Here is a 55641-nt window from a genome sequence, read left to right as displayed (position 1 = left end):
TGCCCTCGATGATGCGGTCGGTCTGCTCGCGCTGGGAGGCGGCGAAGAGACGGACCATGCCTTTGCGCAGCTGCACGTAGGAGGCGAGGATGAAGACGGTCAGCAGGATCGTGGTGACCGTCCACACCAGACCGCCGAAGAAGGAGGCGACGCCGCCGGCGACGCCGCCGAGGGCCTTGGTCATGTTGGCGGGGGTGAGCGCGCCTTCGGCGCGTTTGAGCAGGCCGTCTTCGCCGCCGAAGCGGTCGGCGAGCTGACTGTTCATGAAGGTCTCGTAGTAGCCGGGGACGTTCTCGACGAACTCGGCGGACTCGCGTGCGATCGCGGGGATGATCGCGGCGATGCCGCCGCAGAAGACGATGGCGACGCCGAGGAAGAGGATCGTCATGGCGAGCCAGCGGGGCATGCCGCGCTTGGTCATGCCGCCGATGATGCGTTCGAGGCCGACGGCGAGGAACGCGGCGACGATGAGGGCGGTGATGACGGTGCCGAGTTCCTGGACGGCCCAGACGGCGGCGGTGACGACGGCCAGGCCCGCACCGAAGAGGATGCCGGCGGCGAGCGGCGGGGTGTTAGCGAGACTTCTGCGCAGGGGCAGTCCGGGTTTGTCAGCCATGGGAGGTTTCTAGCAGACACCGGGGCGGCCCGGGGTCCGGCACGCGCTCGGTGCCGGACCGGACTCACCCGCGGTGTGCGCCGGCCGCTCGGTCGGGCGACCGGTTCCGGCGTCACTGCCGGGCGCGGCCCCAGGCGCGGTCGCCCATGAGCGCCAAGGCGGCCGGGAGCAGCACGCCGCGCACGATGGTCGCGTCGATGAGGATCGCCAGCGCCATGCCGAGACCGAGCATCTTGTACTCGATGGCCGAGAGGGTCACGAAGACGGAGAAGACGCCGGTCATGATGAGCGCGGCGCTGGAGACGACGCCGGCGCTGGCGGCGATGCCGCCGGTGATGGCGTCGTGGCGGGGTGCGCCCGCGAGGCGGCGTTCGGCGACGCGGGAGAGCACGAAGATGTGGTAGTCCATGCTCAATCCGAAAAGGATGATGAACATGAACAGGGGGATCCAGCTGACGACGCCGCCGTAGGAGGTGAAGCCCAGGAGGGTTTCGAGGTGGCCGCCTTGGAAGACCCAGGCGAGGGCGCCGCAGGCGGCGCCGATGGACAGGAGGTTGAGGGCGATCGAGGCGAGCGGGATCGCCCAGGAGCGGAAGGTGACGGCCAGGAGGGCGAAGGCGAGCAGGAGGATGAAGGCGATGACGTAGGGCGTGCGGGCGGTGAGCTGCTCGGTGAAGTCGTGCGGGAGTGCGGTCTTGCCGGTGACGGCGTGTTCGGTGCCGGTGCGGGCGAAGGCGTTCGGGAGAGCGTGGTCGCGGAGGTGGGCGAGGGCGGCGTCGGCTTCGGGGCCGGTGGTGTCACCGGCGAGGGGGACGCGGATGACGAGGGCGTCGCCGAGGGCGGTGGTGGTGATGGGTTCGAGGAGTCGCCCGTCGCTGGCGGCGGCTTGGTCGTGGAGGGCGGCGACGGCGGTGTCGAGTTCGGCTTGGTCGAGGGTGTCGCCGGCGCCGGGGGTGATGACGACGCGGGCGCTGGTCGCCGCGCCGGGGAAGTGGTCGTGCATGGTGCGGGCGGCGTCGACGGCGGTGGAGGCGCCGGGCGGGAGGCTGGCGGTGACGGCGGCGTCTTGGAGGCGGAGGCCGATGACGGGCGTGGCGGCGATGAGCAAGAAGACGGCGGCGAGGCCGCCGGTGATGAGCGGCCTGCGGACGACGGCGGCGGCGGTGCGGGCCCAGAAGCGGGAGGGCGCGGCTTGGATGCGGCGCTTGCCGAGCCAGGGGAGGCGGGCGGCGTCGACGCGGTGGCGCAGGAGGGCGAGGAGCGCGGGCAGGAAGGTGACGGAGCCGATGACGGCGAGGGCGACGACGAGCGCGGTCCCGAGCGCGAGTCCTTTGAGGACGTCGATGCCGGTGATGAGGAGGCCGGCCATGCAGACGATGACGGTGAGGCCGGAGGCGGCGACCACGTGCCCGGAGGTGCGGGCGGTGGTGCGCAGGGCGGTGGCCGGGTCGTGTCCGGCGGCGCGTTCTTCGCGGAAGCGGCGCAGGTAGAACAGGGAGTAGTCGATGCCGACCGCCATGCCGACGAGGAGGACGATGGCCGAGCCCGCGCCGTTGAAGGGGACCCAGTGGCCGAGGAGGGCGAGGAGCCCGAAGGCGCCGGCGACGCTGGTGGCGGCGAGGAGGAGCGGGAGGCCGGCGGCGAGGAGGGAGCCGAAGACGGCGAGGAGGACGAGGACGGTGAGCGGCAGCGAGGTGGTCTCGGCGCGCCGCATGTCGTCTTTGATGCCGGCGTCGACGGCGCCGGAGAGGGTCGCGTCGCCCGCTTGCAGCAGTTCGGTGCCGGGGTGTTCGGCTCGGACGTCGGCGACGGCGGCGAGGACGGCCGCGTTGTTGGCGTCGTAGGCGGCGTCGGGTCCGAGGATCGTGAAGGTGACGAGGGCGGCGCCGCCCGACTGCCAGCGTTCGCCGTGGTCGCTGAGGGGTGAGCCGATGTCGGCGACCGCGTCCGGAGCCGCTTCGAGGGCGGTGACGAGGTCGGCGACGGCGGCGGCGGTGCCGGGTCCGGTGATGAGGACGTTCTCGCGGACGGCGTAGCCGCCCGCGGCGTCGATGCGGTTCTCGGCGACGCCGGCTTCGCCGGGGTCGGTGGCGCTCGCCTGCTCCCCCAGCGGGAGTGCGCCGGAAAGGACGGCGAGGGCGACGAGGGCGAGCCAGCCGCCGATGGCGAAGGCGCGGTGCCGGGCGGACCAGTCGGCGATGGCGGCGACGACGCCGCGGCGGGTGTGCGGGGCGTCGTGGGGACGGGGGTCTGCGGTGATGTCGTGCAGCACGGTCTGCTTTCCTATGGTTGCGGGGGCCGGTCCTGCGGAACTCGCCGTTCGCGGCGAGGGGGTCCGTCTCCCTTGGGTGTAAGCCGCCGGGTTGCCGCCCGGCGGTGGAGGCCCGGGCCCGGGCCGTCGAGTTGCCGCTCGACGGCCCGGGCCGGTTTTCTAGGTCTTATTCGACGACTTTGAGGGTCTCTTCGATGGAGGCGCTGCTGGTCTCGAGTCGCGCGAGGCGCTCGTTGAGGACCGCGAGCTGCTCGGCGACGCGGACCTGGCTCTCCTCGGCCTTGGCGGCGAGCTCCTTGTACCGCTCGTCGTGGCGGTACTGGAGCTTGACGCGCTTGATGAAGGCGCTGCGCCAGATCAGCGAGAGCACCACGCCGATGAGGAGTGCGAACACGCCGATCGCGCCGATGACCTCGGGCCATTCGTGCTCGGTCATGGATTTCGTCCCTTCTAGACGGTGAGCGTCGCCGAGGACTGCTCGACGAGCGCGGGGGTGAGGTGGACCGCGAACGGGACGACCTCGTAGTAGTTCATGGCCTTGCCGTCCTCCGAGACTTCGATCGCGGAGGTGACGAGGCCGGATGCTTCGAGCTTCTTCAAGTGGACCTGGAGCAGCGCTCGGCTGATGCCGAGGTCGCGCGCCAGCTGGCTCACGTAGTTGCGCCCGCCAGCGAGGGCGGCCACGACGCGCAGCCGGTGCGGACTGGCGAGCGCCGCCAGGAGCGCGACCAGTTCGTCTCCGGTCGGGATGCCTTCGTCCATGCGGCCTCCAAATACCTGCAAGTGAATGTTAGCAGGTGCCTTTTCTTGTTGGCATGAGGTGGCGCGGGCATGCGAAAGGGCCGGTGGCGGCGCCACCGGCCCTTGCCGCGGGGGAGTCACCGCACGGACTTGAAGCCGTGCTTCAGGAACCGCTGCGTCTGGTGGCGGCGGACCCACGCGATGCCCGCGAAGAAGGCCAGCAGGATCAGCGGCGTGAGGACCGGGAAGTCGAGGAGCGCGGCGTTGAAGATCGCGGCGCCGATCATGAGCAGGCTCAGGCCGATCGCGGCGAGCCCCGAGACGCGCGGGATGAGCAGGCCGATGCCGCCCGCGATCTCCAGCGCGCCGACGAGGTACATGAACCAGTCGCCCCAGCCGATCATGTCGAAGCCGGTCGCGGCGGCCTCCACGGCGAACAGCTTCGGCGCGCCCGAGGCGACGATCATGAAGGCGCCCAGGAGGATCTGGAACACCCACGTGGTGATGCCCAGCGCCCGGCCGGGGCCTTCGGCGGCGGTGGTGGCGAGGACGGTCTCGGCGGTGCGGTCGTAGGTCGTCATGGTGCGCTCGCTTTCTTCAGTCGCGCCGCCTTGCAGCGGCGCTGTCGGGGGTCATCGGGCTCTTGCCATGTAGACGAGGCCCGCCGCGCGGATTCATCGCGCGGCGCGAAGTTTTCTCCCGCGGCCTCGAAATGGACCCCCGATTGTCGGTGCCCGGCGTTAGCGTGGGGTCATGATCGAACGCCAGCAAGTACGGCGCTACCGCTTCCACACGCAGCAGCTCGACCGCGAGCACGGCACCGTCGCCGACACGGCCGTCCTCGACCTCGGCGTGCAGGACACCGGTCCCGACGGCGCGCTCTGGGCCCTTGAACTGCGCGGCGTCGACACCGCCGGTCTCGGCGCGGCCGCCGAGCACCACGCCGACCTCGTCTGGCTGTGGACCCTCCGCGGCGCCCCGCACTGCTACCGCCGCAGCGACGCCGCAGCGGTGGCGGCCGCCGTCGCCCCCTGGTCCGAGGCCGACGCGTCCAAGCGGATCTTCGACGCCTCCAAGCCCCTCAAGGACGCCGGCATCCCCGTGCTCGACGCGCTCGACGCCGTCGCCGGGCAGATGCGCGCCATCGTCAAGGAGCCCATGGTCAAAGGCGAGATGTCCACCCGCCTCCACGAGGCCATGCCCGAGCCGTACCAGCGGTACTGCCGCTCCTGCGACGCCGTGCACCTCTACGAGATGCCCTTCCGCCTCTCCGCGGTGCGCGCCGGGCTCGAACTCGTGCCCGACACCTCGCCGCCGGTACTGCAGCCCATGCCCGGCTTCGCGGTCGCGGGCGAGTACCCCGACCGCCTCGACCCCGTCCGCGCCTACCTCCGCCTCCTCGGACCCGCCACCCACAAGCAGGTCGCCGAGTACGTCGACGCGCCCGTCCGCGAGGTCAAGGCCCGCTGGCCCGAGGACGCCGTCGAAGTGGAGGTCGAAGGCGAGACCCGGTGGATGCTCGAGGCCGATGTCGATGCGCTGCAGGGCGCCGAGGCCGCCGGGACGCGGCTGCTCGGCCCCTACGACCTGTTCCTCCAGGCCCGCGACCGGTCCACGCTCGTGTCCGACCCCGCCAAGGCCAAGGCCCTGTGGCCGGTGCTCGGACGCCCCGGTGCGGTCATCGTCGACGGCGACATCGCCGGCCTGTGGCGGCCGCGCAAGTCAGGGAAGCGGTTCACCGTCGCCGTCGATCCCTGGCGCGACCTCGAAGGACCCGAACGCAAAGCGGTCGAAGTCGAGGCCGAGAAGCTGGCCGCGTTCCGCGGCATGGCCCTCTCCGGCGTCGACTGGGCCGGCTGAACGGCTCAGCGAGCGCTCGCCGTCAGGTTGTCCACGAACAGGCCGTAGTCGCCGAACGCCCCGTCGATCATCGCCGGGTCGAGCCCGTAGTGGGCCATCGAGTACTCGTGGCCGCGCTGGTCGCGCGGGCGGTCCAGCGCCTCCCGCAGGTTCGTCTCGTCCGCGTCCGTCCACTTCAGGTCGAGCTTGTCGAACAGCTCCGGCACGTACCGGTGCGGGTCGGCCATCATCGCGTGGTAGGCGACGTCCACCGTGGTCTCGCGCGGCATCTGGATGCGCTCGCGGCGCGCCCGCTCCACCATCTCCGGGAGGATCTGCAGCCACACCTGCCCGATCTCGTGCGGGTCCACCGACTTCGGGTGGTTGTGCAGGTACCCCAGGGACTCGGCCATCGAGCACATCGACCCCATCACCGTGTGCGGGTCCCGGTGCGTCCACACGAACTTCGCGTCCGGGAACACGTGGTGGATCGCCGCGGTCTCCCCCAGGCAGTCGGGGTGCTTGAGCATCCACCGCGGCGTGGGGCGGCGGAACTGCAGGATCTGCAGCACCTCCCGCACGAACCGGTAGTCGGGGCGGGCGTCGTACGAGCGCAGGAACTCCACGTACTTCGGCATCGGCGCCATCGTGTTGTGCAGGCGGCTCTGGTTGAGCAGGAAGTAGATCTCCTCCACCCAGTCCGCGCGCACCGGGTGGATCCGCGACCACGACGGGCTCAGCATGAGCACCTGGTCGAGCCGCTTCTGCGTCTGCCGCGCCAGCTTGGCGGCCTGCTCCTCCGAGCGCGGCAGCCCGATGTTGTCCATCTCCCACATGTACGGCCCGCGCCCGCCCGGCGCGTTCGCGAGGATCTTGTGGGTCAGCGTGGTCGCCGTGCGCGGCAGGCCGATCACGAACACCGGCGCCTCGATCCGCTCCTCGCGGACCTCCGGGTGCTCGGCCTGCAGGCGCCGCACCAGGAAGCGGTTGCGGATGCGGGTCTTCACCATGTCCTGCACCGAGAGCCAGCCCACGCCGCTCAGGGACGGCACGTCGGCGATGAACCCCAGGAAGCGGCGCAGGTGCTGCAGCTCCGACTCGTCCTCCGCCGTCAGCGCGACGCCCGCGTTGGCCGAGCGCTGGCCGTCGAGCATGCGGTCGAAGAACCGGTACGGGTCGTGGCGGGCCCGCGCCGCGGGGGCCGTGAGGGCGTTGACAAGGCGCAGTCGTGCGGTCGTCCGGCGCATGAAAGGTCCTCTCTGCGTTGGCGTTCGACGCCAAAGGGGTGACGCTTCCGGAGCGTAGCGCAACGAAGCGTCACGCAGAAGGCCTGCGCGGCATGGAATCAGCGCATCGGTGACGGCGCGTCCGCTACCTCCATTTCAGACCGCACCGGTCGGAATCGATCATTCGCCGGTCTCGCCGTCGATCGCCTCGCGGATGAGGTCCGCGTGGCCGTTGTGGCGCGCGTACTCCTCGATCATGTGGCACAGGATCCACCGCAGCGACGGGCTGCGGCCGTCCGGCCAGACCAGGTGCGCGGCGCGGCCGAGCCCGCCGTCGGCCAGCGCCTCGGCGACGGAGGCGCGGGCGCCCTCGATGCTGCGCCGCCACATGGCGCGCAGGGCTTCGGGGGCGTCGTCGGCGGCGGAGTGCCATTCCCAGTCGCGGTCGGCCTTCCAGTCGACGTCGTCCCAGGGTTCGCCCATGGCGCGGCCGAAGAGGGAGCGGGAGAACCAGCTGGTCTCCACGTAGGCCATGTGCTTGAGCAGGCCGCCGAGGGTCATGGTGGAGGCGGCGACGGTCCGGTCGAGGGCGGCGGCGTCGAGTCCGGCGGTCTTCCAGGCGAGGGTGGCGCGCTGGAAGTCGAGGAAGCCGATGAGGGTGGCGGCCTCGTCGCCGTCCGCGGGCGGTTCGGGGCGGCCTTGGGCGTCGATGACGGTCATGGGAGGACTGTACTCCGGGGCGTCGCCGGAAACTGTTCAGTCGTGCGCAGGGCATTTACAGACATCGATGTTTATCGATAACCTGGGTTTGGCGTTCACGTCATTTCCGGGGGTTTGGTCGAAAATTTCGGAATGATCGGGTGGACGCCTTGTCCCCCAAGGAGAGACGAACCATGAAGCATTCGATCCGAACGCGGCTGCGGGTGGTGCGCGCCGCGCTGCTCGCCGCCGCGATGGCCGCCACCATGGCGGCGGGGCTGACGGCCCACGCGCAGCAGGCGGAGGAGGACGCGGCCGCCCCGGCGCAGGCCGCGGCCCTCCCCACCAGCTTCACCTGGACTTCCAGCGGGGTCCTCGCGGGCCCCAAACCCGATGCGGCGCATCCGAACATCGCCGGTCTCAAGGACCCGTCCGTGGTCTTCCACAACGGGAAGTGGCACGTGTTCGCGTCCATCGCGAGCAACGCCGGCTACAACATGGTGTACCTCAACTTCACCGACTGGTCCCAGGCGGCGAGCGCGACCCACCACTACCTCGACCGGTCGGCGATCGGCACCGGTTACCGGGCCGCGCCCGAGGTGTTCTACTACGAGCCGCAGGGCCTGTGGTACCTCGTCTACCAGACCGGGAACGCCTCCTACTCCACCAACGCGGACATCTCCAACCCGAACGGCTGGTCGGCGCCGAAGCACTTCTACTCGGGCATGCCGCAGATCATCAAGGACAACATCGGCAGCGGCTACTGGGTCGACATGTGGGTCACCTGCGACGACGTCAACTGCCACCTGTTCTCCTCGGACGACAACGGGCACCTGTACCGCTCGCAGACCTCGGTCGCGAACTTCCCCGACGGGATGAGCGAGCCGGTGATCGCGATGCAGGACTCGAACAAGTACGCGCTCTGGGAGGCCAGCAACGTGTACAAGATCGAGGGCACCGACCGGTACCTGCTCATCATCGAGGCGATCGGCTCGAACGGCCGCTACTTCCGGTCCTGGACGTCGACGAGCCTGGCCGGGCCGTGGACGGCGCTGGCCGCCGCGGAGAACCAGCCGTTCGCCGGACCGGCGAACGTGTCGTTCCCCGGCGGGAAGTGGACGCAGGACATCAGCCACGGCGAACTCATCCGCAACGGGGTGGACCAGCGGCTGGAAGTCGACCTGTGCGACATGCAGTACCTCTACCAGGGCCGCGACCCGAACTCGGGCGGCGACTACAACAACCTGCCCTGGCGGCTGGGGCTGCTGACGCAGACCAACTCGAGCCCCGACTGCGGCGGCACGGGCGAGGAGCCGACGACCACGCCGCCGCCCACGAGCACGCCGCCGCCTTCGGGCGCGTGCACGGCCACGGTGACCGTGGTCGGCGACTGGGGTTCGGGCTGGCAGGGCCGCGTCGACGTGAAGGCCGGGAGCGCCGCGCTGACCGGCTGGACCCTCACCTGGACCTGGCCGGGCTCGCAGAAGATCACCTCGGCGTGGAATGCGGAGTGGTCGCAGTCGGGGGCGGCGGTGACGGCCGGCGACGTGGGCTGGAACGGGTCCGTCGCGGCGGGCCAGTCGAGGGAGGCCTTCGGGTTCGTCGCCTCGGGTCCGAGCACGGCCCCGCAGGTGACCTGCCAGGGCTGACCGGGAGAACGAGCCGGTGCCCGCTCCCCCGGATCTGGGGAGCGGGCACCGGAGTGCATGAGGGACGGGGTCCGAACGCGCGTCGTGCGCTGCTTTCACGCTATGGCCCGGCGGCCGCGCGCGGCAAGGCATGCGGGGCAACGGTTTGGTAAATCAACTGTTCGAACGATGGGGACCGGCCCCATCAGTGGGTCTTGCCCTTGACCGCGACGAGTGCGATGCGGGCGCGACTAGTCGCGGGGCTGCCAGCGGAAGAGCCGGGCCGCCACGAGGGCCGCGGCGACCGCGACCAGTGTGGACAGTGCGATCGGCTGCGCGGTGGAAGCGAAGTCGAGGCCGCCGTCCCAGGCGGCGGTGGCGAGCTCGGTCAGGGCCGCGCCCGGGATCGCCGAGCGCAGGACGCCGCGCGGGCCGTCCATCGGGGCGAGGGCCCAGAAGGTGCCGATCATGAGCACGACCATGCCCGGGAGCACCGTGATCTGCGCGGCCTCGGGGGTCTTGGTGAACGAGGCGGTGAGGAAGCCGATGGCGGTCAAGGTGATCGCGCCGTTCGCGAACGCGAGCACGAGGAGCCCGGGGTGGGCGGGGGCGGTGCCGGTCTCCCAGGCGGTCACGCCGAGGACGACCGCGGTCTGCAGCAGGGTGATGAGCGCGAGCGGGCTCGCCAGGCCGGCCACGATCGACGCCGTCGAGGCCGGGGAGGTGCGCAGGCGCTTGAGGTAGAGCTGCTGGCGGCGCGCGGCGAGGGTCATCGTGATCGGCATGAACAGCCCGAACATGAGCAGCATCCCCAGCTGCACTGCGGCCAGCGCGCCCGCGGACTGGGCGGCGCCGGTCAGGGGCGAGTTCATCAGGGCGATGCCGAGGATCAGCGGGAGGATCGCGGCGGTGACGAGGACGGTGCGGTTGCGCAGGATCAGGCGAGTCTCGGCGGCGGCGAGCGTCAATGCGGTCATGGGAGGGCTCCGATTTCAGTTGGCGGGGGCGGGTTCGGATTCGAGTTCGGCGAAGATCTCGTCCAACGTGGCCGGTCCGGCCTTGAGGTCGGCGAGTTCGACGCCTTCGCGGGCGGCCCAGTCGAGGAGCCGGTGCAGGTCGGCCTGGAGGGCGGTGGTGCGGATCGTGAGGAGGCCGTCGTCGACCGCGGTGCGGCCCGCGAGGGCGGGCAGTGCGATCGGGTCGAAGGGCTTGGGGCGCATGGTGATGCGGGCTTCATAGGAGGAGGTGATCTCGGCGACGGTGCCGAAGCGGGCGATGCGGCCGCGGTCCATGATCGCCACATGGCCGGCCAGTTCGGCGGCCTCGTCGAGGTAGTGGGTGGTGAGGACGACCGCGGTGCCCTGCGCGGTGAGCTCGCGGAGCAGGCCCCAGGTGCGGCGGCGCGAGGCCGGGTCGAGCCCGGTGGTGGGCTCGTCGGCGAAGAGCACGGACGGGGCGGTGGCGACCGCGAGCGCGAGGTCGAGGCGGCGGCGCTCGCCGCCGGAGAGGGCGCCGACGCGGACGGCGGCCCGGTGGGCGAGGTCGACGCGTTCGAGGAGTTCGAGCCGGGGGGCGAGGCGGTGCAGGTCGGTCCAGAGCCGCAGGGTCTCGGCGCAGGTGAGGTCGTCGGCGAAGCCGGTCTCCTGGCCGATGACGGCCACGTCGCCGGCCAGTTCGCGGCGGTGTCTGAAGGGGTCGCGGCCGAGGACGCGGGCGGTGCCGGAGGCGGGGCGGCGCAGGCCGATGGCGGTCTCGATGGTGGTGGTCTTGCCGGCGCCGTTGGTGCCCAGGAGCGCGAAGAGCTCGCCGGGGGCGACGGTGAAGGACGCGCGGTCGACGGCGGTGTAGGCGCCGTACCGGCAGGTGAGGTCGGTGACCTCGACGGGCGGGGCGGGCTGGCGGGAGTTCGCGTTCATGGTTCCGATCCTGCGGGTTTTCAAGCGCCGCAGGTAGTGCCGGAACCGCATCGGTCCAGGTGACGGACGTGTGGGGGCGGTCTGACAAATGTCATCCAGCACCGGGGTGGTTGAATCTCGGGGTGCCCCTTGAAGCTGAGCCCTCCGCGCGGAATCTGCGCCGCCTGCGCACGTACACGTTCTTCACCGTGATCGGCACCGGCCCGGTCGTGCTGTTGATGGCCGCGCTGTTCCTCGCCGGATCGGAGATGACCGGCACCCACCTGGCGCTGGCGGGCGGGGCCGCGACGGTCTCGGTCGTGTTCTGCACGGCCGCGCTCGCGCTCCACTGGCACGGGCAGGGCCCGTTGCGGCGCAGGGTGTTCTGGTCGCTGTCGCTCGCCGCGCTCGTCGCCGGTGCGGCCGTCGAGGCGAACGCGGGTGCGATCCAGAGCGAGTGGGCGGCCCCGGCCGGTCTGCTCGCCGCCGAGTTCGCGCTGTGGGCCAGGCCCGGGAAGCGCGCGTACGCCCTCGGGTGGGCGTGCCTGGTCGCGATCGGCGCCGTCATCGGGCTCGCGCAGCTGGGCCTCATCGCCCCCGAGGCGGTGGTCGTGTCGGTGCTGATGGTGCCCACGATCGGCACCGCGATCGTCTGCCAGCTGTGGCACTACCAGGTCGCGAAGGAACTCGAGCAGGCGCGCGGGCTCGCCGCGGACCTCGCCGTCGCCGAGGAGCGGCTGCGGTTCGCGGGCGAGCTGCACGACATCCAAGGCGGGAACCTGCAGGCGATCACGTTGAAGGCGCAGGTCGCGCGGCGGCTCATCACCGTCGACCCAGAGCGGGCCGAGGCGGAGATGCAGGCGGTGGAGGACCTGGCGCGGACGGCGCTGAAGGACACGCGCGAGGTCGTGGGCGGATACCGGAAGGTCGCCCTCGCCGACGAGATCGACTCGGCTGCGAGGATTCTCAAGTCGGCGGGCGTGCAGGCGACCGTGCCCGACGCCGCGCCGTCACTCGACGAGGACACCGAGAAGCTCCTGGGGCTGCTCGTGCGCGAGGCCACGACGAACCTCATCCGGCACGCCGAACCGACCGCCGCCGACGTCTCGATCATCGAGGTCGACGCGGAGGTCACCGTGACGGTGACGAACAACGGCGCGCCCGCCCCTGCCGGGGGCGGCAACGGCCTCACCATGCTCAAGGACCGGTTCACCGAGGCGGGCGGCACTGTCGAGCACGTGCACGACGGCGACCGGTTCGTCCTCAAGGGCACCGTGCCGCGCCCGCAGCCGGAGGCCCAGCCCCAGGCGAAGCGCCGGGCGCAGGCGAAGCGCCAAGGCGCGCAGGCGAGGCGGGTGCCGCCGTCGCAGCGGCTCGCGGGCAGGCGGGTCCGGCGGTGATCCGGCTCCTGGTCGCCGACGACGAGACGCTGGTGCGCGAAGCGCTCGCCGTGCTGCTCGGGCTCGAACCCGACCTGACCGTGATCGCCCAGGCCGACAACGGCGCCGACGCGGTGACGCTCGCCGAGTCCCGCCTCCCCGACATCGCCGTGCTCGACCTCGAGATGCCGCCGCAGGACGGGCTGTGGGCCGCCGAGCGCATCCGTGAGGCCAACCCCGGCGTCAAGGTCATGCTCGTGACACGGCACGCGCGACCGGGCGTGCTGCGCCGGGCCCTCGCCGCGGGCGTCTCCGGGTTCGTCCCCAAGACCACCCCGGCCGAGCGGCTCGCCCAGATCATCCGCGACATCGGCCAGGGCCGCCGCTACATCGACCCTGAGATCGCCGCGACGGCCCTCACCGAGGACCGCTCGCCCCTGACCGAGCGGGAGCTCGACCTGCTCCGCGCGACCAGGGGCGGCGGCACGATCGAGGAGATCGCCGCGCAGCTCCACCTCGCGCCCGGGACCGTGCGCAACTACCTCTCGAGCGCGATGCGCAAACTGGACAAGAGGACCCGCCACGCCGCCGCCCAGCACGCCTGGGAGCAGGGCTGGATCTAGCGTTCGATCGTGAACGACTCGAGGTGGTCCAGCAGCACGAACTCGGAGTCCGGGCTGTACTGCGCGACCTTCTCCCCCAGGGCCGCGCCGCCGAAGAGGTCCACGGCCGGCTCGGTCAGCGGCTCCTCGTAGTCGTCCCAGTGCGTCGGGATGACGTACGGCGGGCTGCCGACCGCCGCGAACAGCCGCTCCTCGTAGTCGGGGTAGTTCGGGTTGCGGCCCTGCATGAACAGGACCGTCGGCCGGATGCCCGCGATCTCGCGTTCGTGGAACGACGGCACCGCGTTGAAGTACAGCGAGATCTCGCCGAACGTCACCAGGTAGGCGAGGCTGCCGCCCTCCACGAGGTCCTTGATGACCTCGGGCCGGCGCGGCGTCTCGCCCGGGCGCGTGCCCGGGAACAGCAGGCTCTTGTGCTTGCCGGTGACGCCGTGGGAGGACCGGAAGACCTCCACGGTGTAGCCCTCGAACTGGTAGAGCTCGCCGCCGCCGACCTGCGCCAACTGCTCCTCGGGAGTGCCCATGGCGCGCAGCAGGTTCAAGTGCGTCTCGGTGCCCAGCACCGTGGCGCCGGTCTTAGCGGCGACGTACGGGACGTCGGCGATGTGGTCGAAGTGCGCGTGCGTGATCAGGATCGAGTCGGCGGTGGCGATGTGCTCGTCGACCGCGGCCTCGTCGATCGTGATCGGCGTGTCCGGGTCGAACTCGCCGGGCTTGGTCGCGCCGGTGTAGGTGCGCGAGACGTACGGGTCGACCAGCACCGTGGTGCCGCCGCCCGTCACCTCCCAAGCGTTGGTGCCCAGCCAGCGGACGGTGACCTCAGAAGTCATGGCTCTCCAGGTGGTCGATGAGGAGGAACTCGGAGTCGGGACTCGCGGCGGCCACGCGCTCGCGCAGGGCCTCCACGTCGCCGCCGGGGACGGCGGGCTCGGTCAGCGGCTTGTCGAAGTCGTCCCAGTGCGTCGCGATCACGTACGGCGGGAAGCCCGTCGCCTCCAGCAGCCGCTCCACGTACCCGGGGGTGTGCCCGCCGCCGGGCTGCACGAACACGGCCGTCGGGCGCAGGTGCGCGATCTCGTGCTCGTGGAAGTTCGCCGAGCCGGCGTTGAAGAACGAGACGCCGCCGAAGTCGAGCATGAAGGTGAGGCTGCCGCCCTCGACGAGGTCCTTGATCTTCTTGGGGCGCTTGGGGACCTCGCCGGGGCGGGTGCCGCCGAACAGGATCCGCTTGTGCTCGCCGCTCGCCGAGTGCGAGGACCGGAAGACTTCGACGGTGTAGCCGTCGAACTGGTAGAGCTCGCCGCCGAGGACCTGCGAGAGCTGCGCTTCAGGGGCGTCCATGGCGCGCAGCAGGTTCAGGTGCGTCTCGGTGCCGAGCACCGTCGCGCCCGTGCGGGTGGCGAGGTACGGGACGTCGGCGATGTGGTCCCAGTGGCCGTGCGTGACGAGGATGGTGTCGGCCTTCGGCAGGTGCTCGTCGATCACGTCCTCGTGGACCTCGATCTCGGTCTCGGGATCGGCGCCCTCCTCGGTGTAGGCGCCGGTCGGGAACCGGCTCACCCACGGGTCGATGAGGACGGTCGCGTTCGCGGTCGTGAACTCCCAGGCGTTCGTGCCGAGCCAGCGCAGCCGCACCGCCGGAGCCTCGGGCTGCGTGTCGTCTTCCTGGGCGGCGGCGATACCGCCGACCGCGGCGGTCGCGGCGAGCGCGGTGGCGCCGGTGCCGATGAGGAGGCCGCGGCGGCGGATCGGCGGAGTGGGATCGTTCGGAGTGTTCATGGCGGACATTCAAACCGAAGTGTCCCCCGGCGTCCAATATCAACGCGCCTATGGACCGATACGGCCGTTGATATCGTTGCCGCGTGGACATCATGCGGCACTTGGAGTGCTTCCTGGCGGTTGGAGAGGAACGTCACTTCGGGCGGGCCGCGGAGCGTCTGGGCATGGAGCAGCCGCCGTTGAGCCAGCGCATCCGGCGGCTTGAGAAGGAGCTGGGCGCGGAGCTGTTCGACCGCGGCGGCGGGCAGGTGCAGCTGACGCCGGCGGGACACATACTCATGCGGGAGGCGCCGGAGCTGCTGCGGGCGCATCAGCGCATGCGGACGCTGGTGCGGCGGGCGGCCGAGACGGACCCGGCGAATCCGCCGCGGCCGTGGTCGGCGCTCTACTGATCGAGCGCTTCGGTGAGGGCGAGGGCGGCTCGGCTCATGGCGAGTTCGACTTCGCGGAAGTTGCCGCGCGTGACCTGCGCGAAGACGGCGATGGCGTGGCGGCGGCCGTCGGGCCACTCCCAGACGGCGACCTCGTTGAGCCAGCCGGGGAGCGAGCCGGAGCGGCCGAAGGGCTTGACGGTGCTGGGGGCGAGGCGGGAGAGGCGGCCTCCGGTGAGCTGGCGGCCCATCCAGTGGCGCACGTCGGCGGCCACGGGCGCGGGGCCGTTCCATATGTGCCGCAGGAACGCGGTCATGTCGGCGGGCGTGGACGCGTTGGTGCGCATGGGGTCCCAGGCGCTGGTGGCGCGTAGTTCGGCGGTGGTGACCGCGCCGCTCTGGAGGACGTGGGCGAGGGCCTCGAGGTCGGCGATGTCGAGGTCGCGGGCGACCTCTTCGAGGATGGTGCGGGGCGAGCCGAGCAGCCGGGTGCGCTTGAGGCCGAGGCGCGAGGGCAGGCTGCGCAGGGCGCCCGCGCCCATGTGCTTGACGACGAGGTCGGCGGCTGAGTTGTCGGAGACCTCCATCATGAGCGACGCGAGGTCCCACACGGCGATCTGCGAGTCGTAGCGGAACCCGGCGACACCGGTCCCGCCGAGCCGGTCGGCGGCCGTGACGCGCACGGGCGCGGCGGGATCGATGAGCCCCGCCTCGACCTGCGAGCGGAACTCCCAGGCGATGAAGAGCTTCACCACCGACACGAGGATCACCGGGTCGTGCTCGCGTACGCCGATGCCGCGCCCGTCGGCGAGGTCGCGGATATGGGCGGAGACCTTGGCGCCCAATGGCGCGAAGTACTGCTCGAGGTCCATGGACGCTCCCGGGGTCACTGGCCGTTCCTCTCCGCTGTGGTGAAGGGCAGATTATCCGCGCGCGGCCGAAGCGTCCGAGGACCGCCGGGTATTCGCAGCGGTCCCTGAGCCTGGGCAGATGCGTTTCCAGTGGCGACAGGTGCTCGTTATGCTTGGCGGTCATGGAGGAGTATCCGCTGGTCCGGGAGGTGTTTCCCGACCTCGTCGCCGAGGTCGCCCGGCTGCTCGAGGCCGAGGGCGAGCGGTATCTGGCGATCGTGGCGCACGACCTCCGGCTCGTCGCGCCCTGCGGCTGCAAGGACGATTTCTGCCAGAGCTTCCGCACCGCTGAGCATCCGCCCGGGACGCCGTACGGGCCGGGCCACCGCAATGTCATGCTCGATCCCGAGGAGGGCATGCTCATCCTCGACGTCGTCGACGAGCGGATCGTGTACGTCGAAGTCCTGTTCCATCCGCCGCTGGTGCGCAAGGACGGCGGTTGAGCCGGACGGTCGTATGAAGGCGGGTGCCCTGGTGGCGCCCGCCTCGTTCGTTCAGCGGGCGGCGGTCATCGGGGCGAGGGCGGCGTCGCCGGTGTCCTCGGCGACCGCGTTCGCGATGGCGAGGGCGAAGTCCTGGCGGAGGCCGTCGGTGGGCGCGGCCCCTGGTGCGTGCTGGGTGACCGAGACGCCGCGCACGCGGACGGTGTAGACGCCGTCCTCAGGTGCGGTGACGGTGATCTGCTGGACGTTGTTGGTGACGCGGGTGGCCGGGTTCGCGTCCCAGTTGAGCACGGCGCCCGAGGGCGTCTCGAGCTGCAGGTACAGCTCGTTCACGAGCCCGCCCAGGCCTTCGAGCGAGGGCGCGTCCGTCCACACGAGCGTGATCTTGAGCGGCTGCTCGGGGTCGGCCGCCTCGATCCGGTAGCGGCGGATCTCGCCGGTCGCGACGGCGTCGGCGGGGACATCGGCGAAGCGGCTGAGGTGTGCGCTCCCGATGGCGCTGGCGACGTCGATGCGGCCGAAGCCGCTCACCGGGTTCGGGCCCTCCGGGACCTCCCCGGGGTACTGGCCGGGGATCGCGACCGCGCCGTTCACCAAGAGCGCCTTGAGGAGCGCGGCGGAGGGGCGGCGGCCGTCCTCGGTGTGGCCCTGTGCGACGAGGTGCTGGCGCACCAGCGCCGCCGCGCCCGCGACGAGCGGGGTGGCCATGCTCGTGCCGCCGCTCCAGCAGTAGTGCTCGCGCAGCGGGTGGCCCTCGGGCAGGCGGCCCCACAGGGGCTCGCCGTCCCCGGCGTACACCGAGGTGAGCATGGAGAGCACGTTGGTGCCCGGGGCGACCACGTCGGGTTTGATGCGCAGGTCGTCGGTGGGGCCGCGCGAGGAGAACGCGGCCATGCCGTCGGGGTCGTCCGAGACGTGCCCGGCCGCGCCGAGCTTCTGGTAGCGGCCCCACTGGCTCCAGGTGCGGTCGAGGCCGGGCGGCGGTTCGGAGCCACTGGGGCGCGTGTTCTCGCTGGCGCCCACGGTGAGGCAGTTCTTGGCGGTGCCGGGCGAGCCCATCGAGTCGGGGTCGATGCGGCCGTCGTTGTCGGCGTCGGCGCCGTCGTTCCCGGCCGCGAAGAGCACCAGCATGTCCGGGTGGGTCCACATGAACTCGTCGACGGCCCGCGCGTTCTGCCCGTACTCCCCCGCGAGCGGCGCGCCCCACGAGTTGGTGTGGACGCGAGCGCCCGCCTCGTAGGCCTCGGCGAAGAGCGCGCCGATGTCGCCGGGGATGCCGTACAGGCCCGATTCGGGCGGCGGCCAGGGGGTCGTGAAGGGACGGAGTCCGGCGGCGGCGAGCTCGGCGCGGGACTTCCAGCGGATGCGCTGGTTGATCGCCTGGAAGAAGAGCGTGGCCTCGGGGGCGATGCCGGCGGGGACTGGGACCGCCCCGGCTTGGCGGGCGGCCTCGCCGTTGCCGAGGACCGAGCCGGTGACGTGCGTGCCGTGCCCGGAGTCGGTGTCGGCCGGGCCGTCGTCGTGGCCGGGCGGGTCGTTCGTGAACGGCGCCAGGACTTCCCGGGTCGGCCAGGAGGTGATCGCGGCGACGCGGCCGCGCACGTCGGCGTGCACGGTCTCGAGGTCGCCGTTGTCGAGCCCGGAGTCGGCCACGGCCACGATCTGGCCCGCGCCGGTGAGCGCGAGGTCGCCGAAGCGGTGGTCGGCGGGGACGCCCATGACCGCGGCCGCCTGGTCGTTGCTGGTCTGGGAGAACGCGTACGGCATGATCGCCTGCACGCCTTCGCGTTCGGCGAGGTCGGCGATGAGGGAGCGCGGGACGCTCGCCACAAGGGACTTGGGGAGGGCGGTGAGCACGGAGCCGCCCGCGGCCCGGATGCGGCGGGCCAGCGCGGCGGTGTCCTCGCCGGGGAAGACGGCGACCTCGATCATCTCGGGGCCGTCGTCGGTGAAGTCGTCGGGGTCGACGGCCGCGAGGTAGGCCGCGTCGAGTTGGCGCCGGGGCGCGGGGTGGAGTTTCGGGGAGACCTTCATGGCGGGCCGGTAGGGGGTGACCTCCTCGACGAAGCCGAGGCCCCGGATCGCCTCGGCGCGTTCGGGAAGGAACCCGGCGAGCATGGTGAAGCCGGAGAGGCTGCCGTGGAGGTCGGCTCCGGCCGCGGCGAGGTCGTCGAGCCAGGCGGCGGTGGGCGGGCCGATGAGTTTGACGAGGTAGTAGGCGGTGCGGCCCGGTTCGGGAGCGAGGGTGACGGCGGCCTGGGCGTCGAGGGCGGCGGCGAACTGGAAGCTGGCGCCGGCGGTCTGGACGGGCTGCTCGGGCAGGGGCGTGGTCTCGAGGCCCTGCGAGGCGAGGGCGCGGGCCTGGCGGGGCGTGCCGGTGACGAGGAGCTGGTCGGGGTATTCGGCGAGGACTTCCATCCCGGTCTCGAGGACGGTGTCGCGGTCGTCGGTGCGCCGGAGGGTGACGAGGAGTCTGGACATGGCGGCCTTCTTCGGAGGGGGTCGTCGGCCGTCCTGTCAGGGCGGTGGGACGGCCACTATTGAGGCTACGCCTCGATCACGGTGCGTAGGTCCCCCATTTCAGGCGGCTGCGGGCACGGGCATTGCGCGGGATGCGGTCGGGGCGGGGTGGGGCCGGTCGGCGCTGAGGAGGATGGCGCCTCCGATGAGGACGGCGGCGGCGAGGGCGGCCCAGAGCTGCCAGGTGCCGGCGTCGAGGAGGAGGCCGAGGAGCATGGGGGCGAGGGTGCGGCACAGGGACCAGGAGAGCTGGTAGACGGAGAGGTAGCGGCCGCGCATGTGGTCGGGGGCGGCCTGGACGGCGAGGCTTTCGGCGGGCGCGGCGTGGATGAGCTCGCCCGCGGTGTAGACGACGGCGACGGCGAGGACCGCGACGACGGCGGCGGTGCCGTCGAGGGCGGGCAGGAAGGCGAAGGCCGCGAAGGAGAGGGCGAAGACGGCCGTGCCGAGGGCGGCGCCGCGGCCGCGGCGGGCGCGGGACATGAGGCGGGCGACCGGTACGCCGAGTCCGGCGATGAGCGCGGTGTTGACGGCGAAGACGATGCCGGCCATGGCGTCGGGGAGGTCGGTGGCGCGGGTGAGGAAGACGGGCATGGCGATGGCCTGGGCGGTGTAGGCGAAGCCGATGAGGAAGTTCGCGGCGGTGAGCCTGCGGTAGCGGCGGTCGGCGAGGACGGTGCGGTAGCCGCCGGTCTCGGCGGGCGCGGACCGGGTGCCTTTGGCGCGCACGGCGATGAGGGCGGCGAGGACGGTGGCGACGGCGAAGGCCGCGGCGAGGGCGAGCGCGGCGGCGAGGTGGCCGCCGTCGCCGGCGGCGAGCATGCCGGCGGCGGCGAGGGCGCCGAAGCCCATGCCGCCGTTGCGAAGGCTCCGGTTCCAGGCGAGGAGGCGGTCGCGTTTGGCGCCGGCGGCCATGTCCCCGATGAGGGACTGCTGGGCGGGGGCGGAGGCCCACATGGCGACGGCGACGGTGAGCGCGACGGCGAGGAACGCGGGGTAGGAGGTGGCGAGGGGGTAGAGCGCGAAGGCGACGGCGCGGAGGGCGAGCGCGCCGATGTAGACGCGCTTGCCGCCGTGGCGGTCGATGAGGACGCCGACGACGGGCATCGCGGCGAGGGCGCCGAGCCCGGCGAGGGTGAGGCCGGTGCCGATCGCGGTGAGGGGCTGGCCGGTGAGGGCGTGCACGAACAGCATGGTGAGGGGGACGTAGATGCCGTTGCCGACGGCGTCGACGACGGTGGCGGCGATGAAGCGGCGGCGGGCGGTCACGCCGGATTTATCTTCCATGGAAGACATTTTAGCTTCCATGGAAGATATAATGCAAGGCATGGAGACGAATGGATCGGACGATGCCGTCGCCGCGATGGTCGGGCAGTGGGGGCGCGAGCGCCCGGACCTGGATGCCTCGCCGATGCTGGTGGTGGGCAGGGTGTTCCGGCTCGCGAGCGCGTGGGACCGGGAACTGCGCGGCCCCTTCGCGGAGGCGGGCCTCGCCAACGGCGACTTCGACGTGCTCGCCGCGCTGCGCCGGGCCGGTGAGCCGTACACGCTGTCGGCGGGCGAGCTGAGCCGGACGGTGCTCGTGACGACCGGCGCGATCACGAAGCGCGTGGACCGGCTGGAGGCGGGCGGATGGGTGACGCGCGCGGTCGCCGAGGAGGACTCGCGCGGACGCCGGATCACGTTGACACCGCAAGGGTTCGAGCTCACCGACACGCTCATGGAGGTCCATCTGGCGAACCAGCGCGAGCTCATCGCGGTCCTGGACGAGCGGGAGCGGGCCTCGCTGGAGGCGCTGCTGGCGAAGCTCTTGGGCCGCGAGTGAAGGCCGGGCCAATCGCGGCCCGGCCCTGTCGCTATGCGCTCCAGGCGCCCTCGGCGGCGGCGCGCTTCGCCCAATCGGCGAACGCGGTCGGCTTGCGGCCCAGCACCTGTTCGACACCGTCAGCGACGTCGCCGATCCTGCCCTCGCGCATGATCCGGTACATCGCGTCGAGGAAGAACACGAGGTCCTCGGGCACCTGCTCGGCGCGCAGCACGGCGGCGTACTCCTCGGCGGTCACGTTCTGGAACACGACGGCGCGGCCGGCCGCCTCCGCAATCGAATGGACCGCCTCGGGGAAGGTGAGCGCCTCGGGGCCGCTCAGCTCGTAGGTCTTGCCGTGGTGGCCGTCCTCGGTGAGGACCGCGACGGCGACGGCCGCGATGTCCTCGACGTCGATGAACGGTTCCACAGTGTCGTCGACTGGCAGGAACAGCTCGCCCGCGAGGACCGCCGGGAGCATGTCGCCCTCGCTGAAGTTCTGGTTGAAGTTGTTGGCCTGCAGGACGGTCCACTCCAGGCTCGAAGCCTGGACGGCCTCCTGGAGGGCGTACATACCGATCGCCTCGGGGCCCGCGCCGACCGCTTCGGCGAGGACGTGGATGCGCCGGCCCGACTGGGCGACCAGTCGCTCGACGCCCGCCTGCTCGGCGGCGGCGACGATCCCGGCGGCGGGGAACGGCTCGTCCGGCGGGATCAGGTAGGCGGCGGTGACGCCTGCGAGGGCCGCGGCCCAGGTCGACTCGTCGTGCCAGTCGAAGCGGATGTCGGTGCTTCGCGAGACGCCGCGCACGGTGTGCCCGGCCTCGGCGAGGCGGGCGGTGAGGCGGCGGCCGACCTTGCCGGTGGCGCCAGTGACCAGGATGATGTGCTCGTTGCTCATGTCCCCCAGTCAAGTCGGTCGGGGGCGCGACGCCCATCGCTGAGACGCCACGATCCATGCGCGTGCGTCTACGCCCCGTCGAGACCCTCGGTCCGGTGCCGGGGAACCCGGCGGGGGCGGCATGCATCGGTACGGCGGCCGGGTCTCCGGATGCCGAAGCGGCATTCGGAGACCCGGCCGTACTCGGCTTCTAGGCGGCGGTCCACTCGGGATCGCGGCCGAGGTAGCGCAGGAGGGCCGCGACGGCGTCGTCGCCGTCCTGCGGCTCGAGCGCGGGGGCGTAAGCGCCCCAGGCGCGCAGCGGCTCCACGATCTGCTTGGCCGCGATCAGGATCGCGGTCGCGGCGGTCTCGCTGAGCGGCTGCGGCTGGCCCGTGGCCTTCGCGATGTCCCAGGCGTGGACGGCCGCATCGAGGGCGCAGGCCCCCACCCCGGTCACGGCGTCGAGCGTGTTGGGCGGCACCGGGACCGCGACGGCGGCGTCGTCTGCGGCGATGCCCGCCCAAGCCGCGGCGGCGGCCTCGGTCGCGGCGGCGACGTGGGCGACCGGGTCGGCCAGCGGCGTTCCCGAAGGCGCGAACGGGTTCTCGGCCGGGCCTTCCCCGCCGGTGATCGCGGCGTAGTACGCGAGCTGGTCGCCCGCGGCGTGCTGCAGCACCTGGGTGACGGTCCACTGGTCGCAAGGCGTCGGCAGGTCCCACTGGTCGGCGCCGACGCCCTTGACGGCGTTGAGCAGGGCGTCGTGGGATTCGGCGAGGAGGGGCCAGGTGGTGGTCATGTGTTGCTCCCTAGGGGTGGTTCCGATATCACCATCTTATCAGAACGGAATGCTTCATTCCAATAATCTGCGATGATTCTCTCGGATCCTAGGACGCGGCCGCCACGTAGCGGGCGGCGAGCGCCGCCAGGTGGTCGCGGAGTGCCTGCGGCGCTTCGACTTTGAAGGGCAGCCCCAGGCCGGTGATGAAGGTCGTGAGGTCGCGCAGGGAGTCGCTGCCGGTGCGCCACAGGCAAGCCCCCTCCCCCGCCGGCTCGAGGAGGCCGCTGCCGGGCGGGAGCATCGCCGCGATCGTCTCGACGGGCTCGTACAGGCGGATCACCGCCTGGTGCCGCCAGGCGCTCTGGCCCAGGCCGCGCAGGACGTGCGCGACCGCCTCCTCCGGCGGCTCCTTCGGGGCGAACCGGGGGCCGTTCGGGGTGCGCAGGCGGATGCGGTCGGCCCGGTAGGTGCGCCAGTCGGCGCGGTCCACGTCCCAGGCCAGCAGGTACCAGCGCCGCTCGGTGTAGACGAGCCGGTGCGGCTCGGCGCGGCGGCGCGTCGCCGCGCCCGCCCGGTCGCGGTAGTCGAAGCGCAGCTGCTCGCACCGGTAGACGGCCTCGGCGATCGCGGTCAGGACCTCCGCGGCCACCGTGGGACCCGCGCCCGCGGCCGAGACCGTCGCCGACCTGAGCATGTCGATGCGGCGGCGCAGGCGCGAGGGCATCGTCTGCTCGAGCTTGGCCAGCGCCCGCAGCGAGGTCTCCTCGATGCCGGCCACCGAGCCAGAGGCCGCCGCGCGCAGGCCCACCGCGACCGCCACGGCCTCCTCGTCGTCGAGGAGCAGGGGCGGCATGGCGTTCCCGGCCTCGAGCCGGTAGCCGCCCGCGCTGCCGGTGGTGGAGTGGACGCGGTAGCCGAGCTGGCGGAGCCGGTCGATGTCGCTGCGCACGGTCCTGGTGGTGACGTCGAGGCGTTCGGCGAGGGCCGCGCCCGTCCAGTCGCGCTGGGCCTGCAGGAGGGCGAGGACGCGGAGCAGGCGCGCGGAGGTCTCCAACATTTTCCGATTCTCGCACGCATTGAGGAAGCGAACCTTCCGCAATGGGCCATAGCGTGGTGTTCAACGACGACAAAGGAGCACGCACATGCTGCGAGGATTCAGCACCATCAGCTTTTTCGCCGAGGACCTGGAGGCCGCGAAGGCCTGGTACAGCGACCTGTTCGGTGCCGGACCGTACTTCGAGGTGCCGGGCTACATCGAGTTCCGGGTGGGCGACTACCAACACGAGATCGGAATCGCCCAGGCCGAGTGGGCGCCGCACGACATGAGCGCCGGCCCCGGCGGCGCGATCGCGTACTGGCACGTCGACGACCTCGACGCCGCCATCGAGCGGCTGACGGCCATGGGCGCCAAGGAGTACGAGCCGAAGATCGTGCGCGGCGAGGACTTCGAGACGGCCTCGTTCGTCGACCCGTTCGGGAACGTCCTCGCCGTCATGTTCAACCGGCACTACCTCGACACGCTCGCCGCGGTCACGAAGGCGGCCTAGCGTGGACGCGCTCGATCTCCCCGACCGCGAAGCGTGGGAGGCCTGGCTCGAAGCCCACCCGGACGAGACCTCGGTGTGGCTGCGCATCGGCAAGGAGCGCTCGCCGGAAGGACGGCTGCGGATCGGCCCGGCGCTCGAGGCCGCACTGTGCTTCGGGTGGATCGACGGGCACCGCAAGCGCCTCGACGGCGACTCGTTCCTGCAGCGGTACTCGCCGCGGACCAAGCGCAGCCCGTGGTCGAAGCGGAACCGGGGCATCGCCGAGGCGCTCATCGCGGCGGGGCGGATGCGCCCGGCCGGGTTCGCCGAGATCGAGCGCGCCAAGGCCGACGGGCGCTGGCCTGCCGACGACTGACGGGCAGGCCTGGGATGATGGCCGGGTTCCACGAGGAGGCACCATGAGCGGACCCGGCCGTCGGCCCCAGACCACGATCTTCACGACCATGTCGGCGCTCGCGCAGCGCCACGGCGCGGTGAACCTCGGCCAGGGCTTCCCCGACGAGTCGGGCCCCGCGCACGTGATCGAGGCGGCCGCCGCGGCGATGCGCGAGGGGCACAACCAGTACCCGCCGCTCGCGGGCGTTCCCGAACTGCGCCAGGCGATCGCCGCACACCAGGAGCGCTGGTACGGCCTCACGCCCGACCCGGCCGACGGCGTCACCGTCACCGCCGGGGCCACCGAGGCGCTCACCGCCGCGATGCTCGCCCTCGTCGACCCCGGGGACGAGGTCATCGCGCTCGAGCCGAGCTACGACTCCTACAAGGCCGCGATCACCATGGCCGGCGGGACGCTCGTGCCCGTGCGGCTCGAAGCGCCCGAGTACCGCTTGGACAGCGCCCGGCTGGCGGCCGCCGTCACCGAGCGGACCAAGCTGCTGCTGATCAACTCCCCGCACAACCCCACCGGGACGGTCCTGCACCGCGACGAGCTGGCGGCCGTCGCCGCGCTCGCGGTCGAGCGGGACCTGCTCGTGGTCACCGACGAGGTGTACGAGCACCTGGTCTTCGACGGCCGCGAGCACGTGCCGCTCGCGTCGCTGCCGGGCATGTGGGACCGCACGGTCACCATCGGCTCGGCCGGGAAGACGTTCTCGGTCACCGGCTGGAAGATCGGCTGGGCCACGGGTCCGGCCGAGCTCGTGGCGCGGGTGCAGGACGTCAAGCAGTGGCTGTCGTTCGCGTCCGGCACGCCGTTCCAGTACGGCATCGCGGCCGCGCTGGGCTCGGACGACGGGTTCTACCGCGGCTACGCGGCGGGCTACCAGGAGCGGCGCGACCTGATGGTGCACGGGCTCGAGGAGATCGGGTTCGACGTGTACGAACCGGAGGGCACCTACTTCGTCACCGCGAGCGTCGCGCCGTTCGGGTACGGGGACGGGCTGCGGTTCTGCCTGGAGCTGCCCGAGCGGTGCGGGGTCGTCGCCATCCCCACCCAGGTGTTCTACCTCGACCAGTCGCCCCGGCCGGTGGTGCGGTTCGCGTTCTGCAAGCGGCCCGAGGTGATCGCGGAGGGCCTGCGGCGGCTGGGCGCGGGCCTGGCCTGACCGGTAGGGTGGCTCCATGCCGCTGGGATTCCTTCCCCCGCCCGCCGCCTAGGGCGGGCACCTGTTCGATTGCCGCGCACGGCGTTCTGAGCCGACGCGCCTTGAGGCATGCCCGCAGACGAGAGCATCAGTCCGTTCGCTCCCTGCTGGAGAACGCATGTCCACGTCAACACTCGTCCGCTCTGCCGCGCCCGCCCGGCGCGGCCTGGCCTATCTCACCGTCACCGGCCTCGCCTGGGGCACCACCGGCGCCGCCGCCGAACTCGTCTACCGGGCCGGGGAGTTCGGCCCCGCTGCCGTCTCGTTCTGGCGCCACCTCGGCGGCCTCGTCCTGCTCCTGGCGTTCACGGCGCTGCGGCCGCGGCGACCCCGCGTGCGGTCGCCGCATCCGCTCGGCCGCCGCGCGGCCCTGCTCACCGGGACCGGGATCGGCATGGCGGTCTTCCAGACCGCGTACTTCGCGGCCGTCGAGGCCACCGGGGTCGCCGCCGCCACGCTGCTCACGCTCGGGTCGGGTCCGATCCTCACCGCGCTCGGGTCGCGGTTCCTGCTCGGGGAGCGGCTCGGCCGCGGCGGCCTGCTGGCCGTCGCCGGGGCGCTCACCGGCCTCGCGGTCCTCGTGGGCGGCAACGCCCCCGGGGTCGTGACCGCGCCCGGCGTCGCGCTCTCGCTCCTGTCGGCCGCCGGGTACGCGACCGTGACGCTCCTGGGGCGGTACACGGGCCGCAAGGGCGACGGCGAGGACCCGTTCACGCTCACGATGTGGTCCTTCGGGATCGGCGCGGCCGTCCTGCTGGTGCCCGCCTGGATCGAGGGCCTGCTCCCCCACGGCGGCGGCACCGGGCAGTCGATCGCGCTCATCGCCTACCTGGCGGCGTTCACGACCGCGCTCGCGTACCCGTTCTACTTCGCGGGGGCCGCGCTGGTGCGGGCCACGACCGCCTCGGTGATGATGCTGATCGAGCCGGTCACGGCCGCGTTCCTCGCGGTCCTGGTCCTCGGCGAGCCGATGACGGCGCCGACGGCGGCCGGGTCGCTGATCCTGCTCGGCTCGATCGCGGCGCTCGCCGCCGCCGAGTCGCGGCGCTGACCCGAAGGAGGGCCGGCCCGTCGGACCGGCCCTCCTTGCAGCGCTTGGGATCTAAGTGGCGGAGAGGTAGCCCGTCTCCAGCATGATGACGACGGCGACGCCGAGGATGCAGCGGTACCAGACGAAGATGAACACGCTGTGCTTGGCGACCCACTTGAGCATCCAGTGCACGGCCGCGAGCCCCACGAAGAACGCGATGATCGTCGCCACGAGCATCTGCGCGCCGCTCGGCACCGAACCCTCCGTGGCCGGGTCGAACACGTCGCCGAGGCTGAGGATGCCCGCGCCGAACACGGCCGGGATCGCCAGGAGGAACGAGTACCGGGCAGCCACCGAGCGGTCGAGGCCGATGAAGAGGCCGGCCGTGATCGTGCCGCCCGAGCGGGAGACGCCCGGGATGAGCGCGCCCGCCTGCGCGAAGCCGAGGATGAGGCCGTCCTTCATCCGGAAGTCGTCCCAGGTGCGGGTCTTCTTGCCCACGAGTTCGGCCAGCGCGAGCAGCAGGCCGAAGAAGATGAGGCTGAAGGCGACGAGCCAGAGGTTGCGGGCGCCCTCGCGGATCGCGTCCTTGAAGATGAGGCCGAAGAACACGATCGGGAGGGTGCCGACGATGACGTACCAGCCCAGCCGGTAGTCGGTCTCTCCGCGCAGTTCCTTGTCCCACAGGCCTTTCCACCAGGCCACGAGGATGCGGACGATGTCCTTCCAGAAGTAGAGGAGGACGGCGGTCTCGGTGCCGAGCTGGGTGACGGCGGTGAAGGAGGCGCCCGCGTCCTCTTCGAAGAAGAGCGCCGAGGTGAGGCGCAGGTGCGCGGAGGAGGAGATCGGCAGCATCTCGGTGAGGCCCTGGACGACCCCGAGCACGATGGCCTCGAACCAGGTCATGTCGACCATTCGGAGGCCCCCTTCCGGGCACGGGTCCTGCAGGGGGGAGTGTGCATTGGCGCTTCTTTCGTCACATCGACGGTCAGGCGTCGCACGGGCCTGCTTGCGGCTCCCGGCGCGACGGGGACATCTTGCCAGACTCGGTCCTGTGACCGCTCGGCACACGCGAGCGGGGTGAGGCGCGCCAGGACTGCGCCCCAAGGAGTCGAGGGCGAGAAGTTGCGCACCTTTGACGCTTTCTTGATGGCCGGTCGCGGCGTCGCGGGGAATGATGGGTCCGTGTCACGTGGCGAACTGCGGATCTACCTCGGCGCGGCCCCGGGGGTCGGCAAGACCTTCGCCGCGCTCGAAGAGGCCCGCCGCCGCAGTGCCCGCGGCACCGACGTGGTCGTCGGGTTCGTCGAGACCCACGGGCGGCGCCATACCGCTGAGCTGCTCGAAGGCCTCGAGGAGGTGCCCCGGAAGGTCGTGGGCGGCGTCGCCGAGCTCGACGTGGACGCCGTCCTCGCCCGCGCTCCCGCGGTGGCCATCGTCGACGAGCTCGCGCACGCCAACGCGCCCGGTTCGCGCAACGGCCAGCGCTGGCAGGACGTGGACGAGCTGCTCGACGCCGGGATCGACGTCATCTCGACGGTGAACGTGCACGACCTGGCGTCACTCAACGACGTGGTCGCCCAGATCACGGGGGTGCCGCAGGAGCAGACCGTCCCCGACGAGGTGGTGCGCCGCGCCGACCAGGTCGAACTCGCCGACATTACCCCCGAGGCGCTGCGCCGCCGCATGGTGCACGGGAACGTGTACCCGCCCGAGAAGGTGGGGCCGGCGCTCGCGAACTACTTCCGGGTCGGGAACCTGACGGCGCTGCGCGAGATCGCGCTGCTGTGGCTCGCGGACAAGGTCGAGGACCAGCTCGAGCAGTACCGCGAGGACCAGCACATCACCGCGACGTGGGAGTCGAAGGAGCGCGTGGTCGTGGCGCTCTCGGGCGGCGACGAGGGCGACACGCTCATCCGGCGGGCCGCGCGGATCGCGGCGCGGTCGGGCGGGGCCGACCTCAAGGCCGTGTACGTGGCCTCCGGGGACGGGCTCACCAGCGCGCGGTCGGCGCGGAACCTGGCCCGGCAGCGGAATCTCGTCGAAGGCCTCGGCGGCTCGTACCACCAGGTGGTGGGGCGGGCGATCCCGAACGCGCTCTTGGAGTTCGCGCGCGGCGTGAACGCCACGCAGCTGGTGCTGGGGGCGTCGCGGCGGGGCCGGTTCGCGCAGATGCTCTCGCGCGGCGTTGGCGTCACGACGGCGGCCAGCTCCGGGAAGATCGACGTGCACCTGGTGAGCCACGAGCGGGTCGCCACAGTGAAGCGGCCGTCCGGGGGGCGGGGCGTGGTCGCCGGCCGCAGGCGGCTCGGCATCGCGCTGGCGATCCTCGGGGTGCCGGCGCTGTGCATGGCGATGCTGCCGCTGCATGAGGAGCTGTCGCTCACGACGATGATCCTCATCGTGCTCACCGCGGTCATGGGGCTGACGCTCGCGGGCGGCATGTGGCCGGCGCTGCTGGGCGCGCTCTCGGGCAGCCTGCTGCTCAACTACTTCTTCACCGAGCCGTACAACACGCTCAAGGTCCACGACCAGGAGCAACTGATCTCGCTGGCGATCTTCATCGCGCTGGCGCTGGGCGGAGCGAGCGTGGTGAACCTGTCGGCGTCGCGGGCGCGGCTGGCGGCGCGGGCGAGCACGGAGGCGCAGACGCTGGCGACGCTCGCGGGGACCGTGCTGCGCGGCGGCAGCCGGGTGGAGGACCTGCTGGAGCGGTTGCGGGAGACGTTCTCGCTCGAGTCGGCGACGCTCCTCGAGCGCACCGAGGCCGGGGCGGGCCCGGCCGAGCGGCAGGACGCCAAGCTGTGGCGGGTCGTCGCGTGCGCGGGCGAGGGCTGCGCGAGCCCGGGAGCGGCGGAGAACGACCTGCCGATCGGCGACGACCTGGCGCTGGCGCTGCGCGGGCACACCCTGGAGGCGGCTGACCGGCGGATCGCGCAGGCGTTCGCGATGCACGCGGCCGCGGCGCTGGAGCGCGAGCGGCTGGAGCGGCAGGCGGCCGCGGTGCAGCGGCTCACGGACACGGACAAGCTGCGCACGGCGCTGCTCGCGGCCGTCTCGCACGACCTGCGGACGCCGCTGGCGTCGGCGCGCGTCGCGGTGTCGAGCCTGCGGTCCACCGGGGACCTGTTCACGCCGGATGAGCACGACGAGCTGCTGGAGTCGGCCGAGACGTCGCTGGCGCGGCTGACGAGCCTGGTCGACAACCTGCTCGACATGTCGCGGCTCCAGGCCGGGGTGCTCGGGGCGAACCCGGTGCCGGTGGCGCTGGACGACGCGGTGCCGTGGGCGCTCGACGAGATCGGGGACGCGGCGGCGGCCGTGCGGCTCGACGTGGCCCCGGACCTGCCGGAGGTATCGGCCGATCCCGGTCTGCTGCAGCGGATCCTGGTGAACGTGGTGGCGAACGCGCTGCGGTTCAGCCCACAGGGCGTGCCGCCGCTGGTGATCGCGGGCCGGCACGGGGAGCTGGTGCAGCTGCGGGTGGTCGACCGCGGCCCCGGCGTCCCGGACGAGAGCCGGGAGTTGATGTTCACGCCGTTCCAGCGGCTCGGCGACCGCGACAACACGACCGGTGTGGGGCTGGGCCTCGCGCTCTCGCGCGGGCTCGCGGAGGCCATGGGCGGCTCGCTCGTGGCCGAGGCGACCCCGGGCGGCGGGCTGACGATGGTGCTGGCGCTGCCGCACGTGGAAGAGAAGGGAACGGAGTGATCAAGATCCTCGTCGTGGACGACGAACCGCAGATCGCGCGGGCGCTGCGGATCAACCTGACCGCGCACGGGTACGAGGTGGCGACCGCGCCCGACGGGGCGCAGGCGCTGCGCGCCGCCGCGGCGCTCGTCCCCGACCTCGTGGTGCTCGACCTGGGGTTGCCGGACATGGACGGCACCGAGGTCATCGCGGGCCTGCGGGGGTGGACGAGCGCGCCGATCCTGGTGCTCTCGGGCCGCGCCGCGAGCGCCGAGAAGATCGCCGCGCTCGACGCGGGCGCCGACGACTACGTGACCAAGCCGTTCGACATCGGGGAGCTGCTGGCCCGGGTGCGGGCCGCGACCCGCCGCGGGAACGCGGGCGGCGACTCTCCGGCGACCGAGATCGGTTCGGCCACAGTGGATCTTGCGGCGCGGACGGTCAAGCGGGACGGCGCGGAGGTGCGCCTCACCAAGACCGAGTGGCAGCTCCTCGAAGTGCTCCTGCGCAACCCCGGGAAGCTCGTGGGCCAGCGCGAGCTGCTGCACCGCGTGTGGGGCCCGAACTACGACCGGGAGACGAACTACCTGCGCCAGTACATGGCCCAGTTGCGCCGCAAGCTCGAAGCGGACCCGGCCCGGCCGGTGCACCTGCTCACCGAGCCGGGCATGGGGTACCGGTTCAAGCCGTAGCCGCCGGTCAGCGCAGCCGGGCGGTGTGGGTGGCGCCCAGGGAGCCTTCGGTGCGGACGGTGAGCCTGGCCTTGTCCCCGGTCTCGACGGTGACGGTGTCGTCGGATTCCACGACTTCGCTTGCGGCGTAGGGCAGTTCGATGACGATCTCGGCGGCGGTGCGGCCGGGGTCGGCCACGGCGACCGCGAGGCCGTCGTCAATCCGGGTCACGATCACGGAGGCGGGGCCGTCGCAAGCGAGGCCGCTGACGTCACCGGCCCGCCAGAAGTGGGCGGCGATGAGGCCGTCGGCTTCGACCGCCTGCACCGCAGTGGTGTTGGCGGTGATGGCGACGGTCGGGTGGGCGGCCCAGACGGCGGTCTCGGCGGCGGTCGCGGTCGGCAGCAGGACGTAGGCGTACGACGCGTCCACAGGGGACACGCCGTGGTCGTACCAGAGGGTCGAGTAGCGGCGGGTGTGGACCTCGGTGTCGCCGCCTCCGGTGGTAGGCCCCTGCTCGATGTCGTTCCAGGAGCCGCGGCGCGTCTCGCGCCCCGCGTGCAGGCCGGCGCTCCCGGCGGGGAAGACGTACCCGGCAGTGCCGGGCAGGTGGACCCAGGAGGCGCCCTCGATGGGCGTCTTGAGGTCGGTGTCCTCGTCGGGGAACGCGCCGTCGACGGCCATGCGGCGGTCGCCGTCCTCGTGGCGGTTGCGGTGCTCCACAGTGGTCCAGACGGCGCGGCCGTCGGCGGCGGTGATGCCCGCGCCGAGCGCGCACACCACGTCGCCGACGACGAACCAGGCCTTCTTGGCGCGCAGCGAGGAGCCTTCGGCGACGAGGTCCATGGCCGCCGCCGCGTACCGGTCGTCGAGGGTCGCGCCGCCCGCGACGTCGTTCCCGGGCAGGTGGAGCACCATGTCGTGGCCGACGCCGACGACCTCGCGCTTGCGGGAGTCCACGGTGACTCCCGGGAGGCGGTAGGGGTTCGCGGTGGGCCAGAACTCGTCGCCGAACTGGAGCGGGTCGTCCACGGTGTACAGGTAGGACATGCCGTCGCCGAGGTACCAGCCCTGCAGGTTCTCGCCGCCGACCATCTCGTACCCGGCGACACGGCGCGAGGACATCGACAGCGCCCACGACCACCCGGGCCGGCGCACCAGGAGGCGGGCCATGTTCGGGTAGATCCGCGTCAGCTCCGGGCGGGGCGCGGCCTCGACCGAGGCGTCCGCGAGGAGCTCCTTGGCCTGCCGGATGCCGCGCAGGTCCATGCGCTCGAAGTGCGGCACGGCCGAGCGCTCGATCCAGCCGCGCGCGAGCGACCGCCACCGGTCGCGGTGCGCGGCCGGGGCGAACTCGGCGAGGGCGAGCAGGGCGGCGGTGATCTCGGGGCCGGTGTGGCTGTCGCGCTGGGTCGGGCGGGCGATCGCCCTGCCGCGCAGGCAGTCCATGAACAGCCCGTCCTCGGTGAACGGCGTGAACGAGCGGTCGACCGCGTCGTAGAGGCCTTCGAGCTCGGGGTCGGTGACCTGCCAGACCGAGTCCTGCAGGAGCGCGAGGGCGAGCGTGACCGAGTTGAGCAGGACGAGCCCGTAGCTGCCGGTGCTGGGCACGTGGCCGTGCTGGATGTACGAGCCGTCGCGGTGGAAGCCGTCGCCCTCGTCGACGAGGCGGAACAGGCTGTTCGCGCCGTCCTCGGCGGTGTCGGAGAGGCCGTCGCGGGCGAGGTCGAGCTTGGCGAAGTCCTCGCCGACGAGGCCGCGCAGGGCGAGGATCGCGGCCTTGTCGGCGCGGTTGGCGCCGGTCTCGCGCTGGCCGGGCGAGGAGACGCGGTCGTCGGCGTTGGGGCAGAAGCGGTCGACGACGGCGAGGTAGTGGCCGAGGTGCTCGGCGGGAATGTGGTCGTGCATGAGGACGCAGGTCTGCATGAGCGCCGCGGGCGAGCCGATCTCCCACCAGTACCAGTTGCCGGACGGCTCGGCGTGCTCGTTGTAGCCGGACCGGTAGAGCAGGTCGAGGGCGTCGACGATGGCGGTGGCGGCGACGGGGCCTTCGAACAGGTCGGTGCCGGGGGTGGCCCAGGCGAGGGCGAGGCGGCGCAGGCGCACGTACGAGTTGGTGAAGGCCAGCGGTTCGCTGACAGGGCCGATGTCGGCCCAGAGCGCGGTGCGGCCCTCGCTGCGATCCATGGCCTCCCAGTCCTCGAAGGACTCGCGGTCGAGGACGCGCAGCGGCCGCCCGTAGTCGGTGTCGGCGGTGTCGGTGACGCCGCCGGTGAGCAGGGCGCGGGCGCGATCGCGGAGCGCGGCGAAGTCGAGCGGGCCCGACCCGGCCCAGGGCTCGGCCTCGTCGGGGAGCGCGGTGATGACGCCCCGGTCGCCGCCGCGCGAGAGCAGCGCGGCGGTGGCGGCGCCCGCGCCGACGAGGCCGAGGGCCCCTCCGAGGAGCACTCGTCGTTGCAAAGGCGGCATGCGGTTCCAACTCCGGGGCGGCGGGGAAAGTCGGGGACCATAGTAGCCGCCTCGTACACATGCGCCACAGGGAAAGGCGTTGGCCCCGCCCGTGCGTCGCCAGGTGGTCCCTGACGGCCGCCGTCCGATCGATGTCGGCCCTCGCGCACCCGAGGCCCGCCTAGCCCGCGGCAGTGGCCACGAGGTCGTCGGCGCGGGTGCGGCCGCGGGCGACGTAGGCGTCGGCGAACCGGTCGAGCGCGGCGGCCGCCCTCGGGTCGGTCGAGGCCGCCTGCGCGGCCGCGAAGCAGGCGTTCGCGGCCTGGAAGAGCGGGCCGTCGTGGAGGGCGGCCGTCGCGGCGCGCAGGTAGAGGTCGGCCGCGGTGGCGCGGTGCCAGAGCGGTTCGAGGGCCGCGCGGGCGCGGTCGGCCGCGATCGGGTCGTCGAAGAGCGCGGCGGCGAGGGCGACGGGCACGATCCAGTCGGGGCCGGGCTGCGCGTCGATCATCCGCAGCTCCAGGTAGCTGCCGCGCGGGCGCACCGGCGGGAACAGGGTCGAGAGGTGGAAGTCGAGGTCGTCCAGTGTGGGCGCCTGGTGGTAGTCGCCGTTGATCCAGTCGCGGAAAGTGAGGCCGCGAGGGACGGTCCAGCGGCCGGGGCCGCGCACGGCCATGACACGGGCGTCGAGGGCGTACTTCGCCCAGGTCTCGCGCGGGTCGCCCGGAAGCCCTTGTGCCACAGGGCGGGAGCGGGTCGGGTCGATCGCGGCCCACACGTGCTGGCGGGTCGAGCGCCACAGGCTCGGCTCGCCGCGGCGCAGCGGCGAGTTCGCGAACGCGGCGATGAGGACGGGCGCGAGCCGGTGCGCGAGGCGCCAGCGCTCGGCGATGCCGTGCGGCCCGGGGGCGTCGGACCCGGTGTCGATGCAGACCTGGACGGAGGCGGTGTTCGACATCATCCAGCGCCCGGCACGGCCGTCCTGGTCGAAGAGCTCCTCCATCGCCTGGTAGCGCGGGGTGCGGAGTACCCTGCGGGGCAGGCGGACGGGGTCGAGGCCGAGACCGAGGAGGTCGTATCCCTCCGCGGCGAGCGCGCTCTCGGCGCGGCGGCGGTCGGCTTCGAGGTCGGCGAAGCACTCCCCCACCGAGGCGGCGGGCCGGGAGCTGAGCTCCATGGCGCCTCCGGGTTCGAAGCTGAGGCGGCTGCGGCGCGGGAGGGCGTCGCGGACGGCGAGGATGGCCTTGAGGGATTCGGGGTCGAGCCGGCGGCGGCGGTCGGCCGCGCTGGCCACGAGGGATTCGACCTCGGCCCCGATGCGGGCCGGTGCGGTCGGGCGGAAGCTCTGGGCCGCGATGTATTCGAAGGCCGCGTCCACAGTGAGGGGCGGGGCTGCGGTGAAGAGCGAGGCGTCGGACATGGGTGACCTCCGAGCGATGCAGGCTTTCCTAGCTAGTCGATAGGATATATGGATTTTAGAGGCCGGGGCCACTCCGCGCAAGCGCACTTGATTCCCATCGAAACAGTAGGATATGCTCGCAGCGGTGCCGCCCGCTCCGAATCCATTTCGCACACTCGAACCAGAAGGCGCCGCCATGACTCCCGTCTCCACCCGCACCCGCCCGCAGACCCACCGCCGCCCGGGTGCGCCCACGGTCACCGTCACCATCGAGATCCCCGCCGACGACCCCCGGCTCGTCCGCCGCCTCACCGCCGCACTCGCCGGACTCGGCCAGGGCCGCGTCACCATCGCCGGCGAGGACCCGGCCGCGCCCCCGGCCGCACCCGAGGCCAAGCCCGCGGCCGCACTCGTGATCGACGTGCCCGGCCGCGAGGTGCTGCTGCGGGGCGCGCCGGTCGCCTTGACGCGCTTGGAGTTCGAGCTGCTGGCGTTCCTCGCGCGCTACCCCGGGATGGTCCACACCCGGGCCGAGCTGCTCCAGTACGTCTGGGAGACACCGGACACCGGAATCCCCGGGCGCACCGTGGACGTCCACGTGCGGCGGCTGCGCTCGAAGCTCGGCGAGTTCGACGAGCTGGTGGGCACCGTGCGCGGCGTGGGCTACCGGTTCACCCGCAGCCGCCAGGTCGAGTACCGGACCGGGACGGCGTCCCCCGCGGCGGACCGGCTGCTCGCCGCGTAGTCCCCGCAGCGCGCGGTCCCACCATCTAAGAATTCCTAGTATTTCGATAGGACTACTGCTATCGTTGTCCGCATGAAGTCCGCCAGCGTCCTCACGCGGCGGCGCGAGATCGACCAGATGCGCGCCGCCAGCGCCCTGTGTCCGCGAATGCGCTAGAGCGCAGCCCTTTCCGCGGGCAGCACTTCGGCTGCGCTCTCCTCGCTGCACCTGCGATTCCTCACGGGCCTTGATCCCGTTCCTCCGGCGCGCCTCCCATCGGCGTGCCCTCCGTTCGACCTCCCACCGTAAGGACACCTCCGTGACACACGACCTCGCACTGACCACTGTGGTCGGAAACCCGAAGCGCCTCTCCCGCACCCTCACCACCGCCGAGGCGCTGGCCGCAGCCATCGGCGCCGGCGTCGGTACCGAGCCGCGCACCACCTCGATCGACCTCGCCGAGCTGTACCTGGACGGCATCGAGCCTCCGCACGGCGGGTTCGAGCACGCGGTCGGGCAGATCCGCGCCGGCCGCGTGCTCGTCGTCGGCACGCCCGTCTACAAGGCGAGCTACACGGGCCTGCTCAAGCTCTTCCTCGACCAGCTGCCGCCGCACGCCCTCGAAGGGGTCGTGGCCGTACCGGTCACCGTCGCCGCGTCGGCCGAGCACCGGCTCCTCGCCGACCTGCACCTGCGGCCGGTCCTCGCCGAGCTCGGCGCGAGCCTGCCGGTGCCGTCCCTGACGCTGCGCGAGAGCGAACTGCCCGACCTGCCCGAGCACCTGCGGGTCTGGGCCGAGGCGCACACGCCCGCGCTGGAGGCCGCACTCGCGTTCGGCCGCAAGACGGTGGGGGCGGCGGCATGAGCGCGCGCCTCGCAGCCCCGGCCGGGGTCGCCCCGGACGCCTTCCGGACCGTGTTCCGGGCCCACCCCGCGGGGGTGACGGTGGTGTGCGCCGACGCCGGGTCCGGCCCGGCCGGGTTCACCGCCACGTCGCTCACCTCCGTGTCCATCGACCCGCCGCTCGTGTCGTTCGCGATCGCCACCGGCTCCTCGGCCTGGCCGGCGGTCCGGGACGCCGCGAGCCTCACCGTGAACTTCCTGTCCTCCGGGCAGGGCGACATCGCGACCCGGTTCGCCACCAGCGGCATCGACCGCTTCGGCGGGCCCACCCTGTGGTCGCGCCTCGAGACCGGCGAACCCGTGCTCGACAACGCCCCGTCCTTCCTGCGCGCGGTCGTCACCGACCGCATCGAGGCCGGCGACCACCACGTGGTCCTCGCGCTGGTGGTGGACGCCGAGACCGGCGGGAGCCACGAGCCGCTGGTCTACCACGCGGGCGGCTACTGCGCCGCCGCGCCGCTCGAATGAATCCCCTCCCCATCCAGCTTGAAAGGCCAATCCCCATGCCGTCCAACGTGACCCGCAGAACCCTCATAGCCGGAGCGCCCGCCGTCGCGGCGCTGTCGCTCGCGGCCTGCTCCGAAGAGGCCGGCGGGCCCGTGCTCGCCGCCGACGCCGCACTCCCGGCCGACGTCCCCGAAGGGACGGTCCTGGTCGTGGGCGACCCGCAGAACCAGATCGCCTACGAGCTCTCCGGGCTCGTCAAGGAGCTGCCGTTCGAGGTCGAGTGGGCGAACATCTCCGGCGGCCCCAAGACCGCCGAGGCGTTCCGCGCCAAGTCCCTCGACATCGGCTCGGTGGCCGACATCCCGCCGATCCACACCAACTGGACCGGCCTGCCGACCAAGATCGTGGCGGCCTCCTACCGGGTCGACCCGCTCGAGCACCCGATCTACGACCTCGGGGTGGCCCCGGGCGTCGACGTGACGACCCTCGAAGACCTGGCGGGGAAGCGGATCGCGTACTCCCCCGGGCAGGCGCAGGGGGCGCTGATCCTGCGGGTGCTCGACGCGGCAGGGCTGACACAGGACGACGTGGAGCTGGTGGAGCTGCCGAGCACGGCCGACACCTACTCGAACGCCCTCGCCGGCGGCGAGGTCGACGTCGCGCCGATCGGCGACTCGCAGGTCCGCTCGTACCTCAACAAGTACGGCGCCGACGGGGCGACCACGATCCCGCACGGCATCCGCGACGACCCGTGGCTGCTGTACACCCCCGTCGACGTGCTCGAGGACGCCGACAAGGCCGCCGCCATCGCCGCGTACGTGAAGCTGTGGGGCGCGGCCCGGCTGTGGACCCGCGCGAACAAGGACGCCTGGATCAACGCCTGGTACGTCGAGCACGAAGGACTCTCCTATGAGGACGGTGAGTACCTGTTCGAGCGGCAGGGCGAGCCGGACTTCCCGGCCGACTGGACCGAGGGCATCGCCCGCCACCAGGAGACCATCGAGATCGTCGCCGAAGGCACCGGCAACGACGTGCTCGACGCCGACGACCTCTACGACCGCCGCTTCGAACCGCTGGTGGCCGAGGGCATCGACGAGTACGGAGAGGCGGGCGCGCCGTGACCGCCGTCGAAGTCGAGGCCCGGCGCGAGGCCGCGCCCGCCGAGCACGACGACACCGCCGGGGGCCGTGCCTCGCGGCCGCGCGGTAAGCGCCGCCTCGGTCCCGGCAAGGCCATCCCGTTCGGGTACCTCATCGGCCCGCTCCTGCTGCTGGGCGTCTGGTCCTGGGGCTCGGCGGCAGGGTGGATCGACCCGCGGGTGCTCACCGCCCCGTGGACCGTCGCGGCCACCGCGTGGGACCTGTGGGAGTCCGGGCGGCTCGGCCCGGACCTGCTCGTCTCGACCCGGCGCTTCGCGGTCGGGCTCGCGTTCGGCGTCGCCGCCGGGCTCGCGCTCGCGGTGGTCTCCGGGCTCAGCCGCTGGGGCGAGGCCATCGTGGACGGGCCGGTGCAGCTCAAGCGCTCCATCCCGAACCTCGCGCTGCTGCCCTTGCTGCTCTTGTGGTTCGGCATCGACGAGCGGATGAAGATCATCACGATCGCGCTCGGGGTGCTCATCCCGATCTACCTCCACACCCACAACGGCCTGCGCTCGATCGACGGCCGCTACGCCGAACTCGCCGAGACGCTGCGACTGAAGCCGGCGGCCTTCATCGGCCGCGTGGTCCTGCCCGGGGCGCTCCCCGGGTTCTTCCTCGGACTCCGCTTCGCCGTGACCGCCTCCTGGCTGTCGCTCGTAGTGGTCGAGCAGGTCAACGCCACCAGCGGCATCGGCTACATGATGCTGCTGGCCGGCACGTATGGGCAGACCGACGTCATCATCGTCGGCCTCGTCCTCTACGGCCTCCTCGGTCTCGGCTCCGACGCGGTCGTCCGCCTCGCTCAAAGGAGGGTCCTGTCATGGCGACGCACGCTGGAGGACTGACCACCGCGGCCTCGGTCCGCATCCGCGACCTGCACCGCTCCTTCACCGACGACCGGCCGGTCCTCGCCGGCCTCGACCTTGACATCGCCCCGGGCGAGTTCGTCGCCCTCCTGGGCCGCAGCGGCTCGGGCAAGTCGACCCTGCTGCGGGCCCTCGCCGGCCTGGACCAGGACGCGCGCGGCACGGGCGAGATCGAGGTGCCCGAACAGGTCTCGGTCGTGTTCCAGGACTCGCGGCTGCTGCCGTGGCAGCGGGTCCTGCGGAACGTCGTGATCGGACTCGCCGGCCCGAACGCCAAGGCCCGGGGCCGCGAGGCCCTGGCCGAAGTGGGGCTGGCCGGGCGCGAACGGGCCTGGCCGCGGGAGCTCTCGGGCGGGGAGCAGCAGCGCGTGGCGCTCGCCCGCTCGCTCGTGCGCGAACCCCAGCTGCTCTTGGCCGACGAGCCCTTCGGGGCACTGGACGCCTTGACCCGCATCAAGATGCACGGGCTCCTCCGGGCGCTGTACGAGCGGCACCAGCCCGCCGTCCTGCTCGTCACCCACGACGTGGACGAGGCGATCGTCCTCGCCGACCGGGTCCTCGTCCTGGACTCGGGGCACGTGCGGACCGAACGGCGCATCGATCTCGACGGCGACCGGGACCCGTCCGACCCGCGGTTCGCCGCGATCCGCACCGAACTGCTCGCCGCGCTCGGCCTGGGCGCCGACCACAAGGAGACCGCATGAGCCGCAAGGAACTCCACCTGAACGCGTTCCTGATCAACACCGGCCACCACGAGGCCTCGTGGCGGCTCCCCGAATCCGACCCGCTCTCGTCCACGAAGATCACCCACTACGCGAACCTCGCGCAGATCGCCGAGCGCGGCAGGCTCGACTCGGTGTTCTTCGCCGACTCGCCCTCACTGTGGGGCGACATCGGCAGGCGCCCTTCGGGATCGCTCGAGCCGACAGTGGTGCTCGCGGCCCTCGCGGCCGTGACCGAGCGGATCGGCCTCATCGCCACGGCCTCCACCACGTACAACGAGCCGTACAACCTGGCCCGGCGCTTCGCCTCGGTCGACCACCTCTCGGGCGGCCGGGCGGGCTGGAACATCGTCACCACCGCCACTCTCGACGCGGCCCGGAACTTCAACCTCGACGCCCTGCCGAGCCACGCGTCCCGCTACGAGCGGGCCGAGGAGTTCGTCACGGTCGCCAAGGCGCTCTGGGACTCCTGGGACGACGCGGCGATCCTGGGCGACAAGGAGACCGGCGTCTGGGGCGACCAGCGCCTGGTCTACCCCGCGCAGCACGCGGGCGAGCACTTCCAGGTGGCGGGCGCGCTGAACGTGCCGCGCTCGCCGCAGGGGCACCCGCTGCTCGTGCAGGCCGGATCCTCCGAGGACGGCCGCCGGTTCGCGGCGGCGCATGCGGAGGCGGTGTTCACCGCGCAGCAGACCCTCGAAGAGGCGCAGGCGTTCTACGCCGACCTCAAGCGGCGGGCCGCCGCGTTCGGACGCGACCCGGACCAGGTGCTCGTGCTGCCGGGGATCGTGCCGGTGCTCGGCGAGACCGAGGCCGAGGCCAGGGAGTTGAAGGCCGAGCTCGACCGGCTCATCGTCGCCGAGTACGCCCGCGACAACCTCGCCGGACTGCTCGGCGTCCCCGCAGAGGAGCTGGAGCTCGATGAGGAGCTGCCGCCGAACCTGCGGGACGAGTCCGAGGTCGAGGGCATGAAGAGCCGGTACACGCTGGTCGTGGAGCTGGCGCGCCGCGAGCGGTTGACGGTGCGGCAGTTGATCGGCCGCCTCGGCGGCGGCCGCGGGCACCGCACGTTCACCGGCACGGCCGTCCAGGTCGCGGACGCCATCGAAGACTGGGCGGACCACGGCGCGGCAGACGGGTTCAACATCATGCCCGCCGTGATGCCCTCGGGCCTGGAGGCGTTCGTGGACCGGGTGGTCCCGATCCTGCAGGAGCGCGGCCGTTTCCGCACCGAGTACACGGGTTCGACCCTGCGCGAGCACTACGGCCTGCCGCGCCCGGAGAACCCGCGGCGCCGCGAGGCCGTCGAAGCGGCGGTCAAAGGCGTCCTCGCCCACGCCCGCTAGCGAGAAAGGAAGGGGGCGCGCCCTGTCCGGTGCGCCCCCTTTGCGTTCCATATGGCGGTACGGGTGCGGGACGGCGAGCATTTTGCGAGCCAGGACCCCATGCCGCCGCCCAATAACTGGGACGGGGGTTGCCGGACACCGCTCGGCGATCCTAGTATTCCCACTAGTTTGATCGAGTTAATCGAACTAGTAGGGATACCGCCCCTCCGATACCTAGAAGGCTTGCCCGTGAACACTGTCAGATCAAGCGTCCTCAAGCGACGCAGCGTCATCGCCGCCGCAGGCGCCGCCCTCGCCGCCGTCCCGGTGCTCGCCGCGTGCGGCGAGGACGCCGGCGGCTCGGAGGCCGCGGCGGAGGCCGACGCCTCGACCGCCAGCGGCACGATCCGCCTGGGCTACTTCGGGAACATCACCCATGCGCCCGCCCTCGTCGGACTCCAGGCCGGGGTCTTCAAGGACACCCTGCCCGCCGAGGTCACCATCGAGGAGACCGCCTTCAACGCCGGCCCCTCCGCGATCGAGGCCCTGTTCGCCGATGCCGTCGACATCACCTACATCGGACCGAACCCGGCCGTCAACGGCTGGGCGCAGTCCGGCGGGCAGGCGCTCCACATCATCGCCGGCTCCACCTCCGGCGGCGCGGGCCTGGTCGTCCACGAATCCATCACCACCGCGGAAGACCTGCGCGGCAAGGCCCTCGCCACCCCGCAGCTGGGCAACACCCAGGACGTGGCCGCCCGCTACTGGCTCAAGGAGCAGGGCTTCGCGACCGACGAGAACGGCGGCGGCGACGTCTCCGTCACCCCCATCGACAACTCCGAGGTCGCCGCGGCCTTCGACGACGGCACGGTCCAGGCCGCCTGGGCGGTCGAGCCGCGCTACTCCGACCTCGTCCTCAAACACGGCGCGGTCGAGTTCGTCAACGAACGCGAGCTGTGGGAGGGCGGCGAGTTCGTCACCACCCACGTGATCGTCTCCAAGAAGTTCCTCGACGCGCAGCCGGCCCTGGTGAAGGCGTTCCTCGAAGGCCACCTGGCCGCCCTCGACTTCATCGCCGAGAAGCCAGAGGAGGCGCAGACCGCTTCGAACGACCGCATCGAAGCGCTCACCGACAAGCGCCTCGACGACGCCGTGATCGCGGCCGCTTGGGAGAACCTGAGCTTCACCGCCGACCCGATCGCGTCCTCGCTGCAGGGCAGCAAGGACCACGCCGTCGAGGTCGGACTGCTCGAAGACGTGGACCTCAAGGGGATCTACGCGCTCGACGCGCTCAACCAGGTGCTCGCCGACCGCGGCGACGCCGAGGTCTCGGCAGGTGACCTCGGATGAGCCTCACCCGCGGGGCGCCGCGGGCCGACGCCGCCCGGGCCGGAGCCGTGGTGCTGACCGATGTGGTCAAGCGCTACGGCCGGGGCCCGGGTGCCGTCACGGCCCTCGACGGCGTGTCCCTCGATGTGGCGCCCGGCAGCTTCACCTGCCTCCTCGGCGCCTCCGGCTGCGGCAAGAGCACCCTGCTCTCGCTCGTGGCCGGTCTCGACGGCCTCACGTCCGGCTCGATCGACGACGTCGAGCGGCCGGTCGCGATGATGTTCCAGGAGTCGGCGCTGTTCCCGTGGCTCACGGTCGCGGGCAACGTCGAACTCGCCCTGCGCGTGAAGGGCGTCGGTCGGGCTGAACGACGCCGCCGCGCCGCGGAGCTGCTGGACACCGTGCGGCTCAGCGGGTTCGCGGACAAAAGGCCGCACGAGCTCTCGGGCGGCATGCGCCAGCGCGTTGCGCTCGCCCGGGCCTTGGCGCAGGACGCGTCGGTGCTGCTCATGGACGAGCCGTTCGGGGCGCTCGACGCGATGACCCGCGACCTGCTGCACGACGAGCTGGAGCGGATCTGGCGCGAGCGGGGCCTGACGGTGCTGTTCGTGACCCACAACGTGCGCGAGGCCGTGCGCCTGGGCGACCGGGTGGTGCTGCTGAGTTCGCGGCCGGGCCGGGTGCTCCACGAGTACGACGTGGACCTCGAGCGGCCGCGGCGCATCGACTCGACGCCGGTGGCGAACCTGGCTGCCGAGATCACCGACGCGCTGCGCGAGGAGGTGTCGCGCCATGCCGGTTGAGGTGAAGGAGCCGTCCCGCGAGTTGTCGGGGCTCGACGAGCTCGAGCGCACCCCGGCGACCGAGACGCGGTGGGGGCGGTTCGCGTCCCGGCTGTGGGCGGGCACGTGGCCGAAGGTGCTCGCGTTGGCGCTGGTGATCGGCGCCTGGCAGCTGGTGTTCCTGAGCGGACGCTGGGACCCGTGGGTGCTGCCGTCGCCGCTGGCGACCTGGCAGGAGCTCGCGGCGTACGCGGCGACGCCGGGCTACTGGGAGGCCATCGTCATCACGATGCAGCGGGCCCTGACCGGGTTCGCGCTGTCGGTGGCGATCGGGTCGGTGCTCGGGATCGCGGTGGCGCGGTTCAAGCCGCTGCGCGCGGCGATCGGGTCGCTCATCACCGGGCTGCAGACGATGCCGTCGATCATGTGGTTCCCGCTGGCGATCCTGCTGTTCAAGATCTCGGAGTCGGCGATCCTGTTCGTGGTGGTGCTCGGGGCGGTCCCGTCGATCGCCAACGGGATCATCTCGGGGATCGACTACGTGCCGCCGGGCTGGAAGCGGGTCGGGGCGGTGCTGGGCATGCGTGGCTTCCAGCTGTACCGGCACGTGATCCTGCCGGCGACGCTGCCGTCGTTCGTGTCGGGCCTCAAGCAGGGCTGGGCGTTCGCGTGGCGCTCGCTCATGGCGGGCGAGCTGCTGGTGATCGTCGCCGGGCAGGGCTCGATCGGCGCGCTCATGCAGGGCGCCAGGGAGTTCAACGACGCGCCGCGGGTGATCACGTGGATCGTCACGGTGCTGGTGGTGGGCATCCTGGTGGACGCCGTGTTCCGCTTCGCCGACAACCGCATCCGCTCGTCCTGGGGCCTGAACCAGGACCAGTAGCGGGGCTCCCCCGGGCCACCGGGGGTTCGAAGACGGTCGGCGGCCGGTCCCCGATCAGCTCGCGGGGACGGGCCGCCGACGCTTGCACGCGCGGCGGTCGCCCCGCGGGCCTCGGCGCCCGGCGTCTCGACTATGCCGCGACCTGTTCTCGGACTTCCGTCTTGCGTTCGGCCTTGCCGGAGGCGGCGGCCGCCGCGAGGGCCGCGAGGCCCAGGGCCACGCCGATCCATACGGGGGCGAGGAGGCCGAGGCCGCCGTCGATGGCGAGGCCGCCGAACCAGGCGGAGAGGGCGATGCCGACGTTGAAGGCCGCGGCGTTCACTGAGGAGGCGAGCGAGGGCGCTTCCTTGGCGACGTCCATGACGCGGGTCTGGAAGACCGGGACCATCGCGAAGCCGGCCGCGCCGAGCACGAAGACCATGATCGCGGCCGGGACGGCGTACGGGGCCGCGAGAGCGAAGACGACCAGCGCGGCGGTGGCCGCGGTGATGGTGCCGTAGAGGGTCGGCATGAGGGCGCGGTCGGCGAGGCGGCCGCCCAGGAGGTTGCCGGCGGTCAGGCCCACGCCGAAGAGGATGAGGAGCCAGGGGACGGCGCCGGTGTCGAATCCGGAGACGCGGGTGAGGATCGGCTCGAGGAAGGTGATGGCCGCGTAGGCCGCGCCCCAGCCGAGCATCGTGACCGTGAGGACCTGCCAGACCTGCGGCCTGCGGAAGACCGCGAGTTCGGCGCGCAGGGACCCGCCGGTGTCGCTCGGGCGGGAGGGCACGAACGCGATGATCGCGGCCAGGGAGACCGCGCCGATGATCGCGATGCCCCAGAACGCCGCGCGCCAGCCGAGCTGCTGGCCGAGGGCGGTGCCGAAGGGCACGCCGACGACGTTCGAGAGGGTCAGGCCGGTCATCATGAGCGCGATGGCGCGCGAGCGGCGCTCGGGGGCGACGAGGCTGGCGGCCATCACCGGGCCGATGCCCATGAACGCGCCGTGGCAGAGCGCGGAGACGACGCGCCCGGTCATGAGGACGCCGTAGTCGGGGGCTTTCGCGGCGAGCACGTTTCCGGCGATGAAGAGAGCCATGAGGATGACGAGCATGGTCTTGCGCGGCAGCCGGGTCCCGGCGGCGGTCATGATCGGCGCGCCGATCGCGACCGAGGCGGCGTAGCCGGTGACGAGGAGCCCGGCGGTGGAGATCGAGACGTCGAGGTCGTCGCCGAGCGGGCCGAGCAGGCCCACCACGACGAATTCGGTGAGGCCGATTCCGAACGCGCCCAAGGAGAGTGCACCGAGGGCCAGCATGCGGCGGCTGTTGGAGGTGGCCATGGCGGTCAAGTATTCGCCCCTCGCCCGGGCCTGTCCAGGACTTTTTCAATCCATTGGAAAAATTCCCTGTGACGACCCGATGACCGGTGCGTAGGCTGGGCGTGTGGCACAGAGCGAACCGAACCGGACCGACGGCACCGAGCACTCGACCAAGGGCGCATATGTGACCGGCGGGGAGTTCACCCGGGACACCAACTACATCGAGGACCGCGTCGTCGCCGACGCCGCGGCCGTCCGGGCCGCCCCGGTCGAACCGCACTCGAAGATCGGCGACCCGCGCATGGCCGGGCTCACCGAGGGCGCGCAGGCCTGGCCGGTCGAGCCGGGCCGCTACCGGCTCGTGGCCGCGCGGGCGTGCCCGTGGGCGCACCGGTCGATCATCATCCGCCGCCTCCTCGGCCTCGAGGAGGTGCTCTCGCTGGCGACGCCGGGCCCGGTGCACGACGTGCGCTCGTGGACCTTCGACCTCAACCCGGACGGCCGCGACCCGGTGCTCGACACCGAGCGGCTGCAGGAGCACTACTTCAAGCGCTTCCCCGAGTACCCGCGCGGCATCACCGTGCCCGCGATCGTGGACGTGCCCTCCGGCGAGCTGGTCACCAACAACTACCCGCAGCTGACCTTCGACCTCTCGACCCAGTGGACCGCGTTCCACCGCGAGGGCGCGCCCGACCTGGTCCCGGCCGCGCTGACCGACGAGATGCTCCCGGTCATCGAGCGGATCTTCACCGAGGTCAACAACGGCGTCTACCGGGCCGGCTTCGCGGGCTCCCAGCGCGCATACGAGCTGGCGTACGCCCGCCTCTTCGACGCCCTCGACTGGCTCGAGGGGCGCCTCGCGGACCGCCGCTACCTCATGGGCGACGCGATCACCGAGGCCGACGTGCGGCTGTTCACGACCCTGGTCCGCTTCGACGCGGTCTACCACGGCCACTTCAAGTGCAACCGCAACAAGCTCACCGAGATGCCGGTCCTGTGGGCGTACGCGCGCGACCTCTTCCAGACCCCCGGCTTCGGGGACACTGTGGACTTCGACCAGATCAAGCGCCACTACTACGTCGTGCACGAGGACATCAACCCGACCCAGGTCGTGCCCGCCGGGCCCGACCTGGCGAACTGGCTCTCCGACCACGGCCGGGAGTCCTTGGGCGGCAAGCCTTTCGGCGACGGCACCGCGCCCGGCCCGATGACCGAGGAGGAGCGCCCGCCCGGCGCGAACCCGCTCTACCGGGACTGACTCACCAGCCCGCGGCGACCTCGGCCCGCCGCTGCCACTCGGCTACGGCGGGCCCCTCCGGGTCCCAGCGGCGGCAGAACTCGCGCAGCTCCAGGCAGCGGTCGACCATCGCGGTCCGGCGGTCCGGCCAGTCCGGGACGGGCGCGCCGTAGGCCTCGAAGAACGCGCCGAGCGCCCCGACCCGGTCAGGGTGGTGCATCCGGACGATCCACTCGCACCAGGCGAGGTCTTCGACCGGATCGCCGAGGTGCGCGAACTCCCAGTCCACGACGGCGGTGACGGCGTACGTGCTGAGGTTCGACGTGAAGCCGAGCAGGAGGTTGTTCGGGCCGAAGTCGCCGTGGACGAGCGAGTCGCCTTCTCCCGGAAGAGAATCGCTGAGGCCGGCGACGGGCGTCGCGTGGATCTCGCGCAGGATCGAGCCGCAGACGCGCAGGACTTCGGCGGCGCTGCCCGAGTCGATGAGCTCCTGGCCGGGTATGCCGCCCACGAAGCCGAGGGTCAGCGCGCCGCCGCCGGAGGCGATCACGGGCGGGACCGGGATCGAGTCGGCGAGCGCGGTGAGCAGCAGCCGTTCGCGTTCGAGGCGGGCGGCCGCATCGGGGCCTTCGTAGCGTTTCGTCACCGTCTCGCGCTCGCGGACGGTCTGGTTCGTGTAGCCGTGCGGGAGTCGACGCATCCGCCGAGTATGCGGGGGCGGAAGCCCGGCGGGCGAGCGGTTTAACGGCGGGGGAACTCCAGGTTCGCGCTGTGAAGTGCGGCGAGAACCGTGGTCCGGGCGTCCGCGCTCGGTTACGGTTGCGACGACCGCCGCAGTCCAGGACGGAAGGCCCGCCGTGATCTACAGCCTCTTCGACTCAGCCGTTGCCTACCAGCCGACCGAGGCCGAGCAGACCGAGCCCGTGCCGCCGATCGAGGCGGTCCTCTTCGACTTCAGCAACACCATCTTCAAGCTCATCGACGCCGGCACCTGGCTGCGCCGCGTCGCCGCCGCGACCGGCCGCCCGCTCGACGACGAACTGCTCGAGAAGACCGTCGCCCAGCTCGGGGAGGCCTACCGCATCCCCGAGGTCGCCGCCCTGCAGGTCGGCCGCGACGAGTCCGCCGAGCAGCACGAAGCGGCCCTCCTCGGCTGGTTCGCGCACGTCGACTACCTCCAGGGCATCGAGGCCGAGGCGTACGTCCTGATCGCCGCCCCCGACGCGTGGGTGCCCTACCCCGACACCGAGCCGCTGCTGCGCGAGCTGCGCCGCCGCGGCATCAAGACCGGCATCGTCTCCGACTTCCCGTGGGACGTGGGCGTCCACATGGAGCACTTCGGACTCGTCGACCTCATCGACGTGCGCGTCATCTCCTACCAGTACGGCACCGAGAAGCCCGACCCCGTGCTGTTCCGCGCCGCGTGCGAGAGGCTCGGCGTCGACCCGCGCCGGACCCTCATGGTGGGCGACAACCCCGCCAAGGACGGCGGCGCGGCGGCCACCGGCCTGCGCGCGTACATCCTCCCGGGCGAAGTGCGCCTCGGCGAGCGCGGCCTCTCGCACGTCCTCGACTTCTTGGAAGACTGACCTGCGCACTTGCCTTGGAGTGCACTCCAAGTCGTAGCTTCAGGGCATGAGCGACAAGCAGCAACCGATCGGATCGGGCTTCCACGCCCGCTCAACCGCCGCCGACGTCCTCGACGGACTCGACCTCACCGGGAAGACGGCCGTCGTGACCGGTGGCTACTCCGGCATCGGCCTCGAGACCACGCGCGCCTTGGCGAACGCCGGGGCCGCCGTGGTCGTCCCCGCGCGGCGACCGGACCTGGCCGCGGCCAACCTCGACGGCATCCCGGGCACGGAGGTCGACTTCGTCGACCTCGCCGATCTCGCGAGCGTCAAGGCCTTCGCCGAACGCCGCCTCGCCGAAAGGCGGCGCATCGACTACCTCGTCAACGGCGCGGGCATCATGGCCTGCCCCGAGACGCGCACCGACCAGGGCTGGGAGCTCCAGTTCGCGGTCAACCACCTCGGGCACTTCGCGCTCGTCAACCGCCTCATGCCCCTGCTCGAGGGTGCGCGAGTCGTGGCGGTCTCCTCGGGAGGGCACGGCATATCGCCCGTCCGCTGGGACGACCCGCATTTCACGGAGGGCTACGACCGCTGGCAGGCGTACGGCCAGTCGAAGACCGCGAACGTGCTGTTCGCCGTCGAGCTCGACCGGCTCGGCGTCAAGGCCTTCGCGCTGCACCCCGGGGCCATCCTCACGCCCTTGCAGCGGCACATCCCCGTGGAGGAGCAGCGGGAGATGGGCTGGATGGACTCGGACGGGAACCCGCCGGAGTACTTCAAGAACACCGAGCAGGGCGCGGCCACCCAGACCTGGGCGGCCACCTCGCCGCAGCTGAACGGCCTCGGCGGGGTCTATCTCGAGGACTGCGAGGTCGCCGAGGTGACCGCCGAGGGCCCCGGTGTGCGGCCGCACGCGGTCGACCCCGAGCAGGCGCGGCGGCTCTGGGAGTACTCGGCCGCGCTCACCGGCGTCAACGCGTTCGCTTAGGCGCCCTTGGCCTTCGGCTTGGCGCGCAGGTGCGCCCGCTCGCCCTGGCTGCCGAAGAGGCTCAGGAACTCCACGGACCGCTCGTCGGCGCTGCCGAACCAGTGCGGGGTGCGGGTGTCGAACTCGGCGGCCTCGCCCGGCTTCATCACGAAGTCGTGCTCGCCGAGCACGACCCGCAGGTTGCCGTTGAGGACGTACATCCACTCGTAGCCCTCGTGGACCTTCAGGTCCGGCTCGCCTCGGGTGCCGCCGGGGATGATGAGCTTGTAGGCCTGGATGCCGCCGGGCCGGCGGGTGAGCGGCAGGTGGATCATGCCGTGGCGCGTGACCGGGCGCATGTGGATGCGCGGGTCGCCGGTGGGCGGGGCGTCCACGAGGTCGTCGAGGGTGACCCCGTGGGCCTTCGCCAAGGGCAGCAGGAGTTCCAGCGTCGGCCGCCGGGCGCCCGACTCGAGCCGCGAGAGCGTGCTCACGGAGATCCCGGTCTGCTCCGAGAGGTCGGCGAGGGTCGCCTCGCGCTCCTTGCGCAGCGCCCGCAGGCGCGGGCCGACCGCGTCGAGGGCCTGGTCCATCGCTTCGTCCATGGCCCCGATTTTGCCATAACGGCAAGATAATTTGCCAGTTCTGCCGAGGCGCGTTTACGGTCGTCCTCGGAGGTGGTCGCAATGACCGATGAACTGAGGGAGCAGTACGACGTGGTGGTGGTCGGCGGCGGCGCCGCGGGCCTGAACGGGGCGCTCATGCTCGCCCGCGCGCGGCGCGCGGTGGCCGTGATCGACGCGGGCGAGCCGCGGAACGCCCCGGCCGAGGGCGTCCACGGCCTGCTCGGACGCGAGGGCATGCCGCCGGCCGAACTGCTGGCGATCGGCCGCGGCGAGGTGCGCCAGTACGGCGGCCACGTGGTCGACGGCGCGGTCTCGGGCGCGAAGGCCGCCGATGGCGGGTTCGCGGTCGCGCTCGCGGACGGCCGGGAGGTCAAGGCCCGCAAGCTGCTCGTCACCACCGGCCTGGTCGACCGGCTGCCGGAGATCCCGGGCCTGGCCGAGCACTGGGGCCGCGGCCTGATCCACTGCCCGTACTGCCACGGCTGGGAGGTCCGCGACCGGGCCATCGGCGTCATCGCGACCGGGCCGATGTCGATGCACGGCGCACTCCTGTTCCGGCAGTGGACCGCCGACCTGGTGGTCTTCACGAACGAGCGGCTGGCGCTCCCCGCCGAGGAGCGCGAGAAGCTCATCGCGCGCGGCACCCGGATCGTGGACGGCGCGATCGAGCGGATCGAGGCCGAGGACGGGCGCATCACCGGGGTGCGGCTCGCCGGCGGCGAGTTCGTGGAGCGCAGCGTCCTCGCCACCTCGTCGCGCCTGGAGGCCCGGGCCGGGTTCCTGAAGGACCTGGGCCTCAAGACGGTCGAGCACCCCTCGGGCGCGGGCGAGCACGTCCCGGCCGACCCGGTCGGCCGCACCGACGTCCCCGGCGTGTGGGTCGCGGGCAACGTCACCGACCTCATGGGACAGGTCGGCGCGTCCGCCGCGGCGGGCGCGATGGCCGGGGCGCAGATCAACATGGAACTGGTCAACGAGGACACGGCGGCGGCCGTGGCCGCGTACCGGGCCCGGTAGCGAAGCGCGGCAAAGAGAAGGTGCGGCGGCCCTGCGGCCGCCGCACCTTCATCGCCTTATCGCGATTCCGAAGTGGTGTCGGGCTCGACCCAGGTCATGGCGAGGTAGTCGTCCTCTTGCTCCTGCTGGGTCCGGACCCCTTCGCCGCCACCGGATCCGCCGGTGACGAGCAGGTCCTCGAAGTCATCGTCAGGAGCGGCCGCGGCCGCCTCGACGACCTCGCTCGCCCAGTCCACCGGAAGTTCGGCGGCGGCGAAGTCCACCGCTTCGCCGCCATCGCCGCCGTCGCCCATCGCGCCTCCACTCCGTGTGCGTTCCTACTAAAGTACCGGTTCGGAGCCACCGGCGGGGACCTCCGCTAGGGCTTGCGCTTCGCCCGCGAGCCGCCCGTCGCCAGGCGCATCAGGTCGGAGCTCAGGTCGATCTCGAGCTCCGTGCCGCCCGCGCTGCCGTACTCGTGCTGGTAGTGCTTCCACGACTCGCCGCGGACCTGCTCGGCGAAGCCGGACTCCATGAGCAGGAGCAGTTCGATCGCGGCGCGAGTGATCCGCTCCCCCAGCTCCTTCGAGTTCCAGTCCTCTGTGGCGGCGAAGACCGAGGTCGGCACGGTCAGCGTGCGCAAGTAGGCGAACAGCGAGCGCATCTGCTCGTCCACCACCAGGGCGTGGCGGGCCGTGCCGGCCGTCGCCGCGAGCACCACCGGTTTGGCGATGAGCAGGTCGTTGTCGAGCAGGTGGAAGAAGGAGCTGAACAGACCGCTCGGCGCGGCCTTGTACACCGGGGCGCTCGCCACGACCGCGTCGGCGGCCCCGAGGAGCTCCACGGCGCGGGTCAGCTTGGGGCCCATGAGCTGCGAGACGAGCGCGGTCGCGATTTCGCTCGCGAGCTCGCGCAGGTCGATCACGTCCGTGGCGACGGACTCGGAGCGCTCCTCGGCGAGGATGCGCACGCGGTCGGCGATGCGGTCGGCGAGCATCCTGGTCGAGGACGGGTCGCTGGTGCCGCCGCTGACGACTACGACTCTGAACTGGTTCTGGGTGGTCACAGCACGGCCTCCTGCCGGTTGCGTTGTGCGGGGGTCGCCGCGCCCTGGGCGGCGAGTTTGCGGCCGATGGCCTCGAGCTGGGCCATCTCCTCATCGGTGAGGGCGGCCGTGACGGCGCGGGCGACGTCGACGGCGTGCCGGCCGCCGACGCGCCGCTGCCGCTCGCGCCCGGCCTCGGTGAGGGCGAGCCTGACACCCCGCCCGTCCTCGGGGTCGGGGGTGCGCTCGATCAGGCCGCGCTCGGCGAGCCGCTCCACGAGCCGGGACAGGGCGGGCTGGCTGAGCAGCACGCCGCGTCCCAGCTCGAACAGGCGCAGCGGCCCGTCGTGCTTCGAGAGCGTGTAGAGGACGTCGTACTCGCGCATGGACAGCTCGCCCCAGATCGGCTCTGCGGCGAACCGCTTCATGAGCGAGGCGTGGGCGGTCAGCAGCGACTCCCAGGCCTCGTTCGCGCGGCGGCTGCGGCTGCGGGTCACGGCTAGATCTCCGGGTACTCGGCGGCGGCGTCGCTGTCCTGGTAGGGCGAGGCGCCGGTGACGTTGTCGCCGCGGTTGGCGTTCGGGCGGGGCTGGCGCGCCGGGGCGTCGCCGTACTTCGCCTTCACGCGGGCCGCGTGCGTCGGGGCGTCGGCCGACTCCGGGTCGCGCCGGGCGGCGAGCTCCTTGCGCAGCACCGGGACGACCTCCTCGCCGAGCAGGTCGAGCTGGTTGAGCACCATCTTCAGCGGCATCCCCGCGTGGTCGATGAGGAACATCTGGCGCTGGTAGTCGCCGAAGGCGTCGTGGAAGGTCAGGGTCTTGTCGATGACCTCCTGCGGGCTGCCCACCGAGAGCGGCGTGCCGCGCGTGAACTCCTCCAGGGACGGGCCGTGGCCGTACACCGGGGCCTCGTTGAAGTACGGGCGGAACTCGCTCACCGCGTCCTGCGAGCGCTTCGCGATGTACGCGTGCCCGCCGAGCCCCACGATCGCCTGCTTGCGCGTGCCGTGGCCGTAGTGCTCGAAGCGCTGGCGGTAGAAGTCCACGAGGCGCTTGGAGTGCGACGTGGGCCAGAAGATGTGGTTGGCGAAGTAGCCGTTGCCGTAGAACGCGGCCTGCTCGGCGATCTCGGGCGTGCGGATCGAGCCGTGCCACACGAACGGCGGCACGTCGTCGAGGGGGCGCGGCGTGGAGGTGAAGCCCTGCAGCGGGGTGCGGAACTCGCCCTCCCAGTCCACCACGTCCTCGCGCCACAGCCGGTGCAGCAGGTTGTAGTGCTCGAGGGCGAGCGGCAGGCCCTGGCGGATGTCCTGGCCGAACCACGGGTAGACCGGGGCGGTGTTGCCGCGCCCGAGCATGAGGTCCATGCGGCCCTTCGACAGGTGCTGGAGCATCGCGTACTCCTCGGCGATGCGCACCGGGTCGTTCGTGGTGATCAGGGTCGTCGCCGTCGTCACGATCAGCCGCTCGGTGAGGGCGGCGATGTGCGACAGCAGCGTCGTCGGGGAGGAGGAGAAGAACGGCGGGTTGTGGTGCTCGCCGATGGCGAACACGTCGAGGCCCACCTCTTCGGCCTTGACGGCGATCTTGAGGATGCCGTCGATCCGCTCGGCCTCGGACGGGGTCTCCCCCGACACCGGGTCGCGCGTGATGTCACTGACTGAGAAGACTCCGAACTGCATCGTAATCCCTGCTCTCCCCGCCGCGGCGGTGCGATCTTCATGCGTTTGCATCTACCTTAACGAGCCGGGGGCCAGGATAATTCCGATCCGCGGGAGGCACTGCTCACACCGCGGCGCGGGTCGGGCCGCGGCGGATCGGGCGTCAAGGGGGCGTATGCATTCGAACCATCGCCGTCAAGGAAACGTAAGTATTCGCGAATATCGATCGCATTGAGGGTTTTCCGGCAGGCGCCCGACTAGCATCCGGCAGCGGAAAGGAGCACACCCTTGACCGCTCAACCCAGCGTCGGCACCACCGAGGCGGCCCTCGAGCCTCCCCCCGCCGGCCCCACCGCCCCCGCCCGGAGCACGACCAAGCTCGCCCTCCTCGTCGGCGCCCTCGGCATCGTCTACGGCGACATCGGCACCAGCCCGATCTACGCCCTGCAGACGATCTTCAACCCCGCCGACCCCCACCCGGTGCCCACGAACATCGCCAACGTCTACGGCGTCATCTCGCTGATCTTCTGGTCGCTCATGATCATCGTGACGATCTTCTACGTCGGCTTCGCGATGCGCGCCGACAACGACGGCGAGGGCGGCATCATGGCCCTCATCACCCTGATCCGCCGCCACAGCAAGAGCCAAGGCCGCAAGGCCGGCCTCGCGCTCGCCGCGCTCGGCATATTCGGCGCGGCGCTGTTCCTCGGCGACAGCATGATCACCCCCGCGATCTCGGTGCTCTCCGCCGTCGAGGGCATCAAGACCATCAACCCCGACCTGGAGTCGTTCATCATCCCGGCCACGGTGGTCATCATCGTGCTGCTGTTCGCGTTCCAGCGCAAGGGCACCGCGGTGATCGGACGCTGGTTCGGCCCGATCATGATCGCCTGGTTCACCGCCCTCGCGGTGCTGGGCCTGGGCGGGATCTCCCGCAACCCCGAGATCCTCAAGGCCCTCTCCCCCACGTACGCGGTCGACTTCCTGTTCGGCCACTTCGACGTCGCGTTCTTCGCACTAGCGGCCGTCATCCTCACCTTCACCGGCGCCGAGGCCCTGTACGCCGACATGGGCCACTTCGGGCGCAAGCCGATCTCGCGCGCGTGGCTGTTCATGGTCTTCCCCGCCCTGCTGCTCAACTACATGGGCCAGGGCGCGCTCATCCTGGAGGACACCGGGAACATCTCCGGCTCGTTCTTCCTCCTCGCCCCCGAATGGGCGCGCATCCCGCTGCTGGTGCTGGCCGCGACGGCGACCGTGATCGCCTCGCAGGCGGTCATCAGCGGCGCGTTCTCGGTGGCCTCGCAGGCCTCGGAGCTGGGCTACCTGCCGCGGCTGCGGATCGCGCACACCTCGGAGCACCACTACGGCCAGATCTACGTGCCGTGGATCAACTGGCTGCTCATGGTCTCGGTGCTCACCCTCGTGTTCGCCTTCCGCTCCTCGGAGTCGCTGGCGTTCGCCTACGGCATGGCCGTGATCGGCACGATCGTCATCGTCACGATCCTGTTCCTCTACATCGCGCGCGGCCGCTGGAAGACACCGTGGTGGGCGCTCATCGGCGGCGGCGGGCTGCTGCTGGCGATCAACGTGACGTTCCTGGCGGCCAGCAGCACCAAGATCATCCACGGCGCGTGGCTGCCCCTGCTCATCGGCGTCACGGCGTTCACGGTGATGGTCACGTGGCAGCGCGGCCGCGAGGTCGTCTCGGCCGAGCGCGAGCGCCGCGAGGGGCCGCTGCGCGAGTTCGTCGACAAGATGCGCCGCGGCGAGCCCAAGGCCGCCCAGGTGCCCGGCACGGGCGTGTTCCTGGGCCGGGGCAAGGACTCCGCACCCCTGGCGCTGCGCGCCGCGCTGGAGCTCAACCACGCCCGGTACGCGCAGACCGTGGTGCTCTCGGTCCAGACCGAGCCGGTGCCGCGGGTGCCCGAGTCCGAACGCGTGGAGGTCGACGACCTGGGGCACTGCCAGGACTCGGTCATCCACGTGACCGTCCGCTTCGGCTACGCCGAGACCCCGGACGTGCCGCGCGCGCTGCGGCTGGTCCGCCCCGAGCAGTCCGAGGGCCGGAAGCTCCGCCTGGACAAGGCGGTCTACTTCCTGTCCACGATCCAGCTGCGGGCCGGCACCGAGCCGACGATGGCGACCTGGCGCAAGCACCTCTTCATCGCCACCTCGCACATCACCTCGGACGCGGCCGAGCACTTCCAGCTCCCGCGGGACCGCACGATCATCGTCGGCTCCCACATCGAGGTCTGATCGCGCATACGGAAGCGGGGCGGGGGGGGGGGGGGGGGGGGGGGCCCGCAGACGGGGCCCGCGTGGGCGGGGGGGGGGCCGGGG

55 protein-coding genes and 1 pseudogene (1 of these 56 cut by a window edge) are annotated in these 55641 nt (G+C 72.0%); 29 read left to right on the top strand and 27 right to left on the bottom strand.

Annotated features, from left to right (window positions below; translation table 11 throughout):
* The 5 genes from J5V16_RS04465 to J5V16_RS04445 form a co-directional block, all read right to left on the bottom strand.
* A protein-coding gene (locus J5V16_RS04465) for an AI-2E family transporter (protein ID WP_208494855.1) crosses the window boundary here: on the bottom strand, positions 1-616 show its 5' portion. It extends 443 nt beyond the left edge of the window; 616 of the gene's 1059 nt are visible here — the first part of the coding sequence; the start codon lies at positions 614-616; its stop codon lies off the left edge, out of view.
* A 112-nt stretch (positions 617-728) separates the two neighbouring features.
* Positions 729-2888, bottom strand: a complete 2160-nt coding sequence (locus J5V16_RS04460; protein WP_307792856.1) for an MMPL family transporter — start codon at positions 2886-2888, stop codon at positions 729-731.
* Positions 2889-3054: 166 nt separating this feature from the next.
* A complete protein-coding gene (locus J5V16_RS04455) occupies positions 3055-3324 on the bottom strand; it encodes a hypothetical protein (protein ID WP_208494854.1) in 270 nt (89 codons plus the stop codon).
* A 14-nt stretch (positions 3325-3338) separates the two neighbouring features.
* Positions 3339-3650 carry an ArsR/SmtB family transcription factor gene (locus J5V16_RS04450; protein WP_208494853.1) on the bottom strand — a complete coding sequence of 104 codons (312 nt, stop codon included), beginning with the start codon at positions 3648-3650 and terminating at the stop codon, positions 3339-3341.
* Positions 3651-3766: 116 nt separating this feature from the next.
* Positions 3767-4210, bottom strand: coding sequence for a DoxX family protein (locus tag J5V16_RS04445; RefSeq protein WP_208494852.1), 444 nt, complete (start codon positions 4208-4210; stop codon positions 3767-3769).
* Positions 4211-4382: 172 nt separating this feature from the next.
* On the opposite strand from J5V16_RS04445, the gene J5V16_RS04440 reads away from it, so the two are divergent.
* The gene (locus tag J5V16_RS04440; RefSeq protein ID WP_208494851.1) at positions 4383-5489 is read left to right on the top strand and encodes a winged helix DNA-binding domain-containing protein; all 1107 of its coding nucleotides are present in this window, start codon (positions 4383-4385) and stop codon (positions 5487-5489) included.
* A gap of 5 nt (positions 5490-5494) precedes the next feature.
* Here the strand turns inward: J5V16_RS04440 and J5V16_RS04435 are convergent, their stop codons facing one another.
* Both J5V16_RS04435 and J5V16_RS04430 read right to left on the bottom strand, forming a co-directional pair.
* A complete protein-coding gene (locus J5V16_RS04435; protein WP_208494850.1) occupies positions 5495-6715 on the bottom strand; it encodes a sulfotransferase family protein in 1221 nt (406 codons plus the stop codon).
* Positions 6716-6874: 159 nt separating this feature from the next.
* Entirely contained in the window at positions 6875-7414 is a 540-nt protein-coding gene (locus J5V16_RS04430) for a DinB family protein (RefSeq protein WP_208494849.1), read from the bottom strand.
* 227 nt (positions 7415-7641) lie between these two features.
* Here J5V16_RS04430 and J5V16_RS04425 point away from each other — a divergent pair.
* Together J5V16_RS04425 and J5V16_RS25685 are read left to right on the top strand one after the other, a co-directional pair.
* A pseudogene (locus J5V16_RS04425) lies at positions 7642-8679 on the top strand (non-reducing end alpha-L-arabinofuranosidase family hydrolase); the annotation flags it as partial.
* Positions 8680-8766: 87 nt separating this feature from the next.
* Positions 8767-9042, top strand: a complete 276-nt coding sequence (locus tag J5V16_RS25685; protein WP_408612378.1) for a cellulose binding domain-containing protein — start codon at positions 8767-8769, stop codon at positions 9040-9042.
* 230 nt (positions 9043-9272) lie between these two features.
* Here the strand turns inward: J5V16_RS25685 and J5V16_RS04420 are convergent, their stop codons facing one another.
* A complete protein-coding gene (locus tag J5V16_RS04420) occupies positions 9273-9998 on the bottom strand; it encodes an ABC transporter permease (protein ID WP_208494847.1) in 726 nt (241 codons plus the stop codon).
* A gap of 15 nt (positions 9999-10013) precedes the next feature.
* The gene (locus J5V16_RS04415) at positions 10014-10937 is read right to left on the bottom strand and encodes an ABC transporter ATP-binding protein (protein WP_208494846.1); all 924 of its coding nucleotides are present in this window, start codon (positions 10935-10937) and stop codon (positions 10014-10016) included.
* A 122-nt stretch (positions 10938-11059) separates the two neighbouring features.
* Between J5V16_RS04415 and J5V16_RS25375 the strand changes: the two genes are divergently transcribed.
* A complete protein-coding gene (locus J5V16_RS25375) occupies positions 11060-12316 on the top strand; it encodes a sensor histidine kinase (RefSeq protein ID WP_208494845.1) in 1257 nt (418 codons plus the stop codon).
* Positions 12313-12918 (top strand): response regulator transcription factor, encoded by a 606-nt coding sequence (locus J5V16_RS04405; RefSeq protein ID WP_208494844.1) that lies wholly within the window; start codon positions 12313-12315, stop codon positions 12916-12918. Before J5V16_RS25375 ends, J5V16_RS04405 begins: the two co-directional genes overlap by 4 nt.
* Here the strand turns inward: J5V16_RS04405 and J5V16_RS04400 are convergent.
* Entirely contained in the window at positions 12915-13748 is an 834-nt protein-coding gene (locus tag J5V16_RS04400; RefSeq protein WP_208494843.1) for an MBL fold metallo-hydrolase, read from the bottom strand. The two genes, J5V16_RS04405 and J5V16_RS04400, sit on opposite strands and share 4 nt — an antisense overlap.
* The gene (locus J5V16_RS04395; protein ID WP_208494842.1) at positions 13738-14697 is read right to left on the bottom strand and encodes an MBL fold metallo-hydrolase; all 960 of its coding nucleotides are present in this window, start codon (positions 14695-14697) and stop codon (positions 13738-13740) included. The genes J5V16_RS04400 and J5V16_RS04395 overlap by 11 nt, the downstream gene beginning before the upstream one ends.
* A 92-nt stretch (positions 14698-14789) precedes the next feature.
* Between J5V16_RS04395 and J5V16_RS24905 the strand changes: the two genes are divergently transcribed.
* On the top strand, positions 14790-15089 hold the full coding sequence (locus tag J5V16_RS24905) for a LysR family transcriptional regulator (RefSeq protein WP_208495110.1): 300 nt from the start codon (positions 14790-14792) through the stop codon (positions 15087-15089).
* On the opposite strand, the gene J5V16_RS04385 is transcribed toward J5V16_RS24905, so the two are convergent.
* A complete protein-coding gene (locus J5V16_RS04385; RefSeq protein ID WP_208494841.1) occupies positions 15083-15958 on the bottom strand; it encodes a serine hydrolase in 876 nt (291 codons plus the stop codon). The genes J5V16_RS24905 and J5V16_RS04385 overlap by 7 nt on opposite strands.
* A 143-nt stretch (positions 15959-16101) precedes the next feature.
* On the opposite strand from J5V16_RS04385, the gene J5V16_RS04380 reads away from it, so the two are divergent.
* Entirely contained in the window at positions 16102-16422 is a 321-nt protein-coding gene (locus J5V16_RS04380) for a hypothetical protein (RefSeq protein ID WP_208494840.1), read from the top strand.
* 51 nt (positions 16423-16473) lie between these two features.
* Here J5V16_RS04380 and J5V16_RS04375 read toward each other — a convergent pair whose 3' ends face one another.
* Positions 16474-18903: a S8 family serine peptidase gene (locus tag J5V16_RS04375; protein WP_208494839.1), complete on the bottom strand. Its 2430-nt coding sequence runs from the start codon at positions 18901-18903 to the stop codon at positions 16474-16476.
* A gap of 99 nt (positions 18904-19002) precedes the next feature.
* Positions 19003-20229: an MFS transporter gene (locus J5V16_RS04370; protein WP_208494838.1), complete on the bottom strand. Its 1227-nt coding sequence runs from the start codon at positions 20227-20229 to the stop codon at positions 19003-19005.
* Between the two features lie 40 nt (positions 20230-20269).
* On the opposite strand from J5V16_RS04370, the gene J5V16_RS04365 reads away from it, so the two are divergent.
* Positions 20270-20767, top strand: coding sequence for a MarR family winged helix-turn-helix transcriptional regulator (locus J5V16_RS04365; RefSeq protein WP_208494837.1), 498 nt, complete (start codon positions 20270-20272; stop codon positions 20765-20767).
* Between the two features lie 31 nt (positions 20768-20798).
* Here the strand turns inward: J5V16_RS04365 and J5V16_RS04360 are convergent, their stop codons facing one another.
* The 3 genes from J5V16_RS04360 to J5V16_RS04350 form a co-directional block, all read right to left on the bottom strand.
* The gene (locus J5V16_RS04360; protein WP_208494836.1) at positions 20799-21647 is read right to left on the bottom strand and encodes an NmrA family NAD(P)-binding protein; all 849 of its coding nucleotides are present in this window, start codon (positions 21645-21647) and stop codon (positions 20799-20801) included.
* A gap of 190 nt (positions 21648-21837) precedes the next feature.
* On the bottom strand, positions 21838-22425 hold the full coding sequence (locus J5V16_RS04355) for a TIGR03086 family metal-binding protein (RefSeq protein ID WP_208494835.1): 588 nt from the start codon (positions 22423-22425) through the stop codon (positions 21838-21840).
* An 88-nt stretch (positions 22426-22513) separates the two neighbouring features.
* Positions 22514-23464, bottom strand: coding sequence for a helix-turn-helix transcriptional regulator (locus tag J5V16_RS04350; protein WP_208494834.1), 951 nt, complete (start codon positions 23462-23464; stop codon positions 22514-22516).
* Between the two features lie 85 nt (positions 23465-23549).
* Between J5V16_RS04350 and J5V16_RS04345 the strand changes: the two genes are divergently transcribed.
* The 4 genes from J5V16_RS04345 (at position 23550) to J5V16_RS04330 (ending at position 26588) form a co-directional block, all read left to right on the top strand.
* On the top strand, positions 23550-23954 hold the full coding sequence (locus tag J5V16_RS04345) for a VOC family protein (RefSeq protein ID WP_208494831.1): 405 nt from the start codon (positions 23550-23552) through the stop codon (positions 23952-23954).
* Position 23955: 1 nt separating this feature from the next.
* Entirely contained in the window at positions 23956-24309 is a 354-nt protein-coding gene (locus J5V16_RS04340) for a YdeI/OmpD-associated family protein (RefSeq protein WP_208494827.1), read from the top strand.
* A 43-nt stretch (positions 24310-24352) separates the two neighbouring features.
* A complete protein-coding gene (locus J5V16_RS04335; protein ID WP_208494825.1) occupies positions 24353-25498 on the top strand; it encodes a methionine aminotransferase in 1146 nt (381 codons plus the stop codon).
* 157 nt (positions 25499-25655) lie between these two features.
* On the top strand, positions 25656-26588 hold the full coding sequence (locus J5V16_RS04330) for a DMT family transporter (protein ID WP_208494818.1): 933 nt from the start codon (positions 25656-25658) through the stop codon (positions 26586-26588).
* A 51-nt stretch (positions 26589-26639) separates the two neighbouring features.
* On the opposite strand, the gene J5V16_RS04325 is transcribed toward J5V16_RS04330, so the two are convergent.
* On the bottom strand, positions 26640-27473 hold the full coding sequence (locus J5V16_RS04325) for an undecaprenyl-diphosphate phosphatase (protein WP_208495109.1): 834 nt from the start codon (positions 27471-27473) through the stop codon (positions 26640-26642).
* A 279-nt stretch (positions 27474-27752) separates the two neighbouring features.
* On the opposite strand from J5V16_RS04325, the gene J5V16_RS04320 reads away from it, so the two are divergent.
* Positions 27753-30278 carry a sensor histidine kinase gene (locus tag J5V16_RS04320; RefSeq protein ID WP_208494817.1) on the top strand — a complete coding sequence of 842 codons (2526 nt, stop codon included), beginning with the start codon at positions 27753-27755 and terminating at the stop codon, positions 30276-30278.
* Positions 30275-30949, top strand: coding sequence for a response regulator (locus J5V16_RS25370; protein ID WP_208494815.1), 675 nt, complete (start codon positions 30275-30277; stop codon positions 30947-30949). The genes J5V16_RS04320 and J5V16_RS25370 overlap by 4 nt, the downstream gene beginning before the upstream one ends.
* A 7-nt stretch (positions 30950-30956) precedes the next feature.
* Here J5V16_RS25370 and J5V16_RS04310 read toward each other — a convergent pair whose 3' ends face one another.
* Positions 30957-33398 carry a polysaccharide lyase 8 family protein gene (locus J5V16_RS04310; protein WP_208494811.1) on the bottom strand — a complete coding sequence of 814 codons (2442 nt, stop codon included), beginning with the start codon at positions 33396-33398 and terminating at the stop codon, positions 30957-30959.
* 160 nt (positions 33399-33558) lie between these two features.
* Positions 33559-34794 (bottom strand): ergothioneine biosynthesis glutamate--cysteine ligase EgtA, encoded by a 1236-nt coding sequence (gene egtA, locus J5V16_RS04305; RefSeq protein ID WP_208494809.1) that lies wholly within the window; start codon positions 34792-34794, stop codon positions 33559-33561.
* A gap of 175 nt (positions 34795-34969) precedes the next feature.
* Between egtA and J5V16_RS25190 the strand changes: the two genes are divergently transcribed.
* The 10 genes from J5V16_RS25190 (at position 34970) to J5V16_RS04255 (ending at position 43893) form a co-directional block, all read left to right on the top strand.
* Positions 34970-35518, top strand: a complete 549-nt coding sequence (locus tag J5V16_RS25190; RefSeq protein ID WP_304605162.1) for a winged helix-turn-helix domain-containing protein — start codon at positions 34970-34972, stop codon at positions 35516-35518.
* A 298-nt stretch (positions 35519-35816) separates the two neighbouring features.
* Positions 35817-36362, top strand: coding sequence for an NAD(P)H-dependent oxidoreductase (locus tag J5V16_RS04295; RefSeq protein WP_208494802.1), 546 nt, complete (start codon positions 35817-35819; stop codon positions 36360-36362).
* The gene (locus J5V16_RS04290) at positions 36359-36868 is read left to right on the top strand and encodes a flavin reductase family protein (protein ID WP_208494794.1); all 510 of its coding nucleotides are present in this window, start codon (positions 36359-36361) and stop codon (positions 36866-36868) included. Before J5V16_RS04295 ends, J5V16_RS04290 begins: the two co-directional genes overlap by 4 nt.
* 47 nt (positions 36869-36915) lie before the next feature.
* Positions 36916-37968 (top strand): ABC transporter substrate-binding protein, encoded by a 1053-nt coding sequence (locus tag J5V16_RS04285; protein WP_208494792.1) that lies wholly within the window; start codon positions 36916-36918, stop codon positions 37966-37968.
* The gene (locus J5V16_RS04280) at positions 37965-38831 is read left to right on the top strand and encodes an ABC transporter permease (RefSeq protein WP_208494788.1); all 867 of its coding nucleotides are present in this window, start codon (positions 37965-37967) and stop codon (positions 38829-38831) included. The genes J5V16_RS04285 and J5V16_RS04280 overlap by 4 nt, the downstream gene beginning before the upstream one ends.
* A complete protein-coding gene (locus tag J5V16_RS04275; RefSeq protein ID WP_208494786.1) occupies positions 38807-39556 on the top strand; it encodes an ABC transporter ATP-binding protein in 750 nt (249 codons plus the stop codon). Before J5V16_RS04280 ends, J5V16_RS04275 begins: the two co-directional genes overlap by 25 nt.
* A complete protein-coding gene (locus tag J5V16_RS04270; RefSeq protein WP_208494784.1) occupies positions 39553-40920 on the top strand; it encodes an LLM class flavin-dependent oxidoreductase in 1368 nt (455 codons plus the stop codon). The genes J5V16_RS04275 and J5V16_RS04270 overlap by 4 nt, the downstream gene beginning before the upstream one ends.
* A 228-nt stretch (positions 40921-41148) precedes the next feature.
* A complete protein-coding gene (locus tag J5V16_RS04265) occupies positions 41149-42249 on the top strand; it encodes an ABC transporter substrate-binding protein (RefSeq protein WP_208494782.1) in 1101 nt (366 codons plus the stop codon).
* Positions 42246-43031 (top strand): ABC transporter ATP-binding protein, encoded by a 786-nt coding sequence (locus tag J5V16_RS04260; protein ID WP_208494780.1) that lies wholly within the window; start codon positions 42246-42248, stop codon positions 43029-43031. Before J5V16_RS04265 ends, J5V16_RS04260 begins: the two co-directional genes overlap by 4 nt.
* Positions 43021-43893, top strand: a complete 873-nt coding sequence (locus J5V16_RS04255; RefSeq protein WP_208494778.1) for an ABC transporter permease — start codon at positions 43021-43023, stop codon at positions 43891-43893. Before J5V16_RS04260 ends, J5V16_RS04255 begins: the two co-directional genes overlap by 11 nt.
* Before the next feature lie 130 nt (positions 43894-44023).
* Here the strand turns inward: J5V16_RS04255 and J5V16_RS04250 are convergent, their stop codons facing one another.
* Positions 44024-45214: an MFS transporter gene (locus J5V16_RS04250; RefSeq protein WP_243900726.1), complete on the bottom strand. Its 1191-nt coding sequence runs from the start codon at positions 45212-45214 to the stop codon at positions 44024-44026.
* Positions 45215-45317: 103 nt separating this feature from the next.
* Here J5V16_RS04250 and J5V16_RS04245 point away from each other — a divergent pair, with 103 nt between their 5' ends.
* A complete protein-coding gene (locus J5V16_RS04245) occupies positions 45318-46451 on the top strand; it encodes a glutathione S-transferase C-terminal domain-containing protein (RefSeq protein ID WP_208494776.1) in 1134 nt (377 codons plus the stop codon).
* Position 46452: 1 nt separating this feature from the next.
* Here the strand turns inward: J5V16_RS04245 and J5V16_RS04240 are convergent, their stop codons facing one another.
* Positions 46453-47130, bottom strand: coding sequence for a phosphotransferase family protein (locus tag J5V16_RS04240; RefSeq protein ID WP_208494774.1), 678 nt, complete (start codon positions 47128-47130; stop codon positions 46453-46455).
* A gap of 157 nt (positions 47131-47287) precedes the next feature.
* Here J5V16_RS04240 and J5V16_RS04235 point away from each other — a divergent pair, with 157 nt between their 5' ends.
* Positions 47288-48019 carry an HAD family hydrolase gene (locus J5V16_RS04235; RefSeq protein WP_208494770.1) on the top strand — a complete coding sequence of 244 codons (732 nt, stop codon included), beginning with the start codon at positions 47288-47290 and terminating at the stop codon, positions 48017-48019.
* A 46-nt stretch (positions 48020-48065) separates the two neighbouring features.
* A complete protein-coding gene (locus tag J5V16_RS04230) occupies positions 48066-48992 on the top strand; it encodes an SDR family NAD(P)-dependent oxidoreductase (protein ID WP_208494768.1) in 927 nt (308 codons plus the stop codon).
* On the opposite strand, the gene J5V16_RS04225 is transcribed toward J5V16_RS04230, so the two are convergent.
* Positions 48989-49576, bottom strand: a complete 588-nt coding sequence (locus tag J5V16_RS04225) for a helix-turn-helix domain-containing protein (protein ID WP_208494766.1) — start codon at positions 49574-49576, stop codon at positions 48989-48991. The two genes, J5V16_RS04230 and J5V16_RS04225, sit on opposite strands and share 4 nt — an antisense overlap.
* Before the next feature lie 81 nt (positions 49577-49657).
* On the opposite strand from J5V16_RS04225, the gene J5V16_RS04220 reads away from it, so the two are divergent.
* Positions 49658-50614 (top strand): NAD(P)/FAD-dependent oxidoreductase, encoded by a 957-nt coding sequence (locus J5V16_RS04220; RefSeq protein ID WP_208494764.1) that lies wholly within the window; start codon positions 49658-49660, stop codon positions 50612-50614.
* 56 nt (positions 50615-50670) lie between these two features.
* Here the strand turns inward: J5V16_RS04220 and J5V16_RS04215 are convergent, their stop codons facing one another.
* The 4 genes from J5V16_RS04215 to J5V16_RS04200 form a co-directional block, all read right to left on the bottom strand.
* Positions 50671-50907, bottom strand: a complete 237-nt coding sequence (locus tag J5V16_RS04215; protein ID WP_208494762.1) for a hypothetical protein — start codon at positions 50905-50907, stop codon at positions 50671-50673.
* A 65-nt stretch (positions 50908-50972) separates the two neighbouring features.
* Entirely contained in the window at positions 50973-51659 is a 687-nt protein-coding gene (locus tag J5V16_RS04210; protein ID WP_208494759.1) for a CE1759 family FMN reductase, read from the bottom strand.
* On the bottom strand, positions 51656-52135 hold the full coding sequence (locus J5V16_RS04205) for a MarR family winged helix-turn-helix transcriptional regulator (RefSeq protein WP_208494757.1): 480 nt from the start codon (positions 52133-52135) through the stop codon (positions 51656-51658). The genes J5V16_RS04210 and J5V16_RS04205 overlap by 4 nt, the downstream gene beginning before the upstream one ends.
* A gap of 2 nt (positions 52136-52137) precedes the next feature.
* The gene (locus tag J5V16_RS04200; RefSeq protein WP_208494755.1) at positions 52138-53319 is read right to left on the bottom strand and encodes an LLM class flavin-dependent oxidoreductase; all 1182 of its coding nucleotides are present in this window, start codon (positions 53317-53319) and stop codon (positions 52138-52140) included.
* Positions 53320-53586: 267 nt separating this feature from the next.
* On the opposite strand from J5V16_RS04200, the gene J5V16_RS04195 reads away from it, so the two are divergent.
* The gene (locus J5V16_RS04195) at positions 53587-55557 is read left to right on the top strand and encodes a potassium transporter Kup (protein WP_208494754.1); all 1971 of its coding nucleotides are present in this window, start codon (positions 53587-53589) and stop codon (positions 55555-55557) included.
* Positions 55558-55641: the final 84 nt, after the last annotated feature.

This window comes from Glycomyces niveus, assembly GCF_017592475.1.
Lineage (GTDB): Bacteria > Actinomycetota > Actinomycetes > Mycobacteriales > Micromonosporaceae > Glycomyces > Glycomyces niveus.
Note: the sequence above shows the minus strand (reverse complement) of the source record. Positions and strands in the feature narration are given on the sequence as shown.

Bases quoted from the DNA above. Each gene is read 5' to 3' on its own strand.
- J5V16_RS24905 (WP_208495110.1), top strand. From the start codon at position 14,790: ATGCGGCACTTGGAGTGCTTCCTGGCGGTTGGAGAGGAACGTCACTTC.
- J5V16_RS04365 (WP_208494837.1), top strand. From the start codon at position 20,270: ATGGAGACGAATGGATCGGACGATGCCGTCGCCGCGATGGTCGGGCAG.
- J5V16_RS04330 (WP_208494818.1), top strand. From the start codon at position 25,656: ATGTCCACGTCAACACTCGTCCGCTCTGCCGCGCCCGCCCGGCGCGGC.
- J5V16_RS04400 (WP_208494843.1), bottom strand. From the start codon at position 13,748: ATGACTTCTGAGGTCACCGTCCGCTGGCTGGGCACCAACGCTTGGGAG.
- J5V16_RS04420 (WP_208494847.1), bottom strand. From the start codon at position 9,998: ATGACCGCATTGACGCTCGCCGCCGCCGAGACTCGCCTGATCCTGCGC.
- J5V16_RS04250 (WP_243900726.1), bottom strand. From the start codon at position 45,214: ATGGCCACCTCCAACAGCCGCCGCATGCTGGCCCTCGGTGCACTCTCC.
- J5V16_RS04325 (WP_208495109.1), bottom strand. From the start codon at position 27,473: ATGACCTGGTTCGAGGCCATCGTGCTCGGGGTCGTCCAGGGCCTCACC.
- J5V16_RS04225 (WP_208494766.1), bottom strand. From the start codon at position 49,576: ATGGACGAAGCGATGGACCAGGCCCTCGACGCGGTCGGCCCGCGCCTG.
- J5V16_RS04360 (WP_208494836.1), bottom strand. From the start codon at position 21,647: ATGAGCAACGAGCACATCATCCTGGTCACTGGCGCCACCGGCAAGGTC.
- J5V16_RS04310 (WP_208494811.1), bottom strand. From the start codon at position 33,398: ATGCCGCCTTTGCAACGACGAGTGCTCCTCGGAGGGGCCCTCGGCCTC.
- J5V16_RS04260 (WP_208494780.1), top strand. From the start codon at position 42,246: ATGAGCCTCACCCGCGGGGCGCCGCGGGCCGACGCCGCCCGGGCCGGA.
- J5V16_RS04370 (WP_208494838.1), bottom strand. From the start codon at position 20,229: ATGGAAGATAAATCCGGCGTGACCGCCCGCCGCCGCTTCATCGCCGCC.
- J5V16_RS04270 (WP_208494784.1), top strand. From the start codon at position 39,553: ATGAGCCGCAAGGAACTCCACCTGAACGCGTTCCTGATCAACACCGGC.
- J5V16_RS04345 (WP_208494831.1), top strand. From the start codon at position 23,550: ATGCTGCGAGGATTCAGCACCATCAGCTTTTTCGCCGAGGACCTGGAG.
- J5V16_RS04350 (WP_208494834.1), bottom strand. From the start codon at position 23,464: ATGTTGGAGACCTCCGCGCGCCTGCTCCGCGTCCTCGCCCTCCTGCAG.
- J5V16_RS04440 (WP_208494851.1), top strand. From the start codon at position 4,383: ATGATCGAACGCCAGCAAGTACGGCGCTACCGCTTCCACACGCAGCAG.
- J5V16_RS04430 (WP_208494849.1), bottom strand. From the start codon at position 7,414: ATGACCGTCATCGACGCCCAAGGCCGCCCCGAACCGCCCGCGGACGGC.
- J5V16_RS04395 (WP_208494842.1), bottom strand. From the start codon at position 14,697: ATGAACACTCCGAACGATCCCACTCCGCCGATCCGCCGCCGCGGCCTC.
- J5V16_RS04435 (WP_208494850.1), bottom strand. From the start codon at position 6,715: ATGCGCCGGACGACCGCACGACTGCGCCTTGTCAACGCCCTCACGGCC.
- J5V16_RS04355 (WP_208494835.1), bottom strand. From the start codon at position 22,425: ATGACCACCACCTGGCCCCTCCTCGCCGAATCCCACGACGCCCTGCTC.
- J5V16_RS04200 (WP_208494755.1), bottom strand. From the start codon at position 53,319: ATGCAGTTCGGAGTCTTCTCAGTCAGTGACATCACGCGCGACCCGGTG.
- J5V16_RS04415 (WP_208494846.1), bottom strand. From the start codon at position 10,937: ATGAACGCGAACTCCCGCCAGCCCGCCCCGCCCGTCGAGGTCACCGAC.
- J5V16_RS04380 (WP_208494840.1), top strand. From the start codon at position 16,102: ATGGAGGAGTATCCGCTGGTCCGGGAGGTGTTTCCCGACCTCGTCGCC.
- J5V16_RS04275 (WP_208494786.1), top strand. From the start codon at position 38,807: ATGGCGACGCACGCTGGAGGACTGACCACCGCGGCCTCGGTCCGCATC.
- J5V16_RS04215 (WP_208494762.1), bottom strand. From the start codon at position 50,907: ATGGGCGACGGCGGCGATGGCGGCGAAGCGGTGGACTTCGCCGCCGCC.
- J5V16_RS25190 (WP_304605162.1), top strand. From the start codon at position 34,970: ATGACTCCCGTCTCCACCCGCACCCGCCCGCAGACCCACCGCCGCCCG.
- egtA (WP_208494809.1), bottom strand. From the start codon at position 34,794: ATGTCCGACGCCTCGCTCTTCACCGCAGCCCCGCCCCTCACTGTGGAC.
- J5V16_RS04335 (WP_208494825.1), top strand. From the start codon at position 24,353: ATGAGCGGACCCGGCCGTCGGCCCCAGACCACGATCTTCACGACCATG.
- J5V16_RS04220 (WP_208494764.1), top strand. From the start codon at position 49,658: ATGACCGATGAACTGAGGGAGCAGTACGACGTGGTGGTGGTCGGCGGC.
- J5V16_RS04230 (WP_208494768.1), top strand. From the start codon at position 48,066: ATGAGCGACAAGCAGCAACCGATCGGATCGGGCTTCCACGCCCGCTCA.
- J5V16_RS04240 (WP_208494774.1), bottom strand. From the start codon at position 47,130: ATGCGTCGACTCCCGCACGGCTACACGAACCAGACCGTCCGCGAGCGC.
- J5V16_RS04455 (WP_208494854.1), bottom strand. From the start codon at position 3,324: ATGACCGAGCACGAATGGCCCGAGGTCATCGGCGCGATCGGCGTGTTC.
- J5V16_RS04255 (WP_208494778.1), top strand. From the start codon at position 43,021: ATGCCGGTTGAGGTGAAGGAGCCGTCCCGCGAGTTGTCGGGGCTCGAC.
- J5V16_RS04445 (WP_208494852.1), bottom strand. From the start codon at position 4,210: ATGACGACCTACGACCGCACCGCCGAGACCGTCCTCGCCACCACCGCC.
- J5V16_RS04375 (WP_208494839.1), bottom strand. From the start codon at position 18,903: ATGTCCAGACTCCTCGTCACCCTCCGGCGCACCGACGACCGCGACACC.
- J5V16_RS04450 (WP_208494853.1), bottom strand. From the start codon at position 3,650: ATGGACGAAGGCATCCCGACCGGAGACGAACTGGTCGCGCTCCTGGCG.
- J5V16_RS04290 (WP_208494794.1), top strand. From the start codon at position 36,359: ATGAGCGCGCGCCTCGCAGCCCCGGCCGGGGTCGCCCCGGACGCCTTC.